This is a genomic window from Bacteroides sp. GM023, assembly GCF_014750685.1.
Taxonomy (GTDB): Bacteria; Bacteroidota; Bacteroidia; order Bacteroidales; family Bacteroidaceae; genus Bacteroides.
Window position 1 is genome coordinate 1 of sequence record NZ_JAAXGE010000009.1, and the last position, 57671, is coordinate 57671.

The window sequence follows — 57671 nt, forward strand, 5'->3', positions numbered from 1 at the left end:
AATCAGTATCATATCTCCTTCCTGAAATGACTTGTTTTGAAATTGATTGTAGTTCATGGTAAAATCACCTTTGAGGAAGAATAACAGGTAGTTTTTATTTGTATTGTCTTCTCCAAATTCCGTGTCTTCAGTAAATTCAATAAATTTAAATCCGGTTTCGATAGTTGTCATAAAGTTTCGGCATGACAGGTGCTCTTCAATGTGTAGTAACTCGCTTTCCATATGTTTTGTTTTTATGAATATAATTATTTAAAATGTTTGATCTGTGCGATTTTATTTGTTTCACAATTGTTTCAGAATGCATTTTCTCAATAACTTCAATATCATATTTTTATTTTCGATTATTCTGATTCTGTTTATTACATAATCATACTGAAACAATTATTTATGTATTTACTATTGTAATATGCTTATATATAGGTGTTTATATACTGTTTGCTTGTTGCAATCTCTATTACGGAATAGAGATTAACATAAGAGTAAACGGTTGAATTAAAAAGAAGTAAGTCGATATAATCATTTTATTAATTAAAAAGAACATTAAATGAAAGTGAAAAGTTTATTTTTGTCAATGTGCGCGGTTATGGCATTGGCAAGTTGTTCACAGAACGACGATGAAACTCCGGGTGTAAAAAGCGATGCTTCGGAAGCGAAGGTTGTTATCAAATTGGCAGGAACTGGCAATCAGCCGGGTAGCCGTGTGGCAGGTTTGGAAGGTAATGATGAATTACAGGCAAAGAATAGTAAGGTGAACGACCTTACGGTATTTGTCTTCAACAGCACGGGAACTGTTATTACGAAAAAGTATTTTGGGAGTCCGGCGACAGGTGCTAATGAGGTGTCAACTACGACGGATGCTAAAGAAGTGGCAGTTGTTACCAATACCGGAGACCAGACAATTGCGGGAAAAATGTTTGCCACTGTCGCAAGTAAGGACGCACTCAAGGCTGTGCTGGCAGACATGCTTCAAAGTCCGGACGATCCTACCGGAGCGGTAAGCCAGAGGGATAATAATGTCTATATGTCTGGGTTGGGAACTCTCTCTGCTTTCGCTGAAGATAATCAAGTTATGAAAGCCAGTGTTACCATACAGTTGAACTATTTGGCAGCTAGAGTGCAGCTTAAGACTATTACATTTAATGGTAAAACAGTGACCGATAATGAATATGTTCAAGCACACTTATTTGATGCTAGTACTACTGCAAACTTTACCATTACACGCGTGTACCTTATGAATGTACAGAGAGCTACGCATTTCCTGCCTGCTACCAATGGCGGTTCCGATTATATGGCACAAGGCGATAAGTTGTTTACTGGTGGTGTAGCGTGGACTGATCCATGGAAGGGTACAGAGCCTAATGGGTACAAGCCGAATAATGAATATACCATCGAAGCCGGTACTGACAAGTTTGTGGCTACAACAAACAGCATCTCAGATATAGGACACTGGTACACATTCGCAAATACAGGTGTTTCACTCTTAGATAATCACCCGACGGCACTTGTGGTTGAAGTAAAATGGAGAAAAGTACAGGCTAATTCTGGTGAGCATATTGACAAAGTAGATGAGACCTTGTATTTCACCGCTTATTTCGGAGGCGGAGACCAGGCGGAACTTGAACCGGGTAAGGTTTATACTGTGAATATCAAGTTGAACGGTAACTTTAAACCTTCCGGCGATGGTGGTTCCGGTGGTGGTGGTACTACAGACCCGGAAAAACCGACCGTAAACAGTGCCATTGAGGTTACAGTTACTCCGGCAACTTGGACGATGATACCGGAAATTAATAAAGAATGGACATAATCCCTAGATTGACATCCTGACCGATGCTCCCTTCTTTGCGGGGCATGCATACTTATCAAGCATCTGCCACGGCAGTGTCCGTGGCAGATGCTTAAACCTCTTTAGAAATAAAACCAAGAAAGAAAACCCATTATGACAGGTGATTACAGATTCCGGATCATCCCGGGGATTTTATACTTCATGCTCACGCTACTGTTGTTATCGGGGTGCATAGCCGAAAACACCGATGATTGCTATAAGGGAACCCCTCTGACGGTGGAACTGCCTACAGATATTTCACCCCAAACCATGAAAGATATAAGCCTCTATGTATTCGATGACAAAGACAGGTTGCTCGATGTATTCTCCATGAGCGATATGGAACCTGTTATTCTGAATCATCCGGACATTCCCATACTCCACTGTGTAGCCTTGTGCAACACGCAAGACGGCACGATGTCCGTCAGCCCTCCCGAACAGGGCGGCGCACGCTCTGACGGCTTCATCTCCTTGAAGCCTGCTGAACCCACAAGGGCAGAACAGGGCATCTTTACCTCTCCCACTGATTTGTTCTACGGAGAGCTCAAATTTGAAAATAACACAACGCATACTCAGGCCGAAAAACAGGTTATAACTGTTTCCCGCATGACAGCGTCGATGAATATAACCCTGCGCGGATTGCAACGGCTCACCGGCACGGAAGACGGGGACTACTCGCTCGTAGTTTGCGAAACAAGCAGTCGGATGGATTTCAACGGAACGTACGGAGGAACTCCCGTTTCTTATTCTCCGCCGGTAAAACTTGCGGCAAACAAAGACTTTGAGGTTTCCATGTTCCGGCTCTTCCCTACGGTAAACGCCGCCGGGCTTACCTTCGAAATCTATCACAACGGAACTTTGCTCAAGAGCGTACATGCCGACGGCAGCGGAAACCTCATTATTCCCGTGGTGGGCAAAACCACGAATCTTTTATTGAACTTCGAAGGTTCCGTAGACGTAGAGATAGAAATTACAGGTTGGGGCGAAACGGTTGTCTGGAAAGAATACAATTGATTTTTTGATTTCCAGAAATGGAAAAAAAGAATATAATATGAAGATAAGAAATAATTATATATTAGGACTGAACGGACTGGTTAAACTTCTTTGGATAATCATTGTGGCGGGAGCTTGCCAGAATGACGACGGCTATGATGTGCCACAGAACGACAGCCCTGTCCTTGTAGAGTTTTCCGTGGCTACTTCCGGCGTTAACGATGCTTCGGGAAGCAGTACGGATATCGACGCACGGATTACCTCAATTTATATTCTTCAGTTCAATGCCACGGGTGAATCTTACGGAACCTTGCGCTATGTAGCAAAGGGAACCGAGACTAGCGGAGGTAAATTTACCGCCACCTTGTTGCAGAGCATGGGAGCGGACGATAACTACAAGCTCGTTATCCTCGCCAACCTGCCCGACTACGGATTTCTTTATGGCATGTATGGTATGACCTACGACGAGGTGCAGCAAGCCTGCCTGAGCAAGGAAAGTACATCCCCCCTTGTATTTGATGATACCCACCCGTTCCCCATGTTCGGGGTGGTCAATGGAGGCGTCTCCGTTCAGGTGCAGAAAAATACCCTATATACCAACACGGAACTGATTCGTGCCGTAGCACGCGTAGACCTCGGTATCGGCACCAAGAATACAAATCCGAATGGTACTGTCTCATGGACCAATACAGGCAGTGGCAAACAACCTTTCGTTATGACTGAGGTACAAGTCTGGAAAGCGGGAAAGAGATATGCTTATATGCCGGCAGTGGGAAACTACCATTGGAATTCTGTTACCACTGGTAGCGTTACCTCAAATCAGATAGCCATAGACAGTCCCTCTGCCGCTACCGGAGGAACAACCACAATGACATACGGCGATTCGTACATCACGAACAAGACTTATTGTTTGGGGCAAATTTACCTGCCCGAAGCCGATTTGCTATGGGGGAGTGTATTCGATAGCGATCACACCAACCGTCTTGCAATTATCGTAGGCGGCTATTATAATGGCTCTGCTGACCTGTCTTATTATCGCGTGGACTTCACTAACGATGATTCCGGTGGCAAGATGAACATCCTGCGCAACCATGTTTACCAGTTTACTATCAAGAAAGTGGAAGCCGCGGGATATGGCACTGCCGAACTTGCGTACAATAGCAAGCCGAAAAATTTAGGCTTCGAAGCTACTCTTGAACCATGGACTACGGGGCAAGCGTCCTCCGTACCTTCCATCCAAGGATATTACCTGTCTTATCAGGGATTTAATGGAGAGAATGTGGACTGGACTTACGCTGCGGGTTCCTCACAACGAATTCCTAAGAAGCGGTTTTATTGGATTAATAGTCAAATGCCATTCGACTATGGTAATTTTTATAAGGAAGGAAACAAATTTTATTTTCCGGATATTATGGGAGAACAAAACGGGGAGTTGTATGCTACAGTGTCAGATGCCTTAAACTATGAAGGGACCTTTCCTTCTCTGATGGTTTCTGGCGATGATGTGGTGGATGAATCGGGTAGTGAAACCATTCCGTGGAAGGAGGGGACTACATTGACAGCCTTTGACTTATGCCGCAATCTGGAAAAAGACGGATACGGCGACTGGAGACTTCCGCGACTCTCGGAACTGGCGTTTATCTATGTGAATCAGGGAAGTTTGAAAGCATTGCGAGGGTTCATACCACTGTCCGGGACTTATTGGTGCGGGAGTGAGTATCTGGTAGCCAATGCTACAGACGAGCAACGGAAAAAGTCCGATTGGGCGTGGGCTTTCGATTTTACCGATGTCAGCGGATATGCATCATGGCATCAGAAAACAGACAAATTGAAAATCCGTTGCGTAAGGCAGAAATTGGATAATAAGTAATTGAAACGATATACAAAGATGAATATGGATACAAACAAGAAACATACCTTACCCCGGGCAATTATTTTGGCAGCCTGCTCTTTACTATTGGCAGGAGCCTGTGACAACTATACCTACGACGGGGTGGATTCGGATACTCCGGTAAAGGAAGTCCCTTTGAACTTCAATGTTTCCATAGAAAAGACGGAGGACACTCAATCAAGGATGATTGTACCCACAACAGATTTTACCGAAAATACCTATCCTTTTGGTATGTCCATCACTAAAAGTGAGAACGGGAATGAGATTTTCAAGGGATCATCAGACATGACAGCGACTATGAAACGCTCTTACTCTACCGAACCGTGGGAATGGTCTTTCATTGACAATGCCGATCAGTCAATCGCCACTCCCGTGGGTCCGGAAGGTAAAGCATTGAAGGTGGTTGCCTACTACCCTCGTGTCCCATCCGGTACTACCAAGGATGTCTACACAAATGGCATCCCGTTTGATTTTTCCGCTAAAACCGACCTTAAACAGACGGATCTACTCTACAATATCAATACCAGCTATCCGTTTGCTCCATCCGGCGAACCGATGGCAACTATTCCTTTATGCTTCCGACATGCCTATACGTGGATCGTTCTCAATATCACGAAATACGTGAATAAAGGACCGGAGTTCAAGCTGAGCAGTGTCACTTTGGATAACCTTGGGGGCAGCTGGATTAAAAACCGGGGAGCTATTGATCCGGAAACAGGGTTGGCAAAGGATGGAGCTACCGCCGGTCCGATAGGAGTAACAGTAGACCCTGCAGCCATATTGTCCACTACGGAAGTTCGCACCTACGAGTTTCTGGTTCCCTCGTTCATGGATGCCAATGTCGGTGACGGCGAAATAGTCCTTGTATTGAAAGTCAATGGAATTAATGAACTGTTTACTTTGGATAAGGTCTATCTTAACCAAAGTGACGATGGTAAGTCATTTGGTTTCAGACAAGGATATAAAAATACGTATGACTTGGTCTATAATAACTCTGCTCTGAGCCTGGGTATTCAGAACTGGAGTTCAGAGGTGATTAGTGGTGGTTTTGGAGATAATATAGTAGTGCCTCCCGGAAACAACTCTAAATGGATAAATCTTCCAAATCGTGACTATTATTGGCCGTCATATCCTCCAAAATCTAGCTATTTATCTGCCAGTGTACATCCGTACAAAAACTACCTTACTACTGTAGCCTATGGTGGTAACGGAGCTTATGTGCCTGTTAAAACAGCCTCAGCTCCTTCCGCGGACCAGCTAAAGATTACGGATGATATAAACGTGTACACGAATGAAAAAGCTTATCCGGTAATTCAAATTACCAAAAATGATATCTCCAAGGTATCTGTTCCGTGGGAAGATGAAAACGGAGAGTTGGCTGCAAAAGAACTTTGCAGAAGATATAATGGGGGTGGTTATCATGACTGGAGACTCCCGAGAGCCACTGAGTTACGGGCGGTATTGGTACTGACAGCGTGTAATGGGAGTGTATTTCGCGATTTGAACTTTGATGTAGATGAGAATCGAAATAAACCATACTGGACCGGCACAGAAGTAAATGAAAATGAAGCATGGGCCATATCTTTTGATAGCCAAAGTATGATTAAAAATACTAAGTTGGTGTTATCTCCGTATGATAAGAAAATGCGGGCTTCTGTGCGCTGTGTCCGTGATGCTCAATAAGTTAAGTAATGAACTGATAGCAATATACAAAATAACGATATTATTATGATAAAAAAAACAATAGTTTCGATATGTATCGCCTGCTTAACCTTGGGAGGATGTACGGAGGACAACCTGTTGTCCGATTCCCGGACGCCTTTATCCACAGAGCTGGTTATTGTCAAGCTGACCTTGGGCATAGACGATTATAATACTTCGCCTGGCGGGAAAACACGTATGGAAGAGATACCTCCCGTCCTTTCGATGTCCTCGCCGGATATGGATGTAGAACTCGTGACGACACCTGCCGCCACAAGGGTAGCCTCATCTCCGGCTGTGGCTATCACTGAAGATAATGCCGTTTATTCGTACATGGGCTTCCAGTTTGCCGGAACAAAACCGGATGGAAAACTGGTAGAAAAGAAATTTTTCACTTCTCCGGATGGTTCCATCAAGACAGATGAGGTGGAGATTAGTCCTACACCGGTGGGAACAAAAAACATGATTGTGATTTTAGCCAACGTCAATGAGAGCGAGTTTGGGAGTATGACAGTAGGTTCTTCCACCTATGCGGACTTACAGAATCTCTGTATGACATTGGTGACCGATGACGGCACTTTTCCCAGAAACAAGGTGATTCTGCCAAATGGCGGAGGAGAGAGAACAGGAATTGTCATGTGCGGCCAGACCGCCGCTGAAATCAGTGCCAACAAACAGGTATATGTATCTTTGAAGCGTACCGTGGCAAGAGTGAGATTCAATATAAAAACAACCTATCAGCATTTTATAGATGTAGCACATACGTGGAATGTGACCTTGATGAACATTCCCACGCAGAACTACTATAATATAATCGGAAGAAAAGCTATTTTCCCTTTAGAGAGTGCGAAAGAAGACAACAGCCACTTTTTTTGGAGTAAATCACTCACAACGGTAACCGCTGCAAATCCTGTGATTGAAACGGCCCCTTTATATATCCCGATCAATCTCCAGAAAGCGGTGTCGACCTCTACACAGAAAACCCGTCGCGATAACGCGCCGTCGGGCGGCACTTACCTTCAGATTATTGGGTTGGAGAATAAGACCGTTCCAGGCGTTGATAATTTGAATATTGTAAAAGATTTCTCTATCTATCAGTTGTTTTTGGGAATGAATTTCACGACCAATTACAGTGTGTCCGCCAATTACGACCTGACTTACAACATTACCTTGAAAGGAAACAGTCAGGATGATTCTAATGTTGTCCGGTTGATACCGGGCTATTTCTCGGGAGAACTTACGGCCTACAATGCAAATGGTGTTGCCTTATTGTCGGTAAATGACGCGAATGCCGTTAAATGGAAATACCCGAATAAGATAGAGTCTTATTTTTTGGATGGATACTATCCGGTGGGAAGCTTATCCGGTACTACAGTGCCGGGAGAGAAGAACCTAAAATGGTATGCAGGGTTAGCATTCAACAATTTGGGAGCCACTTCATTGACAGACGGACATAAGAATACCGAACTATTGCAAGCGGCTGGCACCTCTTGGGAAGACTATGCGGCTGCTTACACTTGCTATCGGGGAACGAATGGATACGATCAGGGAAAGCCTGCAGAGGATATTCTGTGGTATTTCCCCTCTGTCAGCGAACTGATAGGAACCTGGATTTCTTCTTCGAGTATGCAAAAGCAGTTGGCGGACAGCTATTGGTCGTCTACCGTCGATCCGAATGCCGATAAAGCCTTTGTGGTGACGAATGAAGGGAAAGTGTACTCCGATGCTGTCGGCAATACGCATGCTGTCAGAGCTTCCCAGGACCCTGACAAAGCCAGTCATGCGGGCGACGGCAATTAAGTAAACGAAATGCAACCTAATAAGCAATAAAGATGATGAGTTTCAAAACTTATTCCATTCTATGGATCGTTTTATTCTGCTTCGGCTTTCCTTCGGGAGTTTTCGGGCAGTATATCCAGAAAGAGACTGTCGGTGGAAAAACGTATGCCGTTATTGGTTCGGATGGATTGGCGGGAGCCGCCCGATGGGGGCTCGGAGTAAAGATGATGAGGAACGGCGCTACCATCCGGCATCAGGTCTCCAAAGGAAACAGTGGAAATTTGAGCGTCAATGATAGAATACCGTTTCGCTTTATCGTAGCTCCCACAGATTTGAATGACCCGCAGCCCTGGTCGGATGCCGGAGGAGGCAAGAATGGTGCAAATAAAAATTTGAATGCGGAATTGGAAATGAAAACCGGTTATGATCCTGCTAATCCTACTGCTGCTAATACTGTAGGATGCACCTTCTACGGCACCACCGATAAAGGAGCCGGCCGCAAATGGCGTGTTCCCACTCAACGCGAGTTACAACTGATGTGGATATTCCGTGAAGCCATCGGAATTATTTACCCGGCGGCGCCAATGGAAAATGATGCATCCAGGAAATATTGGACTGCCACAGAGAAGGGTGCGGATAATGCCTGGTATTTTGATTTCCAGAAAGGGAAGCCCGCCTGTGCATGGCAGGATAAAACGACGGCAAGCCCTGTGAGGTGTGTAAGTGATTATTGATTAATGATAAAATAGAACATGGAAATTCCAGCATTAGTGTTCGACAAGGAATGTAAAAACCTGTATTATATCTACCTGTTTTTCATAGAAGAGAAGTGGTGGTGCTTCGGCCATTCCGCTCATTACCTGAGTATCATGTATCCGGAGTTGGAGGGGCTTGAGGTGAACGCCGGGGATTCTGATAAATTTATACCCTGTGTATGTGTGCCCGGCTCCTGCCTGCTAAACCTTTCCGATTGCTATGATACGCTGGTTACGGACACGTGCATGCAGGTGAGTGCTCCGCCGGTCGCTTACTGCTACCGGAAAGAATATGACGCGTGGTGTGAACAACTGACTGTCAATTAATATAAACTCCTTATATTGAAATATCAATGAGACGAATCGTACGATATTGTTTACTGTCCTTTATCCTGCTGCTTGCAGGCAGTCTGACTACCCACCTGCAGGCACAGTTCTATTCAGTACAGACCAATGCGCTAAAATTGGGCACTGCCACCTTCAATGCGGAGGGCAGCATGATGCTGAGTACACATTGGACACTGAACCTGGGCTTTTCTTATAATCCGTGGAATTTCAGCGACACACGGAAGATCAAGCATTTTATGCTCGAACCCGGTGCACGCTACTGGTTCTGGCAGACCTATGCCGGCAACTTTATCAGCATGTATGCCATGGGGGCACGCTACAACGTGGCCTGGGAGGGCAAATACCGTTACCAGGGATGGGGCTACGGCGCGGGAATGACCTACGGACGTTCGTGGCTGCTGGGCAAACGTTGGAATATGGAAGTTGAAGCAGGGTTGGGGCTGCTGGTAACCCCCTACACGAAATACCGTTGTGAGCATTGCGGTGACAAGGTGAAATCAGGAACCTATTACGTTCCGGCCCCCAAAGTCGCATTTAATCTTGTTTATTTATTCTGAGGTTGATCCTTATAGTCAGCCCATAGGTGTATGAAGAGTACTAAAAGTTTCTATATTCTGTTCCTTATTATGGTTATCACTGCATGTGCACCGTTCGGCAGGCTCTACAAGGAGCAGCCGAGGGTGACACTGGCATTGCCTGCCGCCCGGCCGGCAAAACCGGTGGAGGCAGCAAAGCCTGATTCAGCCGCCGCAACCCCACTCCTGAACTTTGTGTTTGTGAGCGACAAGGGTGACAGCATCCCTGTGGGGATGTCCGTGGAATGGGATAGCATTAACAAGGAAAATCTGACCACCATGTCGCTGGATGAAGTAGTGGTGTCTGCCAGTGCTACCCGCAACACGGCAGAACGCAACGGACTGATTAACGTAGAATTTGTAGTAACGGTGCCACGCGCCTTGCAGCAGGATAACTGGATGGTAAATGTCCGTCCGGTGCTGATGCGGGGGGATATGCCCGATTCTTTGAAAGAGCTGCGCTTCACGGGACAGCGGTTCCGCGAGTTGCAGGAGCGTGACTACCGCCGTTATGACCGTTTTCTGGAAAAAATTATCCCGGACTCTGTCAATTTCTACCGGACTTATGTTGACTACCGCTCTTTCGAGCGTTATCTGGAACGTCTGAAGTGGTATAAACGGGGACTGGAGAAACGTTGGGCGATACAAGGCGCTAAAAAACGGCGTCCGGACCCGCTGCTGTTGCGTTTCGAGATGTTCAACCGGCAGTCGGCCGAACGCGACAGCCTGCTGAAAGACCGTATGCTGAGGAACTCGTACCGGATGATAACACGCCAGTGGTGGCAGTATGACCGTGCCTTGGCACAAATGAACGACACGTTGGAATATCAAAGCAAATATCTGCTGGAACGCTTTCGTTTCTTCAACGACAAATGGGCGAATTATGCCCAAATGCGGGAGGATTATGCCAAAGCGCAGGCGGAAGCATTGATTGCCCGTAAAAGTTATTTCCATGACCGGGCGTTAAGTGCCGCCGCGTGGCAGGCGGAACGCAGATTCAACTTGGCGAGGGAAACAGAAGCGGGAGTAGAACCGGGAGCACGGATCTACTCTCCCCGTTTTGATTATTTCAATGAGAAGATGGAGCAGTTGGATGCTGCCCTCTATCGGTATTACCGTATTAAGGGCGCCCGCGCCGAAAAGAAGGAAAGTTTGAAATTCCTGCGTGCTTTTCTGGCAGGGCGTGACACGACGCACCTGGACCGTGAGCAACTTACGGAGAAATATATCCGCCATTATGAGAAAGTAAAGAATTTCCTCCCGATGTTTCATTTTCGTCGTCCGGAGATTGACAACCTGCCTCCTTCGTGGATAACGGAGACGCAAAAAGAGAGAGCGGCGCGACCGGATACTGATACGGTACAGACACGGAAGGTATTGCTGTCGCAGTTCTCAAAAGAAGAGATAAACGAATATTATGCTCCGCACGGGCAGGGAATGTCGGACAGGGGACCTGCCGGATTTTTCCGTGGGTTGTCGCCTTTATCTACCTATAGCCGTACTCTGCCCGACTCGGTGCAGCGACGTGTTCCCGGACGCAAGACAATAAGAGATTTTGAACTCAGCCGGGTTGACTCCGCGACTACGATTGACCGTTACATGCGCCGATATGGGAACCTGCGGTCAACCTATCCGCAATATCGCCTGAAACGAGAATTATATAACATACATCCGCCTGCCTTGCGGCATGCCGCCCGCCAAGCGGGTTATGGAGAACGGCTGGCGCGCATCAACGCACTCGATTCGACCGCTCTGGTAAAAATGTTCTATAAAACGCAGAAGATTGCCCGTAATGAGGCGCGCAAAGCGAGCAAAGATGAAAAGTACCGCGACATTGTCCGTTTCCCGTTCAATCCGGAAGCGCAGCTCGACACAGTGATTTATGCTGCCGACCAGGTATGCTTCCTCTATTCGCAGAAAGTGCCCGCGGATGAAAACTCGGCGCGCATGAAAGTGTACGTGGTGGGCAATGTGCTGAACAGCAACGGAAACGAGTACCCGCTTCCCAAATCGGATACGCTGACTTTTCTGGTGAGCTCGATGACGAAATTCGTAGACAAGACGCCCCGCTTTGTGCGTAAAATCGTCACCCGCGACGCGGAAGCGAATACAAGCGTGAACTTTTCTTTTCCCAAAAACCGTTTTCATCTGGACGAAAACATTGACATGAACCGGAAGGGAGTAAAACAGGTGCATGACCTTAGCCTGGCGCTGATGACCGATCCGGTGTATATCATAGACAGCCTGACGCTCTTTGCCACCTCGTCTCCTGAGGGTAACTGGCGTATCAACGGAGAGATAGCTCAGAAACGGGCGGAATCAATCCGTAACATTCTGGTGCGGGACTTCAAGCAACTGTATGATTCATTGGCTGTCGGTGCCGCTATGGAGATGGACGAAGCGGGCAACATCAGACGGCGGGAAGTGAAAGACGAGATTCCGAACTTGCCCCAACTGATAAAGATACGCACTGTTCCTGAAGGCTGGGACAAGTTGCGGCATCTGATTGTGGAGGACAAACACTTTATAGGTAACAGGGGTGCTATCTTGCGGATAATAGATGAAGAGCCGGAACCCGACCGGCGTGAATGGCTGATTAAAAGCCGGTATAAGGCTGAATATGCCTATATGCTTGACAAGCTTTATCCGTCAGTGCGTGCGGTGGACTTCCGCTTCACCCTCTCCCGCAGGGGAATGCAGCAGGATACAGTATATACCACTGAACCGGATACGACGTATGCACGGGGAGTGGAGTGTCTGGAGAAACGCAAATATGCGCAGGCGCTGGAAATTCTGCGTCCATACGAGGATATGAATACGGCTATTGCCTATATGTCGCTGGGATATGACAAAGCCGCTTTACGGATATTCGGGAATTTGCCGCAGACTGCTGACAGCAAGTATATGCAGGCCATTCTTCAGGCACGTCTGGGGAATGAAGAACAAGCGATACGGCTGTTGCTCAGTGCGGTGGATATGAACGCGCAAATGAAGTTCCGTGCGAACCTTGACCCTGAACTGTCTATATTGGTGAAGAAATATGGTCTTTTTAAGGAAGAGGAGGATTGGTGATTAAAATGGGTGAAACAGATGAATCTGGTTTGCCATAAATAATATTAAAAACTAAAAAGATGAATAAGAAAGAATTGATTCAAGAGGTCGCTATTCGTAGCGGCATGTCACAGGCAGATGTGGAAAGGGTCTTAAACCATATCACCGATACCGTCAGAGACAGTTTGCATAATGAAGAACCAGTTGCACTTATGGGATTTGGAACTTTCCGGGTACAGGAACGTGCGGCACGCGCAGGGTATAATCCGTCAGCCGGTCAGAAAATGGAGATTCCTGCAAAAAAGATTGTTAAATTCAAACCGGGTAAGGCGCTGGAAATTAAGCAAGAAAAGAGATAATAAGTTATATAATAATAAAAAAAGATGAAGACGATGAGTCTTACGGTAAGAGTGGTTTCAAACATGAATCACATAAAATATTAATCTATTAAAACAACTAAAATTATGACAATGAAAAATGTATTATTCCTGTTTTTAATTTCTATCTCTTTCCTTGGAACAGTTTCGGCTCAATCGACCGAGGATGATAGTTTGCAACCCACCAAACTTGGGAATTGGAAGAAACCGGCTCCCACTAAGATTGCAAAGGTAGATGCCTATATTGATGCATGTGCAGGCGCGTATCAGGAAGCGATGGATATTCGTAAACAGTACGTCAGCATAGACACCCTGAAACTGAATGTAGGTGAAGCCATGGCTATTGCCGGAAATGACGCTGAGGTTATCAAAACAAAGAAAGCCGAATATGAAGCGTTGCTGGATCGCATCAAAGCCCAGGAGAATACTTTCACCAAACTTCCGGAGATGGCGGAAGCTGCCGTAAAAGCTATTCCGGTGGGATTTAAGGCTATCTCTGCCACTAAGGCGGTCGCCTCAACCAAGAGTGCTCTGCAACTTACCGTTGAGGAGAATATGGCGTTGCTCAAGGCTGTGACTAAACAAATAACTACATTGAGTGTCGCCCCTGTAGCGGAATAGCCCGAAGATGCTACTCCAGCTCATGCAGAATAATGACTGTCTCTATTAATTTATTAGACATGATTTTATATAATAGTATATGGGCGAAAGCCTTCTTAAATAAGAAGAAGCATTACTTCATGCTTTTCGGGTGCTGTTTTACCCGTTACAAATACTTGGAAGCATGGGAGGATATGGAACTTCGTATTCATGAGAGACAATATCTCGAATGTTTCTTATTGGCATTGTTGCCTGCATTAGTCCTTTCTCTGTGGCTATCATGGTGGTTCATGTTATTGGCATTTGCCAATTATCATCAGCTTTATTGGCTAGAGAGATGGTTCGGACACCATTCTTCATTTGATTGGGAAGCGTTGGAGCATTGTGGTGATTCGCTTTATTTGAGAAAGCGGAATGCTTATGCCTGGATGAAGTGGTATGGTAGGAAAACACTGCCGCCTTCGGAATGGGATGATGACTAGAGAGGTAATGGAGAATTTCAGGGCTATTTAGAGATAAATTAAAGTTTGACTAAAATGCAATTTCTTACAAAGACAAGTGTTTAATGTCGCTGTGAAGCGCCCATTTCCCCGGAATCCATTTCCCCTGCCGTTCCTTGATATAAAGGAATGGATTTATGGATTCACTGCCTGTGAAGGTAGTCTATTGTTTGTTTTGTTTGTGTAGTGCATCTTTTTTCCGGTGGGAAGAAGGTGCACTCTTTTTTAAAAGTTTACATGTATATTTATAGACGGGTTACTTCTTGCTTTTGATATACTATTTATTTCAGATATCCTTTCAACGGGCAATCAGTACTCTTCAGCCCTTCCGCAATACTTTTCGCATTCATATGCGCCCCTTTCAGGGAAGTATGTGTATGGTCGTGATTATAGTAAGTAGCCGCTTTCTTGATACCTTTCTTCTCCAGTTTATCAGCACTAATCTTATTTAAGTCAATAAAATAAGCTCCGGTAGCTTCTGCCGCTTCACGTGTCCACTTGCCGAACGATTCCGTATTGCGTTCTATCTTTCCATCTTTCCATTTATTGCGTGGAGTATGACTTAGTACGATAGGAATGGCTCCTTTTTCCTGAACATCCATGATAAACTTCCGAAGATACCAACCGAATGTATAAACCACCTGATATTTCCCGGTCTTTTCCATCAGAAAGACTTTGCTCTCATCACCGGAACCACGTAATTCCGCACGTGCCTTTCCTGTATTAATATCTCCCGCATCGTTATGGCCGAACTGAATCAGAACGAAATCCCCCGGCTGCAAGGCATTATACACCTTATCCCAACGGCCTTCGTCCAGGAAAGTACGTGCGCTACGTCCTGCCATGGCACGATTCTCTACGGAAATTTTATTCAGATTGAACTCGTCGGCAATAACGCTTCCCCAGCCCCACATACCGTTTTTATCTTTATCTTCATTTTTCACCGTGCTGTCGCCGACCGTAAATAATACCGGGTGTCCTTCCTTTCGGCTGGAACCTGTTACCGTATCTTTCTCGACAGGCTTTAGATAATTAGCTAATTCCAGTCCTTTATAACTACGTATCCCGTCAGCAGCAGATTCCGCATTGACTTTAGCGCCGAAAGCACTCGTATGGATACGATCTCTATAAAACATGTATTTCACCTTATTCTTGCCGAACTTCTCAAATTTGCGGGCACTGATATCGTTCAAATCAATAAAAGGAACATCCTGCTCTTCCGCAACCTGCTTTGCCCATAGCCCGAATGTCTTATTAACACGTGTGATGATGGTACTGTCTTTATCTTCCCAGGCATTGCGGGGAGTCAGGGAGAAAAGAATAGGGTGGGCACCTTTCGCCTTTACATCGCGGACGAAACGGCGCATATATTCCCCGTACGTATATACGGTTTCTCTCACTCCGGTCTCTTTGATGGTCACGTTCAGCGTATCCTTTCCGATTCCGGGAATAGAAGCACGGGCACGTCCGCTGTCATAAGGGCCATTGTCATTGTGTCCCAGCTCGATGATAACCCAGTCTCCGGGGCGTACCCCTTTGATTACATCCGGCCAAAGACGATTATAGAAAGTACGGCTACTGGTTCCGCCTAACGCATGATTCTCTACAGTAATCCGGTTGGAATCGAAAAAATCTCCTGCATAATACCCCCATCCCCATTGTCCGTTGTTCCCATTTCCCAGGGTTCCGGTACGCATGGTGGAGTTACCTACTAGAAATAAAACAGGATGATTCCCTTTCCGGCTCGAACCGGCTTCCGGTCTCGATGTGCGTGCTTTATTCAAGCTGTCCAGCGTATTGTCAATCACTTGATTAACATCTTTCATGGGAGCAGCTACGTTATTTTGTGCCTGCATTTGCAGACTGCATGCAGCGACTATCAGTCCGCACGCATACTGAAACAATTTGTTTTTCATCTTTTGTTTTCTTTGAAGTCCCTCACTGACTTGTGTCTAACCTGTCAGTGAGGGAGCTAACTAACCTTAACCTAATAGAAAACTGTGTCTTTATTTTAACTTATAAATCTCCGTTCCGGCAAGCAGGAAACAACCTACTCCATAATCTTCAAAGTCGGGAACACTTTTATAGGTAACCGGCTGACCGTCTTTCGGCTCTTTGCCTGTGCCCTGCACATATCCCAGGAAGCCATTCGGATGAACAGCATCCTTCACCATTGCATTCCAAGCCTTCAAAGCAACAGGAAGATATTCTTTCCGGTCGAGCAATCCATTACGGATTCCCCACACCATGCCATATACAAAGAGTGCCGTACCCGAAGTCTCTTTTCCCCCGAAGTTTGTAGGGTCATGAAGACTGACATTCCAAAAACCATCTTCGCGCTGGCATTTCTTGAGTGCCTTACTCATAGCGAGGAAGTCATTGATATAATCCTGACGATGCTTTTCATTAGCAGGAATCTCATCCATTACCCGTACGAGCGCAGCATATACCCAACCATTTCCACGGCTCCAGTAACAATCTTCTCCGTTCGGCTCTTTATAAGGCGGATCGAAATCCTGGTCGCGCCACCACAAACAGTCTTTGGGATTATACATACCTGCTTCTCCGTGTGTGTTACGAGTATAAGAATACATATCCCACATCTTATCATAATACTTCTGTTCTCCGGTCATCTTCCCGAACTTTGCGAAGATAGGCATTGCCATCTGAATGGCATCAATCCACCACCAGTCGTTCACCTGTGGCGTATTCACCACCATGTCAATACTTGCCTTGATATTCCGCAGCATATTCGGGTCTGACGGACATATATTATATAAATCAATATAAACCTGACCGCAACAATGGTCGTCCGCATTGCGGGTTGTATTTCCGTTGCGCATACCCCATTTATGGAAATCCGCCCAGTCATAGGCATAGCGATAATAATCTTCGCGCGGATAAATACTATATAAAGACATCAATCCTTCATAATATACACCTCGTGTCCATATATTACTTGGACGAACTCTGCCATAGAAAGACGGCAGGGTGTAGTCGGCATACTTTTTCATAAAGTAGTCGTTTACTTTTACGATAGTCTCCAAAGTCTCTTTTTGTGCAGGAAGCTCTTGTGCATTGGCAGGGCTTGCGGACAACAGGCAGAAGAGCGATACTGTAAAGAACGAGAATAGTGATTTCTTCATGGTGAAATAATTCTGTTTTATTAATTCGGTGTTCATACTAATTTCTATGGCAAAGGTAAGCGGCCTGCTTCTTTTTTTCAATGGATTTCCGTGCAAATGTCTTCAAATTCGTTCACAAGCCGGGTGGAAAATGCGTCAAAAGCGTGTTTTATGATGATTTCTACATATATCTGTACAATATTCTATTTTATAAATAAGGCATGCTACCTACTTTTGTGATGTAATTTGATTAACGATAAAACTATGAAGTGCATAACTGTCTTTTTAAGTCTGTGTCTGATGGCTGTCTTTATGATAGCCCAGCCCAACTATGACTTTTCGAAATTGAAACGCGAACATTTGGGACGCGGAGTCATTGCTATCCGGGAGAATCCATCTACTATTGCCATTTCCTGGCGTTATTTATCTTCCGACCCGATGGACGAATCTTTCGACATCTACCGGAACGGTGAAAAAGTGAACCGGCATCCGGTGAAACATGCTACTTTTTTTCAGGACATATATAAAGGTACAGAATCTGTGCTCTATACCGTCAAAGCTATCAAAGGAGGAACCGAAAGCAGCTATCAATTACCTGCCGATGCTCCGACAGGTTATCTGAATATCCCGTTGAATCGTCCCGAAGGCGGAACTACCCCGGCCGGACAGAGTTATTCCTATACACCCAATGATGCCAGCATCGGTGACGTGGATGGTGATGGAGAATACGAAATCATATTGAAGTGGGAACCCTCGAACGCGCATGATAACTCCCATTTCGGATATACGGGAGAAGTCTATATAGATTGCTACAAGCTGAACGGAAAACATCTGTGGCGCATCAATTTGGGAAAGAATATACGTGCCGGTGCGCACTACACCCAATTTATGGTTTACGACCTCGATGGTGACGACAAAGCGGAAATCGTAATGAAAACCGCCGATGGAACCGTTGATGGAACAGGCAAAGTGATTGGGGATGCCAATGCCGATTATCGCAACAAAGACGGCTATATCCTGAAAGGTTCCGAATTCCTGACCGTATTTAATGGACTGACGGGCGCAGCTATGACAACTGTTGACTACACGCCTGCACGCGGCAACGTGGCAGATTGGGGTGACATCTACGGCAATCGCTGTGACCGCTTTCTTGCTTGTGTGGCCTATCTTGACGGAGTACATCCGAGCGTTGTAATGTGCCGTGGATACTATACCCGGACGGTTTTGGCAGCTTATGACTGGAATGGAAAGGAACTGAAAGAACGTTGGGTATTCGACAGTAACAACCCGGGATGCGAAGATTATGCCGGACAAGGCAATCACAATCTTCGTGTGGGTGATGTAGACGGCGACGGTTGCGATGAAATTATATACGGTTCCTGTGCCATTGACCATGACGGTAAAGGACTGTATTCTACTAAAATGGGGCACGGTGATGCTATCCATATGACTCAATTTGACCCTTCCCGCAAAGGCTTGCAAGTATGGGACTGTCATGAGAATAAGCGTGACGGCTCTACATTCAGGGATGCGGCGACCGGAGAAATTCTCTTCCAAATCAAAGACAAAACCGATGTAGGCCGTTGCATGGCAGCCGATATTGACCCTACACAACCGGGAGTTGAAATGTGGTCACTTGCTTCCGGGGGAATACGGAATGTAAAAGGTGAAGTGATAAAAAAAGACCGGGTAAGAGGTCTGTCCTGCAATATGGCCGTTTGGTGGGATGGAGATTTGCTACGTGAGTTACTGGATAAAAATATAGTCAGCAAATATAACTGGGAAAAAGGCATCTGCGAACGCATAGCCATTTTTGAGGGAGCTCTCTCCAATAATGGAACCAAAGCAACTCCCTGCCTGCAAGGTGACATCGTAGGCGACTGGCGCGAAGAAGTGCTCTTGCGTACAGCCGACAACACAGCCCTGCGGCTATACGTCTCCACAATCCCTACTGATTATCGCTTTCATACTTTCCTGGAAGACCCGGTTTATCGTATCAGCATCGCTACCCAAAACGTGGCCTACAACCAACCCACACAACCCGGATTCTATTTCGGTCCCGAACTGCGTGGAACTGTATTCAGAGGATGTAAAATACCTAAAAAATAATATATGAATATTCGTATCATAGCCATTGCTTCGTTACTGATAGCCTTGCCTGTCAGTGCACAGAAAAAGAAAACTGTAGTGAATGACTCAAACACGCCTTTGCATTTATTGCAACCTGCCTATCAGGGTGCGTATGGTGACTTGACACCCGAACAGGTGAGGAAAGACATAGACCGTGTATTTACCTATATAGATAAGGAAACTCCTGCCCGTGTAGTAGATAAAAATACAGGCAAACAGATTACTGACTACACCACGATGGGAGAGGAAGCCCAACTGGAACGTGGCGCTTTTCGCCTGGCAAGCTACGAATGGGGAGTGACTTACTCCGCTTTGATAGCAGCAACAGAAGCCACAGGCGACCAACGCTATACGGATTATGTACAAAACCGCTTCCGTTTCTTGGCGGAAGTAGCCCCACATTTCAAACGTGTGTACAAAGAGAAAGGCACTACAGACCCCCAACTGCTACAAATCCTTACCCCTCATGCACTGGACGACGCCGGAGCCGTATGCGCAGCGATGGTAAAACTACGCCTGCAAGACCCGTCCCTTCCTGTGGACGCCTTGATACAGAACTATTTTGATTTCATTATCAACAAAGAATATCGTTTGGCAGACGGAACTTTCGCCCGCAACCGCCCGCAACATAACACCCTTTGGCTGGACGATATGTTTATGGGAATCCCCGCAGTAGCGCAAATGAGCCGCTACGATAAAACTCAAAAAGAGAAATACCTCGCAGAATCAGTCAGACAATTCCTGCAATTTGCCGACCGTATGTTTATCCCGGAAAAAGGGCTGTATCGTCACGGATGGGTGGAAAGCAGTACCGACCATCCCGCCTTTTGTTGGGCACGTGCCAATGGATGGGCTATGCTCACGGCTTGCGAACTGCTGGACGTATTACCGGAAAATTATCCCCAACGCTCCAAAGTGATGGATTATTTCCGTGCCCACGTACGCGGAGTGACAGCCTTGCAAAGCGGTGAAGGGCTTTGGCACCAACTGCTCGACCGGAATGATTCTTATCTCGAAACTTCCGCTTCCGCCATTTACGTATATTGTCTGGCACACGCCATTAATAAAGGATGGATTGATCCTATCGCTTATGGCCCTGTAGCCCACTTGGGATGGCATGCCGTGGCCGGAAAAATCAATGCGAAAGGTCAGGTAGAAGGCACTTGTGTCGGTACAGGCATGGCCTTCGACCCCGCTTTTTACTATTATCGCCCTGTCAATGTATATGCAGCGCACGGATACGGTCCGGTACTTTGGGCAGGTGCGGAGATGATTCGCCTGCTGAAAAACCAGTATCCGCAGATGAACGACAGTGCCGTTCAGTACTATCAGAAGAAACAAAAAACGACAGCTCCCATCTTTGCGGTCGAAACGGAAGAGTCGAACGATTAATATTCAAACGAACGATTGACTTTCAAACAAACGATTAACTTTAAAATAGATAAGACCATGAAACGAGAAGCATTTAAAATGTATTTGAAACCCGGATGTGAAGCAGAGTATGAAAAGAGACATGCAGCCATTTGGCCTGAACTGAAAGCGTTGCTTTCAAAGAATGGCGTGTCTGATTATTCCATATACTGGGATAAAGAGACGAATATCCTTTTCGCCTTCCAAAAGACAGAAGGAGATGCCGGCTCACAGGATTTAGGTAACACGGAGATTGTACAGAAATGGTGGGATTATATGGCAGACATTATGGAAGTGAACCCGGATAATTCTCCGGTATCCATACCTTTGCCGGAAGTGTTCCACATGGATTGATTTTTTAGTCATTAGGTTGAATAGTTCGTGTAGGGGAATGTTTGGTATGTAATACGGGCATTCTCCTCCTGCTATTTTAATGGAGTGTTTCTTTCTTATTCCAACTATCTTGACTATTTTTGTCCATCATTCATTATTAATCCTGGAATCTATATGATGCAAAGACGCTTTTTAGTCTTCCTCTTTTTTGTTAGCCTTGTACTGAACGCTTATAGTGCAATAGAACTCCGTTCCACACAAATGAGGACAAGTGACGGCCTCCCCAACAACTCTATCCGGTACATCTATCAGGATAGCAAAGGTTTCCTGTGGCTGGCTACCTTGAACGGATTAAGCCGCTATGACGGCAACTCTTTCCTGACCTTTCGTCCCGAAACCGGAGACAAGGTTTCTTTGGCGGATAACCGCATCTATGACCTTACCGAAGATAAGGACGGCTTCTTATGGATTTCCACCACGCCGGAATTATATAGCTGCTACGATTTGCAACGTGCCCGCTTTGTAGACTATACGGGCTGCGGTGAATTAAGGCAGAATTATTCTACCGTATTCGTTGCCGCGAATGGTGACGTTTGGTTGTCCCATTCGGGAAATGGCTGCCGGAAAATGGTACACGGAAAAGAAGGAGAAATGACCTCTACCGTATTCAGAACAGAACGTGGAAACCTGCCGGACAATAGAGTGAAATTCGTCAACGAAGACTCCAGCGGACGCATTTGGATAGGCACACAATGCGGACTGGTCTCGGTCACCAACAGTCAGTACCGGATTGAAGACCGTTTGATTCACTTCACTTCTTCCCTGGCATACAAAGATGATATGTACTTCCTTACAGCCGATGGGGACATCTACCATTATCAGTCCTCTACCCAAAAGATGCAGAAACTCGCTGCCCTTTCTACCATCGCTGGACAGACATCGCCTACCGGAAATTTCCTGTTGAAAGATAAATGGATGATTCTGACTACCACCGGAGTATATACTTACGATTTTGCGACCAACGAAGTGTCTGCCGATCCTCGTCTGAATATAAAGAAGGGCGAACTGATTCGTGACAATCGCGGCAACTATTGGATATACAACCATACAGGACGTCTCACCTATGTTCTTGCTGAAACCGGAGAAATCAAAGATTTCCAGTTAATCCCCCAGGATAAGATAAGTTATATCGACTATGAACGTTATCACATTTTTCATGACTCCCGTGGAATTATATGGATTTCAACCTACGGCAACGGTCTTTTCGCATATAATACAGCCGAAGATAAGTTGGAACATTTTGTCTCGAGTATTAACGACCAAAGCCATATCAGTTCCGACTTCCTGCTCTATGTCATGGAAGACCGTGCCGGCGGCATTTGGGTAGCTTCGGAATATTCGGGATTGTCACGCATCTCCGTATTGAATGAAGGAACTTCCCGCATCTATCCGGAATCCCGTGATTTGTTCGACCGTTCGAACACCATCCGTATGCTGACGAAGAGAAGCAACGGTGATATTTGGGTAGGTACGCGCAAAGGCGGACTTTATACCTTCGACTCGAACCTTCAGTCGAAAATGACGAACCAATACTTCCATTCCAATATTTATGCCATTGCTGAAGACCGCCAGGGACGAATGTGGACAGGTACTCGTGGCAATGGACTGAAAGTAGGAGATACCTGGTATTGCAACACCCCTTCCGACCCGACATCATTGTCCGATAACAATGTCTTTGCCATCTATCGCGACCGCAAAGACCGTATGTGGATTGGAACCTTCGGCGGCGGACTCGAACTGGCGGAACCTACTTCCGACGGTAGCTATAAATTCCGTCATTTCTTCCAGCAAACATTCGGACTGCGTATGGTACGTGTAATAGAAGAAGACGAGAACGGAATGGTTTGGGCAGGTACCAGCGAGGGTATTTGTGTCTTTCATCCCGACTCATTAATTGCCGATGCCAATAATTACCACCTCTTCAGCTATACAAACGGAAAATTCTGTAGCAATGAAATCAAATGCATCTATCGGGATACGAAGGGACGAATGTGGATTGGTACATCAGGTTCGGGACTGAATCTCTGTGAACCGCAAGATAACTATAACTCCTTGAAATACGAACACTACGGAACTTCCGAAGGACTGGTGAACGATGTGATTCAATCCATCCTGGGAGATAAAAAAGGAAATATCTGGGTAGCTACGGAATACGGCCTGTCCAAGTTTAATCCGACCAGCCATTCCTTTGAGAACTATTTCTTTTCTTCCTATACCTTGGGAAATGTGTATAGCGAGAATAGCGCCTGTATGCGTGAAGACGGGAAACTGCTCTTTGGTACAAACTACGGCCTGATTGTCATCGACCCCGAAAAGATACAGGAAAGTGAAACTTTCTCCCCGGTTGTTTTCACCGACCTGTATGTCAACGGCACACAGATGAATCCGCAGATGGAAGATTCACCCTTAAAACAATCCCTTGCCTATTCGGACGAAATCACCCTGAAATATTATCAAAACTCATTCCTGATAGACTTCTCCACCTTTGATTATTCGGAAAGCGGGCATACGAAGTATATGTACTGGCTTGAAAACTACGATCAGGGATGGAGCGCCCCTTCTCCTTTGAACTTCGCTTCTTTCAAATATCTCAATCCGGGTACTTACGTGCTTCATGTCAAATCCAGCAATGGGTCAGGTGTCTGGAACGATAGCGAGACTACGCTAGAGATAGTAGTTGTCCCGCCATTTTGGAAAACGACCTGGGCAATGTTCTGCTATGTCTTGCTCTTGATTGTTGCCCTGTATTTTGCGTTCCGCATCGTCCGTAACTTCAACAGCCTGCGCAACCGCATCGACGTAGAAAAGCAATTGACCGAATATAAATTGGTATTCTTCACCAATATCTCACATGAATTCCGTACACCGCTCACGTTAATTCAAGGAGCATTGGAGAAGATTCAGCGCGTCACGGAAATCCCGCGTGAGTTGATATATCCATTAAAAACAATGGATAAAAGCACCCAACGTATGTTGAGGCTTATCAACCAGTTGCTCGAATTCCGTAAGATGCAGAACAACAAACTGGCACTTTCCCTGGAGGAAACGGATGCCATCTCGTTCCTCTATGAAATATTCCTTAGCTTCGGCGACGTGGCGGAACAGAAGAATATGAATTTCCGCTTCCTGCCTTCAGTGCCATCCTATAAGATGTTCATAGACAAGGGAAACCTGGATAAAGTAACTTACAACCTGCTTTCAAATGCCTTCAAATATACTCCCTCGAACGGAACAATCATTCTCTCGGTGAATGTGGATGAAGCAAAGAAAATATTGCAGATTCAAGTCTCGGACACCGGAGTCGGTATTCCTAAAGAGAAACAGAATGAACTGTTCAAACGATTCATGCAGAGCAACTTCTCCGGTGACAGCATCGGGGTAGGCCTGCATTTGAGCCACGAATTGGTGCAGGTTCATAAAGGCACAATTGAATACAAGGACAACGAAGGTGGTGGCTCCGTATTCACCGTATGTATCCCGACGGACAAAACTGTCTATTCGGAAAAAGACTTCTTAGTCCCCGGCAATGTATTGCTGAAAGAAGCGGATGGACAGGCACATCATCTACTACAACTCTCGGAAGAACTTCCCGACCCTGAAAAGATGCCTGCTCCTTTGAACAAGCGAAAAGTCCTGATTATTGAAGACGATAACGATATTCGTGAATTCCTAAGAGAAGAAGTGGGTGCTTATTTCGAAGTGGAAGTAGCAGCCGACGGAACATCCGGCTTTGAGAAAGCTCGTACTTATGAGGCTGACTTAATAATCTGCGATGTCTTGATGCCGGGAATGACAGGTTTTGAAGTAACCAAGAAGCTGAAATCGGATTTCGATACAAGCCATATCCCTATTATCCTGCTGACTGCTTTAAGCTCGCCGGAAAAACACCTGGAAGGTATCGAAGCCGGAGCAGACGCCTACATCGCAAAGCCGTTCAGCGTAAAACTCCTGTTGGCACGTGTCTTCCGCCTGATAGAACAGCGCGACAAATTGCGTGAGAAATATTCCAGTGAACCGGGTATCGTGCGTCCTGCCATGTGTACCACCGACCGGGATAAGGAATTTGCAGACCGCCTGGCTGCTATCCTTGAACAGAACCTTGCCCGGCCGGAATTTTCTATCGACGAGTTTGCGCAACTCATGAAGTTGGGACGAACGGTATTCTATCGGAAACTACGCGGAGTCACCGGATACTCCCCCAATGAATATCTGCGTGTCGTGCGAATGAAGAAAGCGGCTGAATTGCTGCTCTCGGAAGATAACCTGACAGTAGCGGAAGTTTCCTACAAAGTAGGTATCAGTGATCCTTTCTATTTCAGCAAATGTTTTAAGACTCAATTCGGAGTAGCCCCGTCTGTCTATCAGCGTGGCGTAAACAATGATTCTGTTCAGGAACCACAAGAATAAAATTCATTCATATCGGACTTTCACGGAACGCTCAAAGGAAGAAGTGTTCCGTGAAAGTTCTCTCCTCGAATATACTTCATATCGGATGGAATTTTATCCATCTGCCTCTCACACTCTTCAGAATGGATAATTATCCTTGTATTTGCGTACAATCGTCCATTGTACAGTTGGAAAAGTACGCCTATTTTTGCAAGGTAAATAGAATGTAGCAATGAATCACATATCTATGAATTCAAATATCAAGTAGAATTATGAAAACACTTTTTGTATTTGTCCTTAGTTCCTTCTTTTATGCCTTCTGCATTTGTTCCGTGTCGGCAGCAGATTGGAAGGTCTGCATTGCCAAATATAAACAGGATAAAGTTTGTGCCATCTCCTATACTTTTGATGATGGTCTGGCCGAACATTCCACAGTGGCCGCACCTGAACTGGAAAAGCGTGGCTTCAAAGGAACCTTTTGGGTTTGTGGCTATTACACAGAACAGGGAGCATCTTCCAAACTTCCCCGTATGACTTGGAAGGAATTGAAAGAAATGGCAAAGAAAGGGCATGAGATTTCCAATCACAGTTGGTCACATAAGAATGCGAAGCGCCTCACTTTGGAACAGGTTAAAACAGAGATTGAAAGAAATGACAGTGCGATATTTGCCTATATAGGTATAATGCCCGTTACTTATTGCTATCCATACAATTATAAAACGGATGAAATAGTGGAGCTGGCTTCTAAAAATAGAGTAGGCACACGTACCAAACAGATTTCAATAGGTGGAAAATCGACTCCCCAGCGTTTTGCCAAATGGTTGAATGATTTAATGGCGAAAGGAGAGTGGGGAGTAGGCATGACTCATGGAATCAATTATGGATATGATGCGTTTAAGGATTCTTCTTTGTTTTGGGAGCATTTGGATAAAGTGAAGAGTTTGGAAGATAAAATATGGGTAGGCACATTCCGTGAAGTAGCTGCCTATACCAAAGAGAGAGAAAATATTCAGCTGAAAATATCCAATCATAAGGATGGGTTAACGATTGTACCTCAAATGACCTTAAACAAGAAACTATTTACAGAACCATTGACGATGATAGTTGAAGGTGAAGCAATTGAAGCGGTTTCCGTAAAACAAGGTAGAAAGAAACTGGAAGCACGCATTCATGGGGATAAAGTGATTTTTGATTTCAATCCCTATGGCGGCAAGATTAAAATGACATTAAAGTAACATTAAGATATGAATCATTCACGAATACACATGAAAAATAATTTAGTGCTATTGCTCTTTTTCATATTGGCAGGTTCTGCCAGTGCGCAACCGTTGCCTGAACAAAAAGAAACACTACAGGTATTGACGAAGGTGAACGGCTACTTTATGAAGAAGTATGCTGATTATACGACTCCTAGTTTCTACGGACGTGTCCGCCCCAGTAATATATGGACGCGGGGTGTGTATTATGAAGGGCTAATGGATCTTTATTCTATTTATCCGAAGGAAGAATATTATAAATATGCGCATGATTGGGCTACTTTTCATAAATGGGGAATGCGCAATGGCAATACTACCCGCAATGCCGATGACCATTGTTGTGGACAAACTTATATTGACTTGTATAATCTCTGTCCGTCCGACCCGAACATGATTCGGAATATCAAAGCAAGTATCGACATGGTAGTCAACACCCCGCAGGTGAACGACTGGTGGTGGATTGATGCCATTCAGATGGCAATGCCTATTTTTGCGAAGTTCGGAAAGATGACCGGCGAACAGAAGTATTATGATAAAATGTGGGATATGTACTCCTATACCCGCAACACACATGGGGAAGCCGGTATGTACAATCCTAAAGATGGTTTGTGGTGGCGCGACCAGGATTTTGATCCGCCTTATAAAGAACCGAATGGAGAAGACTGCTACTGGAGCCGTGGAAACGGTTGGGTATATGCAGCCCTTGTACGTGTCATGAACGAAATTCCATTTGACGAAAAGCATCGTCAGGACTATATCAATGACTTCCTCGCTATGAGTAAAGCCCTCAAGAAATGTCAGCGTGAAGATGGCTTTTGGAATGTCAGCCTTCACGACCCTACCAACTTCGGCGGGAAAGAAACTTCAGGTACGGCATTGTTTGTATATGGCATGGTATGGGGAGTCCGCAATGGATTGCTCGACCGGAAAGAATATCTCCCGGTTGCTTTGAAAGCATGGAATGCTATGGTGAAAGAGGCTGTTCACCCGAATGGCTTCTTAGGATATGTGCAGGGCACAGGCAAAGAACCCAAAGACGGCCAGCCGGTAACATCTAAAAGTATTCCCGATTTCGAAGATTACGGAGTGGGTTGTTTCCTGCTTGCCGGAACGGAGATTTATAAATTGAAATAGAATCAATCAACGAATTAACAATAACTTAAAATGAAGACATCAATGAAAAACATGTATGTAATGGCTGTTTTGATAGCAATGGTAGTTGCTGCATGCAGCAATGATGAGGTTACAGGGCAACCGGACAAGTCGAGTTCCCCTATCCAAATTCTTGGAAACATAAGCGGAATGAACGAGCAGAACAGTACACGTGCCATAGATACTACCTGGGGTACGGACGACCGTATCGGTGTAACGGTAGCCGAGAATCTTAGTGGCAATGATGTGGATGCTTACATCAATATCCAATATCGCAGTGAAAACGGCAACTCATTCAGAGCTGTAAACGAAGGCTCTACGGATAATAATATCTATTTGAAAGGTGACGCCGGATATTCATTGAGCGCTTATTACCCTTATACGGGAGAGAATAAAACATTGCCCGGAACGGATGGTGTATTGACAGTGAATACCAAAGATGAATATCAGACTACCGCTAAACAGCCTCAAATAGACTTTTTGTTTGCGCAGGCTGATGATGTACACAAAGGTGACCCGGTAGAATTCACGTTCGCTCATAAGATGACGAAAGTTATATTCAAGTTCAAAGCCATCAATGGAGCTACATTGAACGATATGACTTGTTACCTGACTAACTTACAACTGAACGGAACGTTCGACGTAACGACCGGAGTTGCCGCAGCATCTTCCGACCCCGTAGACCCTAAACAAGAACTGAAACTGCAAGTTGAGAAACCCGCCGGTGACGGACAGATGATTGCGTCTATCATTCTGCTTCCCCAGACTATTGCCGATGACGTATTGCTGGAAGTGAAAATGAATAACGAAACTTACACGGCTACATTGCCTGCGCAAGAACTGAAAGCGGGATGGGCTCACCCTCATAATGTGACATTCGAAAATCCTGCCATGACAATCAAGAAAGCGGAAATCGAACCTTGGGAAGTGGAAGACGACAAAGATGTCACAGCTTCCGTGACTGAATAAATGAGTTGTATAGAAGACTAACAAGGAAAATTATGAGAAAAAAAGAATTATGGCTCGGTGGTCTGTTTACATTGGCAGGAGTATTCGGCTCATGTACGAATGAAATGGAATACGAGTCTCAAAACAATAAATATCCGATGGAACTGACTGCGGAAAAGGCAACTATGTCTTTCACCCGCACTGTCACGGAAAAGACAGAATGGAACGGTGGGGAAGAAGTATCCCTTTACGACGGTTTCTCGCAAAAAGTCTATCAGATTTCTGCGGACGGCGGAATGACAGCCAAGGACAATGACCCTCTTTATTGGTACACAACAACCGAAGAGGAAACATTATTTGCATGGTATCCGGCTACGGGAACTCTATTGACCGAATGGAGCGTAGCTGCCGACCAAACGTCAGAGGAAGCCTATAAGAATTCTGATTTCCTTTATGCATATGAAAAGATGAAGTTCCGTAGCGAACGGAGACTACAATTCCGCCACGGGGTGGTGAAGTTGATTATTAATGTGAAAGGTGACGGAGATACTGTGAAGGAAGAAGACCTGGAGGGTGCAGTGTTTACCATAGAGAGCACTGCGATACAAGGTTCAATATCTGAAGGTAAATTGCAACCAAAAGAAGGAGTTGTGGCAACCAGCATGAAACCTTACCAATTAGAAACGACCAAAGAAGGATATGTGGCATCTTTCCAACTGCTTCTGATTCCGCAGGATATGTCCGGCAAACAGTTTTTCAAACTTGTGTTGAAAGATGGCAGAAAATTCAGTCATACCCCGGGTAATGGAGAAGGCATTCTGGAGAGCGGACACCAATACACCTATAATGTGGGAGTCGGAAAGCCGGGCTTGAAAGTGGAGATAGAGAAAGATTCAGTTTCCTGGGAAGGTGATGACGAGGAAGTGGAAGGAACTGATATATAGAATAATATTCAAAAACAGAATCGAATATGAGACAATATAAATTGATACAGGTAGCTTTGCTGGCAACATTGTTGCTGGGTTGGTCCGGCTGTTCTTTAAATGAAACGGAAGTCCCGGAAAATGCACCGAATCAAGTTGTGCTGAACGTGACCGATACCGGGCTGAATAATAGCGGAGCAACAACCCGTACTGAAGATGAAGGATTTGTTACCACCTTTACACAAGGAGACCAAATAGGACTGTTTGCAGTAAAAGAAGGTGCAGTATTGGATGAAATCAATAATATACCGTTTACCTATAACGGTTCTAGCTGGTCGGGCAAACCTATATTATATGATGATAGACTGGAAGGCGTGACATTTTATACTTACTATCCTTATCAACCGGACATGAGTGATAAAATAGACATTGCCGGAGAAGATTTTTTTGCTCCTTTGGTTGCAGGATGGGAACTGACCACCGAACAAAGTAATCAGAAAGAATATGCAAAGCAAGACCTGATGACTTCAGGTGCAACTGCTCTGATAGGTGAGAATGGTAACTATACATTAAGTTTCCAGCTAGCACACCGTATGAGCCTGGTTGTAGTGAAATTACCTTCTACGCGATATATTTTCACTGATGCCGAAGGGGTGATTATGCCGGAAGAAACTCCCTATGTTGCCATGCCGGTCGGTGTGACATTCTATATGGACCAGGCAGAAGATGGCAATAAGATTTCTCCTTATTACGACAAGAAAAAGGATGAATATCGCTTATTGAGAAAACCGGCTTCGGGAAATATGATAATCGGTCACTACAATGGCAAACAATGTACATTTGAAACAGCAGATAAAATGGTTCAGGGCAAGTACAAACGTTTTGTTGTGGATGGTGGATATAAAGAAGTGACACATAATTTGCAGGTCGGTGACTTTTTTTATGCAGATGGCAGTATCATTGGGGCTAATGAAGAGCCTTCTGCAGATAATTGTATAGGGGTGGTTTATTATGTTGGAAATCCGCAACCTTCATACCTTTATCCTGAAGTCATTTCAAGTAAGCAGGATGTGTTGAAGCGTGAGTGCCCGAATTGCGTACATGGATTAGTATTGAGTATTAGTCCTAATGACAGTGATATATGGGGAGATGGTGGTACTGGCAAATATATCACAGAATGGTATAATTCCTGGAGCGGTAATACGGACTATGTAACTTTGGATGGATATTATTATCTTGAAGGTGGTAAAAGAGTAAATTTGGAAAGATTATTAGGCTATAATAATACAAGAGTGATTGAAGAATTTGCGAAACAAACCTCCGGTTTTTCATGTAAGGCATTGGATAAACTGTCCGACTGTCAAGCTAACTACCAGGCTCCGGCGATTACAAGTAACTGGTATTTGCCTTCGGCATATGATATGACTGTTATGTGGGATAATCTTAATAAGTTGAATGCTAATTTGAATAAGGTCGGTGAAAATAATAAATTGGAGTTGAATGATTTGTACTGGACTACCAATGAACGTAATAAGGATTTGCTGTATTATGCGCAATTCACAGCAAGTAAAGTGACTATAAACTCAGCTAGTAGTAATTCGAAGAAGAACTCTAGCAAAATGTTTCATAGATTTGTTCTGGCTTTTTAAAACATAAGATGCTATAGATAAAATGAAAAGAGTAGCTTTAGTGATATTGTTGGTCGTGGTTTCATTAGTAAACTATGCGCAAGTCTACAAATTCGACTTCACTCCCGATAAGAAAGTAAAAGACGGATATACTAAAATAACATCTGAAACCCTGTTCAATAATGAGCAGGGCTACGGATACGATTTACAACCGGCATGGGATGGAAAAAGCAATCAGCCTTTTTTCTTTTCCGTCAATGTTCCTGATGGAAATTATAAAGTGACTGTCACTCTCGGCAGTAAAGATACGGCAGGGAATACGACCGTACGTGCCGAATCCCGCCGTCTGTTCATAGAAAATCTTCCGACTAAGAAAGGGGAATTGATTACAGAATCTTTTGTTGTCAACAAGCGTAACCCGAAGATTAATGAGAAGGAAAAAGTGAAACTGAAGTCACGTGAAATAAAGAAACTGAACTGGGACGATAAGCTGACACTTGAATTTAATGGTGACGCTCCCCGTGTGAGTTCCGTGGTCATAGAAAAAGCGGACAATGTTCCTACTATTTATCTTTGTGGAAACTCTACCGTAGTAGATAATGACAATGAGCCTTGGGCAAGTTGGGGACAGATGATTCCACGTTTCTTCACCGATAAGGTATGCATCGCCAATCATGCCGAATCCGGTTTGTCCGCCAATACATTCATAGGCGGGGGACGTCTTAAGAAGATTTTATCCCAAATAAAGAAAGGCGATTATTTAGTAGTCGAGTTCGGTCATAATGACCAAAAGCAGAAAGGAGCCGGAAAAGGCGCTTATTATTCATTTGCCTATAATCTGAAAATCTTTATAGACGAAGCACGGGCAAAAGGTGCTTATCCGGTATTGGTGACCCCGACAAGCCGTCGCCGCTTTGACAGCAATGGAAAGTCAACCAATACGCACGGCGAATATCCGGATGCGGTACGCTGGGTTGCTGAAAAAGAAAATGTACCTTTGATAGAACTCAACGGTATGACAGCTACCCTTTGTGATGCTTTGGGAGTGGATGGCTCCATGAAACTATTCGTCCATTATCCGGCAGGAACTTTCCCCGGGCAGACGAAGGATTTTAAAGATAACACTCATTTTAGCACCTATGGCGCATACGAAGTAGCGAAATGTGTGGTGGAAGGAATGAAAAAGGCCGACCTTGATATTGTTAAATATCTAAGAGCAGATTATAAAGGTTTCGACCCGGCTCATCCGGACAGCTTCAAGTCTTTTAAATGGAACTTATGCCCGTTTACGGAGATTGAGAAGCCGGATGGCAACTAAGGAATATAGATAACCAATAAAAAAAGAATAGTATGAAAAAGATTATGGCATCAATGGCTTTGGCAATAATTGCTTTAGGAAGCCAGGCACAAGTATTGAAGAGCGATTTATTAAAAGACTACAAAGCGGGGGATGTCTTGGAAAAGGCCGTATATGATGATAAGCGCTCTCCGATAAAAGAAAATACATGGTGTGGCGGCTTTGCGACCAAACCGGCAGAAGGAGCAGAAAGTCCCGTGATTGGCAAAGGACTGACTTATGAAGGATATAGTGAAGCAGGACCTTCTATCAACTTTGGTTTTCCGCAAGGAGTGAAAGGTTCTCGCGTTAGCGTTTATTCATTGGTTGAATCGGGAAAAGCATACTCCAAGGGCACTTACTATATAGCTTGCTTGGTAAACTTCTCAAAACTGGGTTCTGCTAATTTAGCAGATTTCCTGGCTGCCAGTGCCAGTTATGTAGGCGGTGGAAATCGGGGACAGGTATACGTAAGACGCGAAGGAAATGATAAAATCAAGTTTGCGGTCGGATTGCTGAAAGAACGTGCCGAAGCTCCGATGGCATACGATTATAATACCACTCATCTGTTGGTACTGAAAGTGGATTATGCCAAGAACGAGGTGTCTTTGTTTGTAGACCCTGCATTGAGCGGAGAAGAACCTAAAGCGGATGCGGTGGCAGTTGGTGAAGAAGGTGCCTTGAAAGCCGGACTGAAAGCTATCTCATTCAGAAACCGTAGCGGATATAAAGGAAATATCGGCAACTTCCGCTTTGCAAAAAGTTGGGCGGGAGCTATTGGTAAATAACAAGAAGCTAAAAAGAACAATTCATGAAAAAACTACTTTTATTGCTGCTCTTCGTGCTGGGCTGTGGTTACATTCAGGCAGGCGAACCTGCTCATGTCATCATCACAGCCGGTCAGTCCAATACGGACGGGCGTGTCCCGAACGACCGTTTGCCGGACTATATCAAGGCGATGGCTACGGATACGGCTTTCACGCAGGGAGCTTATAAATACTGTAAAATAGCACAAAACCGTACAGATGGAAAATTCCGTCCCTTTTGGCCTAAAAGCCGCCGGAGAGCGAAACCTAATACATGGGGCTACGATGCTATTGCCTATTATTGGCTGGAACAGTTGTATCAGGAAAAGTTTTATGTGATTAAATGGGCTATCGGCGGCACAGCCATTGCCCCTTCAGATACCCCCCGGGGAACGTACTGGTCTGCTGAACCGAAATGGCTGTCAGATAATGTGGCTACCAGTGAAAAGGGGAAATCCCTGTTACTCTCTTTTATAGCCAATATAGATGCCTGCATTGACCAGACGCTTTCTAAATTGGAGAATGGGTATCAGATTGACGCTTTCGTCTGGCATCAGGGAGAGAGCGACCAGGCACACGGTAAAGAATATTATAAGAACCTGAAAGCGGTAGTAGCTTATGTACGACACCATCTGACAGAAAAAACAGGTAAGGATTACTCGAACCTTCCGTTTATTTTTGGGACAGTATCCAGGCGAAACAAAAGTTACAGCTCTGATGTGGAAGAAGGGATGAAACGCTTGGCAAAGGAAGATAAGAATGCTTATTTGATAGATATGTCCGATGCGGAACTGCTGGGAGACAAACTTCATTTTAACCAAGTCTCCGCTGAATACATGGGCAAGCAGGTGTATGAACAGATAAAGAAACTGACGAAGAAATAAAATTGTTGTTTGTTTAAAGGATGCGCCCGATTGGTTCCTAAAAAGAATCAATCGGGCGCTTTTGGGTTATTTCTTTCCGGTACGGTTTTGAATAGACTTGAGCTCACGTGTATTTATATTAGTACCCGGATATTAAGATGCAATATGCAGATTATTAAGATATAACACCCGGAACATATAGATATGACACGGCAATGATTATAAGATTGCATGTACGAGATGCTCATCTCGTCATGTCCCACATGCTCATCTGGTGATGTACGAGATGCTCATCTGGTAGTGTATGAGATGCTCATCTCGTGCATGCAATCTAACTGAGATTTACACGCCGTCTCTTAATGAAACGCATGCTATCCCTTAATGAAGCACACGGTATCCCTTAATGAACAACAAGACAACTATAAACTGCTGACAAGTTAACAATTACTTCCTTTCCGTACAGATATGAAAATCCCCCTGTGGCAATACTGCCCAGGGGGATTTCTAGTGATAGTTCTAACTAATAATCAAGTCTATCCGTCAAACCTATTGAAAACTATTTATTGAGGGTAAAATTGTTCTTAAACTTTATCCGGCTTATTCAGTAAGAGTTTCCAAAAACTCCGCTTCGATAATTCTTAAATCACTCTTACTCTTGCTTTTCTTCGTTTGCAGTTCCATTTCATTGGCTGCCTTTGCTTCCACCTCAACGATTTGCCCGAAAGCATCCTGGTCGCTGGTATTACCTTTCAGGCGGATAGTAATTTGGTTGGATAGCACAGGCTTTTCTACATTCAAATGAATATATCCCAAGCTTTTGTCCGTATTACCACTCCATATCAGAGTCTTTCCGGCAAACACCTCTAACGGGTAACTGCGTGAACGCCATCCATTCAATTTCAGACAAATATCATCAATCTTGGCTTCTCTTTCAAGTGTATAGGTAATCCAGGCTGTACTAAGTTTCCCGTCATTTTGCCATTCGCTCAATTCGTTGTCATCAAAGCTCTTTTCTACGCTTGGGTTGTTGGCACCCGCTTTGGCAGATATGATTCTTACATCTCGCTTCGTATCTTTATAAGAAGGTGTCAGCGGTGTTTCACCTCTGTCCAGTCTTCCTTTCAAAGTGAATTGCGGCAAGTAATTACTCAATCCATTGGATACCTTCACCGGAATAGTTTCCATTGTAACGGTGGCGGCGGGAAGTTCTTCCGCTTTAGCGGTTAGTGTTATTTTCCCGGCTTGTGTGGTGCTACGGATAAGCGCACGGTTTACGCCACATTCTACCGGAAGATTCGTATCAAGGATATGATTATCCTTTCCCTGTGCGATACCACCACGCCATTCGGCATTGCCTTTTAAATCAAACCGGATAGTACGATTATCCAACGGACAACGTTTACCGTCCTTATCCACTACTTCTACCTGTATCAATGCCATATCTGCCCCGTCGGCATGGAAACCTTCCGGACTTTGCATCACCGAAAGTTTCAGTTTGACAGGCTCACCAACAGTAGTCACTGCATAACGACTGATTTCTTTTCCTGCTTTATTGTAGCTGACAGCTTCCAGTTTTCCGGGCTTGAAAGCCACATTATCGAATGTGAACAGGAAATTGGATTCACGCTTACCTTTACCCAAAGACTCACCGTTCAGAAGAAGTTCCACGGTTTCACCGGTAGAAACGACATGGATAGGTTTTACAGTCTTTTCAGGATAGTTCCAGTGACCGATAATATAAGTTTGGTCGGCTTCAGTATCTACCCAACCGTTCCACATCACCTGATGGGCAAAGAAAGCATCCTTCTCAATACGCATCGGGTCTGTCACACCACTGCGACGATAATTCTCCTCTCCGCGATAATGAGTATTGGTATCCGAGAAGATGATTTTCGTACCACCCGAACTGACACGGCGGCCTGTTCCCGGACGTTCACGCCAATAGTCATACCAACGACGTATCATTTCTATGGCGAGCATATCCTGATTATGGTTGTAATCAGTAGCAGGTTTCCCCCGATAAAGCGGGCCGGCACCTTCCTTATGGAAAGGAAAGCTGTATTCATCCCAATATTTGCGTAATCCCTCGTCTCGACAATATTCCGTAGCCCACATCGGATGATGCATACTCTTATTAATATACAGCATTTCGCCCCCATATTCAGCTTCACGTATATCCAGCATTTCGCGTGAGCCGATAGCACGTCCGCCGAAAGGATCGTATTTGTCACGTACAGCCTTCATTTCAATCATATGCGCACGGCTAATAGCCTTATTGCCACATTCATAAAACAAAATACTCGGATTATTCCGGTTGTATATAATAGCGTCCCGCATCAACTCGACACGATGTTCCCATTGACGGCCTTCGCGGTCTTTTTCCGCATCTCCGGCAGGCATAGCCTGAATCAAGCCGACACGGTCGCAGGATTCCACATCCTGTTTCCAGGGGGCAACGTGCATCCAGCGAACCAGATTGCCGTTACTTTTCACCATTAAGTCATTCGAATAATCGCTCAGCCAGGCAGGAACAGAAAGACCGACTGCCGGCCATTCGTTGCTGGTGCGTTGCGCATATCCTTTCATTTGGATAACACGGTCGTTCAGCCATACCTTACCTTCCGCAAAACGTGTTTTACGGAATCCGGTGCGGGTATCCACTTCATCAAATACTTGATTCTGACTATCTTTCAGAATAGTCTTTACTGTATAAAGATAACCGTATCCCCAACTCCAAAAATGAAGATTACCGACTTTCGAAGCCGCTTTGACAGTCTTAGTCTCTCCGGCTTTCAACGTCACTTTTTCTCCTTCAAAGCTTTTCACTTGCTTGCCGTCCGCATCCGATACGATGACCTGATAACTGAACTGGCGCGGTTCGCGGCTGTCGTTTCTTACTTCTGATTCGGCATGAATCGTTGCCGTACGTCCTTTCACATCTATGTCTTGGGCATAGACATATACCCCCGTCGTTTTCAGATTACTATATAAAGGGAGTGTCTGATAAACCTCATCCATGACATATAAAAAGACATTCTTGGGGATACCACCGTAATTGGCATTAAAATTACGGTCGTTCCATTGAAACTTGGAGTTAGTGCCTTCTTCCCGATACATCCAGTTATTATCCGTGCGCACAGCGATTACATTGTCTCCTTCCTTCATATAAGGAGTCAAATCAAAACCGACTGCCATTACACCGTTTTCGTGTCTTCCCAGATAATGTCCGTTCAGGTAGAAATCACCCCGTTGGCGTACCCCTTCGAATTCGACAAACACTTTCTTCTTGCCCGAAGCAGCCGGGATTTGAAAATGCTTACGATACCATACAATAGTATCTGTCAGTTGCTCAATGGATAGTTTGAAAGCTTCATCTTCATTGAAAGCATGGGGTAGGGTGACCGCTTTCCACCGGCTGTCGTCATACTTGGCTTTCTTTGCTTCGGGGAAGTCTCCTATTTGCAGACGCCACTCACTGTTGAAATTGTATTTCTTACGTTCGAAAGCCTGTCCGTCCATTACGGACAGTGCCGCAAACAGGAATACAAAAAAGAATAGTTTGTGATTCATAATTTGATTCTGAATGATATAAAATTTTAGTTATAACCTTTATTCTGTTCATACAAGCCTTCTTTGACCTTCATCTGTGAATCCGGTATCGGATAAATATAGCTGTATTTGGTCACAAGTTTGGCTAAATCGTATGTCTCCGGTTTCGTGATGTTTCCATTGGCATCGGAGCCGTTTCGCTTGAATACATTCTGTAATACCTCTACGTATCTGTTTTGGCGTACCAGGTCGTGCCAGCGGATACCTTCGGATGCCAGTTCGCGGCGACGTTCGATGTCTACCGAATCAGCGAAGTTCTCAGGCGTAATATCATCATCCAACGCATCCAGTCCGGCGCGTGTACGGATTTTGTTCACCATCTCTTTGCCCTTGGAAGTAGGGCCGGTTATTTCAGCATACATCAGCATCACGTCTTCCAGGCGGATTAACGGATAGTTGATAGGGAAATACGTGCGGTCGGCTATTTGTCCGTCGATATCCTCGAATCCCAGCAGTTTACGCTTCATCTTATGTTCGAAGAACTTCAGGAAGAAGTCGCCACCGGTATAAGGAGTACCATCTTCGTCTACAAATTCAGAGGTATTGATAGTACCCACACAACGTTTGTCTATATAGGCTCCGTTTTCATCCGTCTGTTTGAAGATGGCATCCAGTTGGTCTTCACACCATATTCTGTTACCGGACATTTGGATGGCGGTATAAGAAGTATTGACAGCCGGAACGGAGTTGAATACCATCGGATTGCCATAGTTCTTGGCTGCAATATACTGAATCTCGAATATGTGATACTTATTGTCATTGTCGCTAATCCATACTTTTATCCATTCGTCGGCGGTGCTTGCCCAATATTTGTTGTTACCGAAAGCATAGTCGATAACCTCGTTGAACAATCCTTCGGCTAATGCCTTTTTGGATTCGTCCTGTACGGGATAGCCCGCCATTGTCAGATATACGCGGCCTAATAAAGATTTTGCCGCAATGAGGGTAGCCCGTCCGGCGGAAGCGCTGTTTCCCAGATAGTTCAGTGGAGTATCCACCAGTTTCTTTACGGCATCTTCCAAATCCGGTACGATAACTGTCTGATATACATCCGCTTCTTCAGATTGCTTGATAGCCATTGCTTCGTTGACAGATACCGGTTCGAGTACGATAGGGATACGCCCGAAATAACGAACCAGGTCGAAGTAGGCTAATGCCCGCAAGAATTTGGCTTCACCGATAAACTGGTTCTTGATGGCATCCGAAGAGAAAGTAACCCCGTCCGTTTTGCTAAGGAACATATTCGCACGGGCTACGATTTCATACAAATCGTTCCATGCTCCCGAAAGGGTGCTGATAGTCGAAATATTCGGGTTGAACGTTCCTATATCAATGTAGTCACGTTGTTTGTCGGTAGTCTTGTCTACCCATGCATTGTCCGAACGCACTTCAGACAATAACCAGGAATAATCCGAGATGGGGAGCAATCCGTTATAGATACCTATCAATGCCTGTTCCATTTCGCTGGGAGATGAATAGAAATAATCCGTAGTTCGCGTATCGTTCGGCTCCACTTCCAGCCAACTTTCGCAAGAAGATAATGCCAATGTCAGGGCTAATCCCCCACATATAAGATAATTGTATAGTTTCATAATTTTAGTTCCTTTCAATTAGAATGTAACATTAACTCCCAAAGTAACCACTCTCGCTTGCGGATACGAACCGTAGTCATAATCTCCGGTCGAGCCGCCATTGTTGGCTTCAGGTGAGAATCCGCCTTCGTACTTATCCCACATCAGGAGATTTTCGCCGGATATATAAACACGGGCGTTTTGGATAAACTTTTTCTTGAACGGGATGCGATAACCCAGCGTCACGCTTTTCAGCTTGATAAAGTCGGTGCTGTACAGCCAACGGCTGTCGTAGAATTGTCCGGTATTTGCGTTATCGATACCCGGAGTCTTTCCGTCACCCGGTTCGGCTTCCGATTTCCACATATTTTTCCAGTGCGAAAGCACATTGCCGTTCGCTCCCATACCCGGACGGTCCATGGCACGTCCTAATACACTGTAGATGTGTCCGCCGGTTTGTGCTGTAATCAGGACAGACAAATCGAAGTTCTTGTATTTGAAGGTATTAGTCATACCGAACGTATAGTCCGGGTCAGGTTTGCCCATCAGTGTACGGTCACTGTCGCTGATATATCCGTCTCCGTTTGAATCCCGGTAACGTACATCGCCCACTTTCGTGTTCTGCATGACAGGATACTTCTTCAGGTCAGCTTGTGTCTGATAAACGCCGACTGCGTCGTACATATAGAAAGACCTCAACGGTTGGCCTACCATGAATACCTGTGTAGTGCCGTCATATCCGGTAAATACAGTGCTGTTGTCATCTCCCAGGCTCAATACTTTGTTCTTATTGTAAGAGACATTCAGCGAAGTTGTCCATTTGAGTCTTCCGGTCAGGTTTTGGGTGGTAACTTCCAGCTCAAATCCTTTGTTGCGGATAGAACCGATATTCCCCCATGCTTTTGTAAAACCTAGCAGGGCAGGAACAGTAACCTGATACAATAAATCTTTGGTTGTCTTTACATAATAGTCCGCAGAAACAAAGATGCGGTTGTTGAACAATCCCATGTCGAACGCAATATTCCAACTTTCCGTCTTTTCCCAGCCGAGGTCGGGATTAGCCAGTGAGGTGGGTGCGAATCCGTTGATGATGCTTCCCGATGAATAGTTGGCACTACTCAGGCGGGCAAGAGCCGTGTTTGTAGGGATGGAGTTGTTACCGTTAGCTCCCCAGCTACCACGCAGTTTCAAAGAACTCAGAAAGAAATCTTTCGGCCAGAACTTCTCGTTAGAGATACGATAGGCAGCGGATACAGCCGGGAATATACCCCAACGGTTATCCTTTCCAAAGCGGGATGAACCATCCCGGCGGATACTTGCAGTCAGCAGATAACGGTCGTCATACTCATACTGCATACGTCCGAAGTAAGACATAAGACGGGAAGGAGTGGAGAGTGAAGCGGTAGCCGCTGTCAATACGACATCCGACATATCAATCACTTCCAGTGAATTGTCCGGGAACTGCGTAGCGGACAATTTCATGGATGAACCACCCGAGCTTTCCATAGAATAACCGGCCATCGCTCCGACGGTGTGTCTTCCGAATGTCTTGTTATAATTCAAGACTCCTTGCAGCAGGAATTTGTTGCTGCGTGTTTCCGAACGGCTGGCTGTGGTTCTGTAACCTTCAACGTCAGTACGGTACTTGGTAATCGTACTCGGAACAAACGAACGGCTTTGTGAACTGCCGAAATTATAAGAGCCTGTCACTTCCGCTTTCAGTCCGTCCCATATATCCGCTTTGATATATGCGGAAGAACTCAGACGAACGCTTTCACCACGGTTCTTTACATGTTCCATGTAGGCAACCGGACTGATTTTGCTGGAACTGGTCCAACGATAGTAACCATAAGCCCCCGCACCTGTATAGATTCCGTCTTCCGGTTCAGCCAGCGGAGCCATTGTGAGCACGTTGGTCGCCTGGCGGTCTTTGCCGTCTACACGTCCCCCTTCGTTCCAACTGGCGGACGGAGCAAGATTGACTCCCACGGTGATACGGTTGAGAATCTTCGATTCCACATTCGCACGCAAGTTCAGTCGTTTATAGTTACTTTCGATAGCGATACCTTCCTGGTCTGTATATCCTAATGATACACGATATTTCGTATTTCCACGTCCGCTGGATAAAGACAACTGGTAATTCTGTATCGGAGCCAGCCGGAAGAACTCATCCTGCCAGTCGATTAGTTTCAGATTGCCATATCCCGGCTCTGTCCATCGAGGGTCATTCAGAAAGTAATAACTCTCTTTTCCGCCAATCATGGCGAGACGGGTAGCGTAATCATCCTCGATGGTTGCCCCTTTGCTTCCGTATTGGGAAATATACCGGTTGTTATTGTAAGCGGTGCGGAACTCAATCCACTCTTCCGGTGACAGAATATCGACTTTTCTTTCCAAAGACTGGATGCCGAAAGAAGCCTGGAATTGCACTCTTACCTTTTCATCTGTTCCGGCTTGCTTGGTTGTAATCAAGACAACGCCGTTCGCACCCCGCGAACCGTAGATAGCGGAAGAAGAGGCATCTTTCAATACCTCGATAGATTGTATATCTCCCGGGTTTAGGCTGCCGAGGTCATCCGCCGGGATACCGTCTACCACATAGAGCGGAGTAGCGTCCGCATTGATGGAAGCCGCTCCGCGCACACGGATTTGAAGTTCCGAACCGGGTTCACCGGTAGTACTGCGTACTTCCACACCTGCCAGTTGCCCTTGCAGGGAAGCAGCGATATTGGTACTTGCCCGGTCTTCCAGTTTCTCCGCACTTACTTTAGCGATGGCTCCCGTCACGTTTCCTTTCTTGGCGCTACCGTAACCGATAGCCACCACTTCGTCCAGCGCAACGGCAGATTCTTCCAGTTTGATGTGAAGTGTCTTATCAGAGATGGTTACTGTCTGGGTGGTATATCCGATGAAAGATACTTCCAGCAGTTTGGCACTTTTGGGGGCGGAGAGTACGAACTTTCCGTCCAGGTTGGTGATAGTCCCCTTAGCGGTTCCTTTTACAGTGACGTTTGCACCGATAATCGGTTCATCTTTTTCATCTACCACTACACCTGTCACCGTCCGGTTTTGTGCGAACGACAGAGTAGATTGTAATACGAACAGAGTCATTAAAAAGAGATATTGGAATCTTCTTTTCCGACTGCCATTTCCATGCAAAATGTTTTTCATGTCAATATATCTAAGTGATTAATTTTTGATGCAAAGGAAGCATATCGCTTAAAAAACGTCCCCGAGATTCGTACAGAAAGGATGTAATATTATACTATCCGTCTAAAAATAACCTTGAAATACGTACGCGACTACCTACAATGATACAAAGCCGCCCTTTTCATCGGAAAAATGCGACTTTGTACATGGAAGGTAACTCATAAGTTCTATGCCTGATTTTCGTCCGTTGCATCTTCGTCCGTGGCTGCGTCCGCAGGAATCTTCCCCTTGTTTTTCTGATAAATGGAAGGAGCTACGCCGAATTGGTTCTTGAAACATTTACTGAAATAATACGGGTCGTTAATCCCGACGCTATAAGAAATCTCGGATACGGTGAGGTCTTCGGTCAGCAGCATCTCCGCAGCTTTCTTCAGGCGTATGACACGCAGGTATTCATTAGGCGAATATCCGGTGACTCCACGCACTTTCTTATAGAATACGGTGCGTCCCAATCCCATCAGATTAGCGAAATCATCAACGGTAAATTCCGCTTCCGTCATATGCTCGTTAATAATCTCATTCAACTTCGCCGAGAATTTCTGGTCTTTACTGTTCGTGCAGATGACGGAATGTACCAGCCCCGGTTCATTCGAATACTTCTGACGTAACTTGTCCCGTTGCTCTATCAGCTTGAATATCCTGGCAAGCAGCAGTGATACGCTGAAGGGCTTTGTAATATACGCATCCGCCCCTGATTCGATACCTTCCTGATGCTTTTCTTCCATTCCGAGAGCAGTCAGCAATATAATAGGTATATGGCTGGTGGCAAATTCATTCTTCAGCTTGCGGGTTACTTCAAATCCATTCATTCCCGGCATCAGTACATCACAGAGAATCAGGTCGGCATCATACTTCTGTGCACGTTCCAGTCCGCTGATACCATCCGCTTCGGCCACAACTTCAAAATACCGCCCGACTTCTTCTTTCAGAAACTCGCGCACATCATGGTCGTCTTCAATAATCAGTACTTTCCGTTTATTCAATGGGTCTACAGGTGGTTGGAAAGTCTCTTCCAACTTCTCTTCGGTGATGAAATCCTTGTAATGCTGTTCATCCTCTTCAACCAACAGTTGGTTTGGAATCAGAAAGTCTTTCTCCTGATACACATCGGCATCGGTCGGCAGCGTGACCGTAAAGACGGACCCGCCGCCTTCATTCTCATCATAGGTGATGCTACCCTTGTGCAGATTGACAAGCTCATGCGTCAGGTGAAGCCCTACTCCGACACTGCTGTGCGAGAAACTGCTCTGCATAAACCGCTTGAACAGTTCGGCACGCTTCTCTTTCGGGATGCCGATACCATTGTCAATCACCCGGATACGAAGCTGCTTCTTATCTTCGAGAATATCCACCTTGAAGGTAATCTTACCATTGGAAGGCGTATATTTAAAGGCGTTCGACAACAGATTGTAAGTCACCTTATCCAAATTTCCCTTATCAATAAACATCTTACAGGCAGGCTGTGAAGGCTCGAAGTTGAAATCCATATTCTTGGATTCGCTCGTATCCTTGAAACTGAGGAATATCTCGTATAAGAAAGCGATGACATCCGTCTCTTCGAGAGACAGAGCCAGCTTGTTCTTCTGCATCTTTCTGAATTCCAGTAACTGGTTGATAAGGCGCAACATCCTCTTGGTGCTCTTATCCATCGTTCTCAAGGGACGTTGCATCTCTTTCGGAGGATTCTCGATGCTGACCAGTTTGTTCAGTGCTCCCTGAATCAGTGTGAGCGGAGTACGGAACTCATGCGATATATTGGTAAAGAACTCCAGCTTGAATTCGGTCAACTGATTTTCTACCGAAATGCGGTTGCGCAACCTGTTGAAGTTCCGGATAATACGGAAACTGAAATAACCGGCAAATCCAATCAGAATGATATAGAGCAGATAAGCCCAGGTCGTCTGCCAAAAAGGAGGTGCAATGACTATATCCATCGCACTCTCTTCTCCCCAAATTCCGGCTACATTGCAAGCCTTTACCAATAACTGATAGTTGCCCGGCGGCAGATTACGATAGGTCGCAAGGTTCTGACTGGAGGGGACACTCCATTCCGAATCATACGGTTCGAGCCGGTAAGAGTACTTGGAAGAACCGCTCAGGAAGTTGAACGTAGAGAAGGCGACAACGATTGAATTCTGATAATGTTTCAGATTTAACTGATGCGTGTATGACATTGTTTCGTGCAGGGGAGAGTCTTCCATGCCGGGAAGCATATACGCGCCATTGATATGGAGTCCGGTAAAGACAGTCGATACCGGCTTCTCCATGTTCTCCACTTTTCCGGCATCGAGGGCTACGAGTCCGTAGTTTGTGCCGAATAATAAACGTCCGTCGATACTGATGCAGGATGTATTCTCGGAATACACATTGCCCAGTGTATAAGAAGAGAAGAAGTAATTTTCTATTTGCTTGGTGTTGGGAGTAAAACGGGAGATGCCGTACTCGGTGGCAATCCATAACTTATCATCTTTGTCCTGTACGATAGACTGTATCACACCGTTAGTCAGCCCGTCCTTGATTCCGTAGCAGTCGAAAGTCAGGTGCTCATAGTTATTTCCCGGACGGCAGACCGCAAATCCGGTTCCCGATGTTCCAATCCACATATTTCCTTTTTGGTCGTTCAGGAAACAACGGATTTCGTTGCTGGGGAAAGTTTCCTTTACATGATTATAGAGGACATAGTTTTGCGGTGATTGTATCAGCGAGTCGGGATGGAAGATGTAAATCCCGTTATTCGTACCTACCCACATCATTCCGTTTTGGTCTTCCTGTATGACGCGTACCCGCTTCTCGCCATAACTGTCTTGCAGGAAATGCTTGAATTCATAGCCGTTTCCGGTTTTTACGGCGAGGTTCAGCCCGCCGCCGAATGTGGCTATCCACATTCTTCCTTTACGGTCGCGATAGATGGAATATACGTTATCATTGGATAAGGAGTTCTTGTCCTTACTGTTATACCGGTACCATTGATTAGCCCCTACACGCAGACCGATGCCACGCATACCCAACCAAAGTTGCCCTTCCTCGTCTTCACACATACTGTACACGTTGTGAGAGAATTCCTCTTTATGAAGCATGGTTTTCAGACCGGAATCATACTTGTATAATGCTCCCATCCGGTTCGCCATGTAGACATTGCCATTCTTGGTGCGTAGCAACATACGTATGGTATTCGAACGGTCGGAACTATTTTCTCCATTCGGATAGATACGCATAGTTCCCTTGTTCAGAATTTCGAGATGTGATAAGCCGGAAAATTCGGAACTCACCCAAATGCCACCTGAACGGTCTTCAATGATATATTGCAGGTAATTGGAGTTGATATGGCTTGAATGGCCTACTTCGAAGGTGAAGTGCTGCAAGTCTCCGGTATTGAGGTCGTATGCGTACAATCCGTTTCCGTAAGTTGTAATCCATATAATATCACGGGAGTCGTGGATGATGGAATACCGTTCCACATCAATATACCCCACGTGTTCGGGCGATAGGAAGCGGAAGGATTTTATATCTCCCGTTGTCCGGTTGACATACCATACATTGCCTGTGTAATTATGTACCCATACATTCATTTTATTATCTCTGACAACTGCCCCGTTTTTGATATTCAGTGAAGAATAACGGCGCAATTTCCCGGTGGGAATATCCAGTGCATAACTACCGTTGGGGGTAAATAGAATCCATTCCTGTTGCAGGCAGAAACTTCCGGTGACGTTGCCCACATCTCCAAGCTCGGTTAGCGAAGCCACTTTCTCCAGTTGGTTGCCGGAAGAAGTGTAACGGTAGATTTCGTTTTTGTCGGTAATCATACAAGTGTACTGCCCGACAGAAGTGATGTGCTCCCATCTTTGCCCTTTGGTATCTAATGATTCCATCTTGCCCGCATGGTATTTCCACAAGCCCTGCCGTGTACCTATCCATATATGTCCCGGAGTAACTTCGTTCTCATATACAAATTGTACCTCATTGGTCGGCAGGTTACCCAACTCCTTTTGATAAGCTTGTGAAGAAAAATTGCCGTTTTCATAAACCACGCGGCGGCAACCGTTTTGATTGTGCCATAACCAAATGGACTGGTCGGATGCAATAAACTTTTTAGAATACGCCTGTTTGTATTCGCCGCAACCTGTGAAATCGACAAAACAACCGTGCTTCAGGTCATAACAACTGTAAATAGACGACAGGGTGGCAATCCATAGAAAGCCGTTCGCGTCTTCTTCTATGTTTCTGATACGCGGGTCTGCCAATGAGATAGGCAGATTCGGGTCGGGATAGATGCTGACGAAAGAGTTCCCGTCATAATAACTTAATCCGTTGACCGTTCCCATCCAGATAAATCCTTTGCTGTCCTGTTGCATATACCGGATGGAATTATTGGCTAGTCCATCCCCCGTTGTCAGCTTATTTGAACGGACTTCGACAGATGCCGATAGCGGGCAAAGATAAAGATATAAGAATGTTAATAGTAAAAGTGCCTTTCTCATACTGGATTTATATGTGTTATTATAGAAGCAAAGATAGTATTTTTTCGTAATTCATCTATATTCTTGAGACGCTTTTGCCCCTGATATAATTGAATATATCAGGGGCAATCAGAAGCGGCGTATCTACTTTGTTCAATTTCTTTCCATAAGGTGTTATTTGAATTTATATCCTCTGAAAGTACCTTTCAAGTCCGGTCCGAAATAGAATCCGGGTTGTGTAGGCTGATTGTAGCCTACGTTTTGCGTTGCTATGCTAATGCGGTATATCGGGTCTTCCAGGAATGTATGGAATCTGTATTCTGTCGGCACGGGCGATACGTAGAGCCGCAGGGAAGTGTTGTCTTCTGTGCGCATCAGTACTTCTTCGCGCCAGTCGCCTATGATGTCGCCTTGAAGACAAGGATTTGATTTGGTTCCGTTGTTGGAAACAGCTCCCTCGAACCTGACTAACGGATTGACTTTTTTCTTGTTCCAATCGTATTTGCTGATAATATTCTTGTCCAGAAGTTCGCGAAGCAAATCCCCGTCCCACCAGACAGCCATATTCGTCGGCATTCCTCTTAGTTTGGGGGCGATGACTTCCCCTTTCACATTACGGATGCCGCCGGACTCTCCCGACCACATTTCCACTCCCGGTTGGGTAGGGTCGATATCAGCCGCCATGCAACGGCCTACATCATGGTCACTCTTAATCTGCAACAGAATTTCTCCGGTAGCCGCATCACGATAGGTAGAACCGTCTCGCTTGTTCTCGTGGCAGTCCCATACTTGCAGACCTTTGCGGGAAGGGTCGAAATGGGTGAGATGAATTGCATCCCCGTGTCCCATTCTGGTAGAATATAATCCTTTGCCGTCATGGTCTATGGCACATGAACCATATATGATTTCATCGCATCCGTCACCGTCCACGTCTCCTACACGAAGATTGTGGTTGCCTTGTCCGGCATAAGCCTCACAACCGGGATTGTTGGTGTCGAACACCCAACGCTCTTTCAACTCCTTTCCGTTCCAGTCGAAAGCAGCCAACACGGTGCGCGTATAATAACCGCGACACATTACAACACTTGGATGCACTCCGTCAAGATAGGCAACACAAGCCAAAAAACGGTCGCTGCGGTTGGCACGGTTGTCTCCCCAGTCTTTTAAGTTGCCCCGTTGCGGGATATAATCTATGGTACTCAAGGCTTCTCCGGTTAGTCCCGAAAACACTGTCAGGTATTCTTTACCTTTGAATATACGTCCTTGATTGACTGTTTTGTTCTTTCTTTTGTCCAATGAGCCGGCTTCGCGATAGTCCGCCCGGGCGTCACCGATAACGTTTCCTTTTCCGTCTACCGTTCCGTCGGCCGTTCGTATCACGATTTCCGCTTTGCCGTCACCGTCGAGGTCGTAAACCATAAACTGGGTGTAGTGTGCTCCGGCACGTATGTTCTTTCCCAGGTTGATACGCCACAAATGGCTTCCGTTCAGCTTGTAGCAATCTATATAGACTTCTCCCGTGTAGCCGTCGTGCGCATTGTCATGCGAATTGCTCGGGTCCCATTTCAGGATAATCTCGTATTCTCCGTCACCATCGACATCGCCGATGCTGGCGTCATTCGGGCTGTATGTATAGGAATCTCCGGCAGGAGTTACCCCGTCTGCCGGTTTTTGCAAAGGAATATTGAGATAGCCTGTCGGAGCATCGGCAGGGAGCGTATAACTTCCGTCGATATGGTGAGTCTCTTTCCCTTTCAATACAGGGCGTACTTCATAGACTACGGCGTTCTTGCTTTTGTTACGGTCGCGATACATCGTACTGACGTCTACGGGCTTTTCAGTTATTTTCTTGCCATCCCTGTACACATTGAAGGCGGTTTTGATGGGGTCGGAAGATAAGTATCTCCATGAGATTACTACATCCGATTCGTTTTCACGGATAGCTATGACTCCCCGGTTCAGCTTCTCCCGTTGCATTTTGGAGTAGTTGTAATCAGGTTGTGCTATGGCTGTTGATACGGAGCATACCAATAAGATACCTAATACTTGTTTGATGTGTTTCTTCATTTCTATATCTGGTAAAACTAAAATTTTATATACTGCAAAAGTAGCTTTCTTTTCAGAGTAAGGGATAGAAAAATGTACGGAAAGCATGGAATAACTATGATTATTGTTCATTTTCTTAGATTTAAGTACACAGGATACGATAATCTATGCTTTACGTACATCTGTACATTTCCGCTTGTATGGAACGGCGTAATTTAGCAACGTGAAATTTAATACATGCATATGAAGTATCTTTTATCTATCGTACTATTGGCTTTCATAGGACTTAGTACTCCAAGAAAAACGACTCCTGCCTCTTATGACTGGGGCGAAGTTCCGGTGCAACCCAATTTGTCATGGGCTCAACAGGTGGGCGCATTAAAGACGCCTGCAACAACACAACTGAATGCTGTACATTTCGGCTTACAAAACGATACGTCTGTTCTGAACACATATCCTATTCAACTGGCTATTGATTCCTGTAACCGGATGGGTGGGGGAACGGTAGTGATTCCGGCAGGTACTTACCACATCGGGGCCTTATTCATCAAGAGCGGTGTAAACCTTCATCTTTCCAAAGGAACTACATTGGTAGCCAGCGAAGCGATTTCCGATTATCCTGAATTTCCTTCCCGTATCGCAGGTATTGAAATGGTCTGGCCTTCTGCCGTCCTGAATATCCTGGATGCGGAGAATGCAGCCATCACCGGAGAAGGAGTCATCGACTGCCGGGGAAAAGTCTTTTGGGATAAATACTGGAAGATGCGTGAGGATTACGAAAAGAGAAATCTTCGTTGGATTGTAGACTATGACTGCAAGCGGGTGCGGGGAATTCTTGTCTCAAACAGCAAGCATATCACCTTGAAAGATTTCACATTGATGCGCACCGGCTTTTGGGCTTGCCAAATACTATATTCCGACCAATGTTCCGTAAATGGTGTTACTATAAACAATAACATCGGCGGACATGGCCCGAGTACGGACGGCATCGACATAGACTCGTCCACCAATATTCTGATAGAAAACTGTGAAGTAGACTGCAACGATGATAATATCTGTATTAAAGCCGGACGGGATGCGGATGGCTTGCGTGTGAACCGCCCCACGGAAAATGTGGTAGTGCGTAACTGTACCGCCCGTAAAGGCGCGGGACTCATCACTTGTGGCAGTGAGACTTCCGGCAGTATCCGCAATGTACTGGCATATGACTTGAAAGCATCCGGCACCGGTTCTGTACTCCGTCTCAAATCTTCCATGAATCGTGGTGGGACAATAGAGAATATCTATATCACCCGTGTGGAAGCCGACAGTGTTTCCAATGTGCTGGGTGTGGACTTGAACTGGCATCCGAAATACAGTTATTCGGAATTGCCTGCAGAATATAAAGGAAAAGAAATCCCGGCACATTGGAAAGTGATGCTGACTCCGGTAGAACCGAAAGAGAAGGGGTATCCTTATTTCCGTAATGTCTATTTCTCTCATGTAAAGGCGGAAAGAGCCAAACGTTTTATTGCCGCTTCAGGATGGAACGATACCTTGCGCATTGAAAACTTCTACATTTCAAATGTCAATGCCCAAGTGAAATCAGCCGGAAAAATTGTATATGGCAAGAACTTCCAGTTGAGTGATATTCGTTTGGAAGTGGAAGATAAAAGCCGGGTGAAACAGGAGCACAATGTCGATAGTAAAATAGAAATCAGTTATCAATAAGAGACGTTTATCCTATTATTTCAGTAATAAATAACCTTTTAAATCTATGCTATATGAAAGCAAGAATTATTTTAATGATATTATTACCTCTTTCAGCATATCTGTTTGCTCAAGATTCAAAATTGTATATATATTATCCTGACTTTACAAAGGATGAGTCAGTAGCAGGTTTTATGGATGCCAATGGGAAAATTGTTATACCTGCTGGGAAATATGCAGATATTTATACCGCTGAATTTGATAAAATCGCATTTGTAGCCATTAAGGATAAAAAAGGTATTTATGCTATTGATAGAAATGAGCACATCCTATTTCAAGTTTGTAATTATGAAGTCTTACCTGATAGAATATCTAATGGTCTGTTTCGGATTATTGAAAATGGCAAAATCGGATTTGCAAATATGAATGGGCAAATTGTTATTAAACCTCAGTTCTGTTTTGTCTATCCTTTTCAGGAAAATGGATATGCAATATTCTGTAAAGATGGTATTTGGGTAAAAGTAGATAATGAACATACTGTGGTGAAAGGAAAATGGGGAGCTATTGATAAAAAGGGTACGATTATTATTCCTGCTATTTATGAAAATGGGACAGAACATCATTTGAAAAAGGACGGGAAAAGATATGTGCTAAATGGCAAAGGAGAATTAGAATTGAAGTGATTAAAAAGTTTTGTTGCTCTATCATACACTTTATATTATGAAACGTATTTTTCTTTTTCTTTCTTTTATAGGAATATTTATCTCCCTGTCAGCAACGAATTACTTTGTTGCAACGAATGGAAATGACTCTGATAGTGGAACGATTGACAAACCTTTCGCCACTTTGAGTAAGGCACAATCGAAAGTAGTAGCCGGAGATACGGTTTATATCCGTCAGGGAATATACAAGGTGACGGAAGCCGAAGTGATGGAACACTATACGGCGGGAAGCACTACCTGGAGCCGTGTATTCAAGATGGATAAAAGCGGAACGAGCGCGGATAAACGAATCTGCTATTCCGGCTATAAGAATGAACATCCGGTATTCGACCTTTCAGAGGTGAAGCCCGTCAACGAACGGGTTATTGTATTTTACGTCAGTGGCTCGTACCTGCATTTCAGAAATATAGAGGTGACAGGTACGCAAGTAACCATCACAGGACATACACAGTCAGAATGTTTCCGTAACGAAGGGGGAAATAATAATATCTATGAACGCTTATCCATGCATGACGGCATGGCTATCGGATTCTATATCGTGAAAGGCAAAGACAACCTCGTGCTGAACTGTGATGCGTACAATAACTATGACCCTGTATCCGATAGCGGCAGGGGTGGAAACGTTGACGGATTCGGCGGACATCTTGTCTCTCCGCAATACACGGGCAATGTATTCCGGGGATGCCGTGCGTGGTACAACAGTGATGACGGATTCGACTTGATTAATTGTCAGGCCGCTTTCACCATTGAAAATTGCTGGTCTTTCCTCAATGGTTATAAGACTGATAATACAGGTGCAGGAGACGGCACAGGATTTAAAGCCGGTGGATATGGTATGAGTGATGCTCCTAAAGCTCCCGAAGTCATTCCGATGCATATCGTTCAGTTCTGTTTGGCATATAAGAATAAAAATAAAGGGTTCTATGCCAATCATCATTTGGGCGGAATAGTCTGGTACAACAATACAGGTTATCAGAACCCATCCAATTTCTGTATGCTGAATAGGAAAACTGTGTCCGAAGCGGTTGATGTGCCGGGCTATGGTCATATCATCAGGAATAACTTGTCTCATAAGCCGAGGTCATCGGGAAAGCATATCATAGATGTTAATCAGGTAGAATGTGAAATCACCAATAACTCTTTTCTCCCGGTAGATATGGCTGTGGCGGATGATGATTTTATTAGCTTGGATGCTTCTCAGCTTACCTTATCCCGTAAAGCAGACGGCAGTCTCCCGGATATAGATTTTCTGCGGTTAAAAACGAATAGCAAATTGTATGACACTGGAATGGGCTGCTTTGTTGGAGCAGGAAACAAAGATGCTGTTTACGATTGGTTGGAAGAAGCCGCTATCCTTGTTGAAGGAAATATTGCCAGAGTTGTAGGTGTCGGAGCGGAAACATTTACGAGATTCTATGTTAATGGAAAAGAGAACTCATTATCTGAAGGACAAATAGATTTGTCTCCGTATAGAGGGGAGATAGTTTTAAAAGCGACAACAGATGATGGGGGAATTGCTAAACTGAAAATTGTCAGATGATGCAGGAATATGTAAACTTATAAAATAGTAAAATGATGATAACCGGAAAATTGAATATATTTGGGAAGACAATAACTGTCATACTATTGCTATGTGCTTTTATCACTTCATGCAGTAAAGAGGAAATTCCAGCGGGAGAATCCGATGTAACTGTATATCCCCATTTCATTTGGGACATTACCGTCGAACTGGAACAGCCGAATAACTGGTGTGTAACCGTATTCACCGAAAAAGTTGCCATAACTAATATTGCAGAAGGAAAACAATACCTGCTGACATGGAAAGGCGGACTTACGACCGGACAAAAAACGGATGCTATCCTTAAAACGATTGTCCGGAATGAACAAACCAAAATAACGGAGCTGGATATTCTTGAGGTAAAAGATTCCGATAATGGTATTTATGAACTATTTTTTCGTGGTGGCGGACGTAAGGGGGAGATTGTGTTTACGAAATAGAAACAAATCATGTCAGGGATAATTTTCCCTTTGTGAAAGAGTAAACCAAAAAGGAAGTGCTTTTGTTTGTGAGAATGGCAGAAAGAGATTATCTTTGTTTCTGTCATTTGCAGAGTACTTATTTCATTAAAGCATAAAGTAATGGAAAAATATTTATTTCCGGACAGAAAGCGCATTCCTTACGGTATGATGAACTTCGCATTAATTCGTCGTGAAGACTATTATTATGTTGACAAAACCCATTTCATACCTCTAATAGAACAGGCAGACCGTTTCTTTTTCTTCATCCGCCCCCGACGCTTCGGCAAAAGTTTGACGCTGAATGTGCTACAACACTATTATGATGTGCGTACTAAAGACAAATTCGATGAACTCTTTGGAGATTTATATATAGGCAAGTATCCCACGCGTGACCGTAATAGTTATCTGGTGCTTTATCTCAATTTCTCCGGTATCGTCGGTGAACTGAGTAACTACCGTGAAGGACTGGATGCGCATTGCCAAATTTGTTTTGACTATTTCTGCGAAGTCTATGCCGACCTTCTGCCGCAAGGCATCAAAGAGAGACTGGACGAAAAGGATGGGGCAGTCAATCAGCTCGACTTTCTTTATCATGAGTGTGAACGTGCCGGTCGGGATATTTATCTTTTTATCGATGAGTACGACCACTTCACCAACGCTATACTTTCCGACCCCGAAAGCCTGTATCGCTATACCAACGAAACACATGGCGAAGGTTATCTCCGTGCCTTCTTCAACAAGGTTAAGGCAGGAACCTATTCCAGCATCAAACGCTGTTTCATAACGGGTGTCAGCCCCGTGACGATGGACGATTTGACTAGTGGATTCAACATTGGTACCAATTACTCGCTCACATCCGAATTTAACGAAATGATGGGATTCACTGAAGGGGAAGTGCGCGAAATGCTGACTTACTATTCGACAAACAGCCCTTTCCGGCATACTGTAGACGAACTGATAGGAATAATGAAGCCGTGGTATGACAACTATTGTTTTGCGCAGGAATGCTACGGTGATACCACAATGTATAATTCTAATATGGTGCTCTATTTTGTTAAGAACTATATAATGAGTGGCAAGGCGCCACGAGATATGGTAGAAGATAATATCCGTATCGATTACGAAAAATTGCGTATGCTCATCCGAAAAGACAAGGAGTTTGCCCATGATGCTTCTGTTGTCCAGACTTTAGTAAGTCAAGGTTATATTACCGGAGAGTTAAAGAAAGGGTTCCCTGCTGTCAGCATCACCAATCCTGATAACTTTGTGAGTTTGCTCTACTATTTCGGTATGCTCACTATCAGCGGATTACATAGAGGAGAGACTAAACTGACCATCCCTAACCAAGTGGTGCAGGAGCAGCTTTATACCTATTTGCTGAATACATACAATGATGCAGACCTGAGTTTTAGTAGCTACGAGAAGAGTGAACTTTCCAGTCGACTTGCCTACGACGGCGACTGGAAAGCTTATTTCAGTTATATTGCCGACTGTCTGAAACGCTATGCTTCCCAACGTGACAAACAGAAAGGGGAATTTTTCGTCCACGGCTTCACTCTTGCCATGACAGCTCAGAACCGCTTTTATCGTCCTATCTCTGAGCAAGACACGCAAGCGGGTTACGTTGATATATTCCTATGCCCTTTGTTGGATATTTATTCTGATATGACGCACAGTTATATTGTAGAATTGAAGTATGCAAAATACAAGGACCCTGAAAACCGTGTGGAAGAACTGCGTCGGGAAGCTATCGAGCAAGCCAACCGCTATGCGGAAACGGAGACTGTGAAACGGGCTGTCGGCACTACGAAACTGCACAAGATTGTGGTGGTATATAAAGGGATGGATATGTCGGTGTGTGAAGAAGTCTGACCCCGTATTGAGGATTGTATAAAAGGGAAAGCAGTCTGAAATCGTATCTTTGCAACAATTAGAAGTATCGGCAATAAAAGACGGTCGCTATTCTGTATAGATATGAGCTAAACGAGACTAACTTTCATGTCATAACACTTTTAAAGTTTGAAAACGCAAAAACATCTTGCACCTTACACTAATCGGGCTCATTTATTTGATATACAACCATTTAATACAGTGCAAGATACAGTGGAAGATGTGTGTAAGATACTTTTATCTTGCACGTTATCTCGCGATTACTTATTGGCTCATATCCGATTGACGGCTGTTTTATTTTGTTTCAAGCGCTTGAAACAAACTGTTTGCAGGCTTGAAACAAACTGTTTCAAGGCGCTAAACACTTTGTTTCGCTATAGAGAATACTTTGTTTCGCGGCACAAAACAGATTGTTTACCGGTATGAACAAGGCATTCATGTATAGATTCGGTAAATTACTACATATCTTCTATAAATATGCCTAGATAAATGATAGGGCGACATATAACAAAATTAAGACGGAACAGTGTGTAAGATACCTTTATCTTACACGTATCTGCAACTGTATCTTACACTGCATTAAATGGTTGTATGTCAGATAAATGAGTCCGATTAGTGTAAGGTGCAAGATGTTTTTGCATTTTCAAACTTTAGAGAACGGATATTGTGATTTAATTCAAAACAGTAAGAAATGAACTAAATTATAAATTAAGGATTAGGCACGGATTACGCGGTAGCTTTGCGCACTCACTGCGCTAGAACTGTGAAATCCGTGTAATCCGTGCCTAAAAAGAATCATAAGCATTTGGTTCATTTCCCCTATCATAATGAACATTTCAACTAAATAGCAAAAGAACCACTAAAATCAGGATGATACAAGTTGATAAAATCTTTTTCGTGACTGAATTGAAGTTACCAAAATCGTCAGATAGACGCTTAATAAATTAAACATATACTACTTCTTTGAAAAAACGGCTTATGCATGAATATATCAGAAAAATATAATTATATTTGCGGAGTATCTTCTTAGGAGGATGCGTTTTTTATTATTGGAGATAGCGTTTTTTATTGTCTGCTTTAGAAAATCTGGTAAATTTTTGTGTTCGCAGATAATAAGTGACCGTTCTCCACGTCCATGTTGTATATATTCTTGTTATATACCTCAACGGGCGTGGAGCTATTACTTATTATTCGAGCACGGGCTTACCAGAGCCTTCTAGAGGGTAATATACTAATAGTTTCCGCGCCTTTTTTATTGGCATTGCGGTAAACCAATAAATTATTTAACATTGAGAATATGGGCATAATTAGTGATTTTAAAGTGTTTTTCTATTGGCACAAAATGCTTGCTTACTTATTAGCATTAGGTTACATAGTACTAATTTTTATAATATTTGTACTGTCGTTGATAATTGCACAGCAGAATGAAGATATCAATATGCTAAGAGATGTTGATGATAACCAATACAATACCCAAACAGAACAATATTTTAATAAACGGAAATATGAAAAGGAATATCACTTTATACACATTAATCGTAGATAATAACTAAGTATGAGTTCTTGGCAAGAGCAATTTCTTCGTAAGTCATATTTGTTGAATTGATATTTATCGTATATTTGTAAAAGAGTAAAGGAGAAACAAATATGAAAAGTAGTCATGCAAATAAAGTATTAGAGTCTATTAAGCAGACATTAACGGAGCAT

Annotated in this window: 37 protein-coding genes and 1 pseudogene (1 of these 38 running past the window's edge); 30 read left to right on the forward strand and 8 right to left on the reverse strand. The window is 44.6% G+C overall.

All coding sequences use genetic code 11. The features are described 5' to 3' along the window. Positions 1 to 237 (reverse strand): annotated as a pseudogene (locus HC965_RS18250) (AraC family transcriptional regulator); the annotation flags it as partial. 307 nt (positions 238 to 544) lie between these two features. On the opposite strand from HC965_RS18250, the gene HC965_RS18255 reads away from it, so the two are divergent. The 12 genes from HC965_RS18255 to HC965_RS18310 all read left to right on the forward strand — a co-directional run bounded on the left by HC965_RS18255 (position 545) and on the right by HC965_RS18310 (position 14374). Further along, positions 545 to 1804 carry a fimbrial protein gene (locus HC965_RS18255; protein ID WP_191032793.1) on the forward strand — a complete coding sequence of 420 codons (1260 nt, stop codon included), beginning with the start codon at positions 545 to 547 and terminating at the stop codon, positions 1802 to 1804. A gap of 132 nt (positions 1805 to 1936) precedes the next feature. Beyond that, positions 1937 to 2836 carry a FimB/Mfa2 family fimbrial subunit gene (locus HC965_RS18260; protein WP_191032794.1) on the forward strand — a complete coding sequence of 300 codons (900 nt, stop codon included), beginning with the start codon at positions 1937 to 1939 and terminating at the stop codon, positions 2834 to 2836. Between the two features lie 37 nt (positions 2837 to 2873). Next, positions 2874 to 4685, forward strand: a complete 1812-nt coding sequence (locus HC965_RS18265; RefSeq protein ID WP_191032795.1) for a DUF1566 domain-containing protein — start codon at positions 2874 to 2876, stop codon at positions 4683 to 4685. Positions 4686 to 4709: 24 nt separating this feature from the next. Beyond that, positions 4710 to 6389, forward strand: coding sequence for a DUF1566 domain-containing protein (locus HC965_RS18270; protein WP_191032796.1), 1680 nt, complete (start codon positions 4710 to 4712; stop codon positions 6387 to 6389). A gap of 45 nt (positions 6390 to 6434) precedes the next feature. Then, positions 6435 to 8207 (forward strand): DUF4906 domain-containing protein, encoded by a 1773-nt coding sequence (locus HC965_RS18275; RefSeq protein ID WP_191032797.1) that lies wholly within the window; start codon positions 6435 to 6437, stop codon positions 8205 to 8207. Positions 8208 to 8239: 32 nt separating this feature from the next. Next, the gene (locus HC965_RS18280) at positions 8240 to 8920 is read left to right on the forward strand and encodes a DUF1566 domain-containing protein (RefSeq protein WP_223854938.1); all 681 of its coding nucleotides are present in this window, start codon (positions 8240 to 8242) and stop codon (positions 8918 to 8920) included. An 18-nt stretch (positions 8921 to 8938) separates the two neighbouring features. Then, the gene (locus HC965_RS18285; protein ID WP_191032798.1) at positions 8939 to 9268 is read left to right on the forward strand and encodes a hypothetical protein; all 330 of its coding nucleotides are present in this window, start codon (positions 8939 to 8941) and stop codon (positions 9266 to 9268) included. Positions 9269 to 9294: 26 nt separating this feature from the next. Continuing rightward, positions 9295 to 9846 (forward strand): DUF3575 domain-containing protein, encoded by a 552-nt coding sequence (locus tag HC965_RS18290; RefSeq protein ID WP_191032799.1) that lies wholly within the window; start codon positions 9295 to 9297, stop codon positions 9844 to 9846. A gap of 30 nt (positions 9847 to 9876) precedes the next feature. Next, a complete protein-coding gene (locus tag HC965_RS18295) occupies positions 9877 to 12936 on the forward strand; it encodes a hypothetical protein (protein WP_191032800.1) in 3060 nt (1019 codons plus the stop codon). 59 nt (positions 12937 to 12995) lie between these two features. Then, positions 12996 to 13274 carry an HU family DNA-binding protein gene (locus tag HC965_RS18300; RefSeq protein ID WP_191032801.1) on the forward strand — a complete coding sequence of 93 codons (279 nt, stop codon included), beginning with the start codon at positions 12996 to 12998 and terminating at the stop codon, positions 13272 to 13274. Between the two features lie 111 nt (positions 13275 to 13385). Further along, the gene (locus HC965_RS18305; RefSeq protein ID WP_223854939.1) at positions 13386 to 13913 is read left to right on the forward strand and encodes a hypothetical protein; all 528 of its coding nucleotides are present in this window, start codon (positions 13386 to 13388) and stop codon (positions 13911 to 13913) included. Between the two features lie 59 nt (positions 13914 to 13972). Continuing rightward, on the forward strand, positions 13973 to 14374 hold the full coding sequence (locus HC965_RS18310; protein WP_191032803.1) for a hypothetical protein: 402 nt from the start codon (positions 13973 to 13975) through the stop codon (positions 14372 to 14374). A 299-nt stretch (positions 14375 to 14673) separates the two neighbouring features. On the opposite strand, the gene HC965_RS18315 is transcribed toward HC965_RS18310, so the two are convergent. Both HC965_RS18315 and HC965_RS18320 read right to left on the reverse strand, forming a co-directional pair. Further along, a complete protein-coding gene (locus HC965_RS18315) occupies positions 14674 to 16308 on the reverse strand; it encodes a rhamnogalacturonan acetylesterase (protein WP_191032804.1) in 1635 nt (544 codons plus the stop codon). 90 nt (positions 16309 to 16398) lie between these two features. Next, positions 16399 to 17538, reverse strand: a complete 1140-nt coding sequence (locus HC965_RS18320) for a glycoside hydrolase family 88 protein (protein WP_191033156.1) — start codon at positions 17536 to 17538, stop codon at positions 16399 to 16401. 243 nt (positions 17539 to 17781) lie between these two features. Between HC965_RS18320 and HC965_RS18325 the strand changes: the two genes are divergently transcribed. From HC965_RS18325 to HC965_RS18380, 12 genes are all read left to right on the forward strand, one after another. Continuing rightward, positions 17782 to 19626, forward strand: coding sequence for a rhamnogalacturonan lyase (locus tag HC965_RS18325; RefSeq protein WP_191032805.1), 1845 nt, complete (start codon positions 17782 to 17784; stop codon positions 19624 to 19626). 3 nt (positions 19627 to 19629) lie between these two features. Further along, entirely contained in the window at positions 19630 to 21039 is a 1410-nt protein-coding gene (locus HC965_RS18330; RefSeq protein ID WP_191032806.1) for a glycoside hydrolase family 105 protein, read from the forward strand. A gap of 57 nt (positions 21040 to 21096) precedes the next feature. After that, positions 21097 to 21411: an L-rhamnose mutarotase gene (gene rhaM, locus HC965_RS18335; RefSeq protein WP_022138180.1), complete on the forward strand. Its 315-nt coding sequence runs from the start codon at positions 21097 to 21099 to the stop codon at positions 21409 to 21411. 153 nt (positions 21412 to 21564) lie between these two features. After that, positions 21565 to 25857, forward strand: coding sequence for a hybrid sensor histidine kinase/response regulator transcription factor (locus tag HC965_RS18340; protein WP_191032807.1), 4293 nt, complete (start codon positions 21565 to 21567; stop codon positions 25855 to 25857). Positions 25858 to 26108: 251 nt separating this feature from the next. Then, positions 26109 to 27071, forward strand: coding sequence for a polysaccharide deacetylase family protein (locus HC965_RS18345; RefSeq protein ID WP_191032808.1), 963 nt, complete (start codon positions 26109 to 26111; stop codon positions 27069 to 27071). Positions 27072 to 27101: 30 nt separating this feature from the next. After that, complete coding sequence (locus HC965_RS18350) at positions 27102 to 28226, forward strand: glycoside hydrolase family 88 protein (RefSeq protein WP_191032809.1); 1125 nt, start codon at positions 27102 to 27104, stop codon at positions 28224 to 28226. 42 nt (positions 28227 to 28268) lie between these two features. Further along, positions 28269 to 29213 carry a fimbrillin family protein gene (locus HC965_RS18355; RefSeq protein ID WP_191032810.1) on the forward strand — a complete coding sequence of 315 codons (945 nt, stop codon included), beginning with the start codon at positions 28269 to 28271 and terminating at the stop codon, positions 29211 to 29213. Between the two features lie 32 nt (positions 29214 to 29245). Next, positions 29246 to 30136: a fimbrillin family protein gene (locus tag HC965_RS18360; protein ID WP_191032811.1), complete on the forward strand. Its 891-nt coding sequence runs from the start codon at positions 29246 to 29248 to the stop codon at positions 30134 to 30136. 26 nt (positions 30137 to 30162) lie between these two features. Beyond that, the gene (locus HC965_RS18365) at positions 30163 to 31764 is read left to right on the forward strand and encodes a fimbrillin family protein (RefSeq protein ID WP_191032812.1); all 1602 of its coding nucleotides are present in this window, start codon (positions 30163 to 30165) and stop codon (positions 31762 to 31764) included. A gap of 22 nt (positions 31765 to 31786) precedes the next feature. Then, entirely contained in the window at positions 31787 to 33061 is a 1275-nt protein-coding gene (locus HC965_RS18370; protein ID WP_191032813.1) for a rhamnogalacturonan acetylesterase, read from the forward strand. Positions 33062 to 33093: 32 nt separating this feature from the next. Beyond that, the gene (locus tag HC965_RS18375) at positions 33094 to 33867 is read left to right on the forward strand and encodes a hypothetical protein (protein WP_191032814.1); all 774 of its coding nucleotides are present in this window, start codon (positions 33094 to 33096) and stop codon (positions 33865 to 33867) included. A 23-nt stretch (positions 33868 to 33890) separates the two neighbouring features. Then, positions 33891 to 34769: a sialate O-acetylesterase gene (locus HC965_RS18380; RefSeq protein WP_191032815.1), complete on the forward strand. Its 879-nt coding sequence runs from the start codon at positions 33891 to 33893 to the stop codon at positions 34767 to 34769. Positions 34770 to 35345: 576 nt separating this feature from the next. Here HC965_RS18380 and HC965_RS18385 read toward each other — a convergent pair. From HC965_RS18385 to HC965_RS18405, 5 genes are all read right to left on the reverse strand, one after another. Beyond that, positions 35346 to 38318 (reverse strand): sugar-binding domain-containing protein, encoded by a 2973-nt coding sequence (locus HC965_RS18385; RefSeq protein WP_191032816.1) that lies wholly within the window; start codon positions 38316 to 38318, stop codon positions 35346 to 35348. A gap of 26 nt (positions 38319 to 38344) precedes the next feature. Further along, positions 38345 to 39949: a RagB/SusD family nutrient uptake outer membrane protein gene (locus tag HC965_RS18390; protein ID WP_191032817.1), complete on the reverse strand. Its 1605-nt coding sequence runs from the start codon at positions 39947 to 39949 to the stop codon at positions 38345 to 38347. An 18-nt stretch (positions 39950 to 39967) separates the two neighbouring features. Then, entirely contained in the window at positions 39968 to 43099 is a 3132-nt protein-coding gene (locus HC965_RS18395) for a TonB-dependent receptor (protein ID WP_191032818.1), read from the reverse strand. 206 nt (positions 43100 to 43305) lie between these two features. Then, on the reverse strand, positions 43306 to 47619 hold the full coding sequence (locus tag HC965_RS18400; RefSeq protein ID WP_191032819.1) for a two-component regulator propeller domain-containing protein: 4314 nt from the start codon (positions 47617 to 47619) through the stop codon (positions 43306 to 43308). A 153-nt stretch (positions 47620 to 47772) separates the two neighbouring features. Beyond that, positions 47773 to 49665, reverse strand: coding sequence for a rhamnogalacturonan lyase (locus HC965_RS18405; protein WP_191033157.1), 1893 nt, complete (start codon positions 49663 to 49665; stop codon positions 47773 to 47775). A gap of 222 nt (positions 49666 to 49887) precedes the next feature. On the opposite strand from HC965_RS18405, the gene HC965_RS18410 reads away from it, so the two are divergent. From HC965_RS18410 to HC965_RS18435, 6 genes are all read left to right on the forward strand, one after another. Further along, positions 49888 to 51354: a glycoside hydrolase family 28 protein gene (locus HC965_RS18410; protein ID WP_191032820.1), complete on the forward strand. Its 1467-nt coding sequence runs from the start codon at positions 49888 to 49890 to the stop codon at positions 51352 to 51354. 53 nt (positions 51355 to 51407) lie between these two features. After that, on the forward strand, positions 51408 to 52016 hold the full coding sequence (locus HC965_RS18415; protein WP_191032821.1) for a WG repeat-containing protein: 609 nt from the start codon (positions 51408 to 51410) through the stop codon (positions 52014 to 52016). Between the two features lie 37 nt (positions 52017 to 52053). After that, entirely contained in the window at positions 52054 to 53595 is a 1542-nt protein-coding gene (locus HC965_RS18420; protein WP_191032822.1) for a rhamnogalacturonan lyase domain-containing protein, read from the forward strand. Positions 53596 to 53627: 32 nt separating this feature from the next. Next, positions 53628 to 54053 (forward strand): hypothetical protein, encoded by a 426-nt coding sequence (locus HC965_RS18425; protein WP_191032823.1) that lies wholly within the window; start codon positions 53628 to 53630, stop codon positions 54051 to 54053. 141 nt (positions 54054 to 54194) lie between these two features. After that, positions 54195 to 55946, forward strand: coding sequence for an AAA family ATPase (locus HC965_RS18430; protein ID WP_191032824.1), 1752 nt, complete (start codon positions 54195 to 54197; stop codon positions 55944 to 55946). Between the two features lie 1665 nt (positions 55947 to 57611). Continuing rightward, positions 57612 to 57671: the start of a nucleotidyltransferase domain-containing protein gene (locus tag HC965_RS18435; RefSeq protein WP_191032825.1), read on the forward strand. Its footprint extends 267 nt past the window's final position; only the first 60 of its 327 coding nucleotides appear in the window; the start codon lies at positions 57612 to 57614; the stop codon falls past the right edge of the window.

Coding starts and splice junctions, on each gene's coding strand:
- HC965_RS18255 (WP_191032793.1), top strand. CDS start 545: ATGAAAGTGAAAAGTTTATTTTTGTCAATGTGCGCGGTTATGGCATTG.
- HC965_RS18260 (WP_191032794.1), top strand. CDS start 1,937: ATGACAGGTGATTACAGATTCCGGATCATCCCGGGGATTTTATACTTC.
- HC965_RS18265 (WP_191032795.1), top strand. CDS start 2,874: ATGAAGATAAGAAATAATTATATATTAGGACTGAACGGACTGGTTAAA.
- HC965_RS18270 (WP_191032796.1), top strand. CDS start 4,710: ATGGATACAAACAAGAAACATACCTTACCCCGGGCAATTATTTTGGCA.
- HC965_RS18275 (WP_191032797.1), top strand. CDS start 6,435: ATGATAAAAAAAACAATAGTTTCGATATGTATCGCCTGCTTAACCTTG.
- HC965_RS18280 (WP_223854938.1), top strand. CDS start 8,240: ATGATGAGTTTCAAAACTTATTCCATTCTATGGATCGTTTTATTCTGC.
- HC965_RS18285 (WP_191032798.1), top strand. CDS start 8,939: ATGGAAATTCCAGCATTAGTGTTCGACAAGGAATGTAAAAACCTGTAT.
- HC965_RS18290 (WP_191032799.1), top strand. CDS start 9,295: ATGAGACGAATCGTACGATATTGTTTACTGTCCTTTATCCTGCTGCTT.
- HC965_RS18295 (WP_191032800.1), top strand. CDS start 9,877: ATGAAGAGTACTAAAAGTTTCTATATTCTGTTCCTTATTATGGTTATC.
- HC965_RS18300 (WP_191032801.1), top strand. CDS start 12,996: ATGAATAAGAAAGAATTGATTCAAGAGGTCGCTATTCGTAGCGGCATG.
- HC965_RS18305 (WP_223854939.1), top strand. CDS start 13,386: ATGAAAAATGTATTATTCCTGTTTTTAATTTCTATCTCTTTCCTTGGA.
- HC965_RS18310 (WP_191032803.1), top strand. CDS start 13,973: ATGATTTTATATAATAGTATATGGGCGAAAGCCTTCTTAAATAAGAAG.
- HC965_RS18315 (WP_191032804.1), bottom strand. CDS start 16,308: ATGAAAAACAAATTGTTTCAGTATGCGTGCGGACTGATAGTCGCTGCA.
- HC965_RS18320 (WP_191033156.1), bottom strand. CDS start 17,538: ATGAAGAAATCACTATTCTCGTTCTTTACAGTATCGCTCTTCTGCCTG.
- HC965_RS18325 (WP_191032805.1), top strand. CDS start 17,782: ATGAAGTGCATAACTGTCTTTTTAAGTCTGTGTCTGATGGCTGTCTTT.
- HC965_RS18330 (WP_191032806.1), top strand. CDS start 19,630: ATGAATATTCGTATCATAGCCATTGCTTCGTTACTGATAGCCTTGCCT.
- rhaM (WP_022138180.1), top strand. CDS start 21,097: ATGAAACGAGAAGCATTTAAAATGTATTTGAAACCCGGATGTGAAGCA.
- HC965_RS18340 (WP_191032807.1), top strand. CDS start 21,565: ATGATGCAAAGACGCTTTTTAGTCTTCCTCTTTTTTGTTAGCCTTGTA.
- HC965_RS18345 (WP_191032808.1), top strand. CDS start 26,109: ATGAAAACACTTTTTGTATTTGTCCTTAGTTCCTTCTTTTATGCCTTC.
- HC965_RS18350 (WP_191032809.1), top strand. CDS start 27,102: ATGAAAAATAATTTAGTGCTATTGCTCTTTTTCATATTGGCAGGTTCT.
- HC965_RS18355 (WP_191032810.1), top strand. CDS start 28,269: ATGAAAAACATGTATGTAATGGCTGTTTTGATAGCAATGGTAGTTGCT.
- HC965_RS18360 (WP_191032811.1), top strand. CDS start 29,246: ATGAGAAAAAAAGAATTATGGCTCGGTGGTCTGTTTACATTGGCAGGA.
- HC965_RS18365 (WP_191032812.1), top strand. CDS start 30,163: ATGAGACAATATAAATTGATACAGGTAGCTTTGCTGGCAACATTGTTG.
- HC965_RS18370 (WP_191032813.1), top strand. CDS start 31,787: ATGAAAAGAGTAGCTTTAGTGATATTGTTGGTCGTGGTTTCATTAGTA.
- HC965_RS18375 (WP_191032814.1), top strand. CDS start 33,094: ATGAAAAAGATTATGGCATCAATGGCTTTGGCAATAATTGCTTTAGGA.
- HC965_RS18380 (WP_191032815.1), top strand. CDS start 33,891: ATGAAAAAACTACTTTTATTGCTGCTCTTCGTGCTGGGCTGTGGTTAC.
- HC965_RS18385 (WP_191032816.1), bottom strand. CDS start 38,318: ATGAATCACAAACTATTCTTTTTTGTATTCCTGTTTGCGGCACTGTCC.
- HC965_RS18390 (WP_191032817.1), bottom strand. CDS start 39,949: ATGAAACTATACAATTATCTTATATGTGGGGGATTAGCCCTGACATTG.
- HC965_RS18395 (WP_191032818.1), bottom strand. CDS start 43,099: ATGAAAAACATTTTGCATGGAAATGGCAGTCGGAAAAGAAGATTCCAA.
- HC965_RS18400 (WP_191032819.1), bottom strand. CDS start 47,619: ATGAGAAAGGCACTTTTACTATTAACATTCTTATATCTTTATCTTTGC.
- HC965_RS18405 (WP_191033157.1), bottom strand. CDS start 49,665: ATGAAGAAACACATCAAACAAGTATTAGGTATCTTATTGGTATGCTCC.
- HC965_RS18410 (WP_191032820.1), top strand. CDS start 49,888: ATGAAGTATCTTTTATCTATCGTACTATTGGCTTTCATAGGACTTAGT.
- HC965_RS18415 (WP_191032821.1), top strand. CDS start 51,408: ATGAAAGCAAGAATTATTTTAATGATATTATTACCTCTTTCAGCATAT.
- HC965_RS18420 (WP_191032822.1), top strand. CDS start 52,054: ATGAAACGTATTTTTCTTTTTCTTTCTTTTATAGGAATATTTATCTCC.
- HC965_RS18425 (WP_191032823.1), top strand. CDS start 53,628: ATGATGATAACCGGAAAATTGAATATATTTGGGAAGACAATAACTGTC.
- HC965_RS18430 (WP_191032824.1), top strand. CDS start 54,195: ATGGAAAAATATTTATTTCCGGACAGAAAGCGCATTCCTTACGGTATG.